The organism is Corynebacterium sp. HMSC077D03 (assembly GCF_001808545.1).
In the GTDB taxonomy this organism is placed as follows: Bacteria; Actinomycetota; Actinomycetes; order Mycobacteriales; family Mycobacteriaceae; genus Corynebacterium; species Corynebacterium simulans.
In genome coordinates this window covers 1-56,557 of the sequence record NZ_KV793700.1, presented here as the reverse complement: position 1 = coordinate 56,557, position 56,557 = coordinate 1, and the positions used below count along the sequence as shown (strand labels likewise).

Below are 56,557 nucleotides of genomic sequence, written 5' to 3'. Positions count from 1 at the left end.
GCAGCGCCGAACTGGCGATCACCTATCCTTCATGACCTTGTGGGAGGGGAACAGATATTTCTTCGCCGGCGATTCCTTCGTGGCATATCGCGCTTCCAATGGCGTTGCTTTGACATTGGGTGGACCGGTTGGCGATGACATCTCTCGCGAGTTCGAGGAGTTCGTCAAATCTCAGGGACTAACTCCTGCGTGGTATTCGGTGGCAAGCGATTTCGCGGTTTCTCATCCTGGATTGAAGCGGCTTCAGGTCGCGGACGAGGCGGTGTTGAGCTGTGAAAACACGGAGTTCAAGGGCAAGAAGTTCCAGAATATCCGCACCGCGCGAAATAAGGCAGCAAAAGAAGGCGTGAGAACCGTGTGGACCACGTGGGATCAACTCGATGTTGCTGTTGCCGCCGCTTTGGTCACGCTAAGCGAAGAATGGGTCGGCGAGAAGGCCCTTCCGGAGATGGGCTTTACTCTGGGAGGTATCGACGAGATGCAGGTTTCAGGTACTCGTCTCCTTTTGGCTCTAGACGATGATGGTCTGGTGCACGGCATGACCAGCTGGCTGCCGGTGCGGCGAGATGGGCAGTTGGTGGGCTACACCCTCGATGTGATGCGCCGTAATGAGCGAGGTTTCAAAGGGGTCATGGAGCTGTTGATTTCTGAGGCGCTCGTTATCGCGGCGGGTGAGGGCTGTGACTGGATTTCGCTTTCGGGCGCTCCGTTGGCAGGGACGACCGAGAATCCTTCGACCTTAGATTCACTGCTGATGAAACTCGGCGAGCAGATGGAACCGCTTTACGGCTTTCGGTCTTTAGCCGCAAGCAAGCGCAAGTTCCAGCCGGAGGAGCACAAGTGGTTCCTGTGTTATGAGGATGAGTTATCCCTCCCAGCGATTGGCCTCGCGGTGGTCCATGCTTACCTTCCGAATCTGAAGGCCACCGAGGCGCTTAAGGCACTTCGTCATTCAAACACTTAGCGTGCGCCTCCCTTCGCCGGGATTCAATGGCTTGGGCAAACGTTTGTACCCAGTTGCGCTTCTTGGGCGCTAGCGGGCCGGTTGGTTCGTCATACTCCCAGCGCCCATCGTCGAAGAGCCAGACGATGTCCCCGGTGAGCGGGTCCATGATGTAGTTGGCTCGGCCATCGGTCTTGATGTTGTGATGGTGCTGGCAGAGGCTCGCGAGATTCGAGCCTGCGGTCGGTCCGCCTTCGGCAAAGTTGATGCGGTGATCCTTCTGGCAGTCCTGCGCGGGTCTGTCGCAGTGTGGCATGCGGCAAGTGCCATCGCGGCCTTCGACGAAAGCGCCGATGGTAGAAGGTGTGGTGTAGCTAGGGCTCTCCGCGGTAGCGGCCTTGGCCATGTCACGTACGACCTTTGGCTCGAAGGAATCTGCGATCTCGGGGGAGACCCAGCCGGCACCCTGGATGAAAGCGGGTGCATTGGGAAAATCCGAGGCGCGGTACATATTCAGGATGACGATGGTCTCGGAGTTAGCCTCTCCACGGATGAGTTTTTCGAGCGCTTCTGCAGGAGTTATCTCCAGTTTCTCGGCGGTGTCCTTTATGCGTTGGTCGAGCTCATAGGCAGTTGCTGGTTCGTATTCGGCGCTAATGGCTTCTTTTCCACCGGGCACAGGGTAAGTGGAGTAAGAGTTGTTGGCTTCTTCCTCGCCCTTTTCAGGATCTACTTCTGGAGCGAGGAGTTTGATGAGGTCATGGATAAAGGTGCGGATGGCACGGCTAGAGGGCAAGACTTCTGCTGGGCTGGTGGGAGTGAAGAACTCACAAAGGGCTTCATCGACGCGTTGGAGAATCTCGGGAGTGGGTGCGCCTAGCTTGTTAAGGGCGGAGTCGATAGTGCACAGGCGTGTCATATCGAGGAAGTAGGAATCGAGCTGCATCGTACGCAGGCGTGGAAGTTCGCGTAGGCGATAGAGCGCGAAGGCGATGTTTTTAATTTTGGTTTTCCCAAGGCCGGTATGTGTGGCCAAACTATGGATAACTAGTTCGATGTCAGAATCGAGATCGGGGAGGTTATTTTCCCATTGTTCGAACTCGAGCTTACGGATGTTGCGGGCTGAGGTTGCTAATGTGCTGGAAGGGTCATTTACAAGGTAATATGCTTCCAATTTTCCATACCCCCGTTGGAATAAACTGCCTTGAAATCTTCATGCCCTCATTATATCCAGCCCACCGAGCCCAATCAACAGAAAATCGAAAATATGTACGACTGATAAGGGACGGAAAAACTGGGCAAAAATAAAAGCAAAGATACGCGTGTTACTAAAGGGGATTGTGTTGTTTCGTCGGTACAGTAGCGCGCATGACTTCATCTAAGGGAATGCGCAAGGCTATCGTCGCCGTTGTTGGTTCTGTGGCGCTTGCTATCGCAGGCACGATGACAGCCGGCGCCTGGACCTCCGGTGCGACCACGGGTATCGATATCGCAAACCATCAGCACCCGGGCGGGGCTCCGATCAACTGGGGCGAAGTAAAGTCCGACGGCCAGTCCTTTGCGTTCGTTAAGGCGACCGAGGGCTCCGACTGGACGAATCCCCACTTCATCACCGACTCGAACGCTGCCGCAGCGAGCGGTCTGAAGGTTGGTGCTTACCACTACGCGCGCCCGGCGTCGTCAGCCACGCGTCAGGCTGCACACTTCGCTGCACAGCTTGCGCTGGTTCCGAATCAAACGCTGCCGCCCGTGCTTGATATTGAGGTTGATGAAGGTCTTTCTTCGGCACAGCTCGAGCAGTGGATCCGTGATTTCACCACGGAGCTGCGCACGCTAACCGGCCGTACCCCGATGATCTATACCTATAAATACTTCTGGATGGGGCAGATGGGGAACACCACGGAGTTCTCCGACATGCCGCTATGGCTCGCGGCCTACCAGGATGAGGCGCCGGATCCAGTCGGTGGCTGGAATAAGATTTCCTTCTGGCAGCGCTCCGGCTCTGGCCGCGTCAACGGCATTACCGGTCCGGTCGATATGAACGTCTTCAACGGCAACGAGGGCCAGCTGGATTCCTTCAGTAACGGCAACTACCTGGACATCGGTGGCATCCTTGAGGGGCTTGTGCTTGGCGACGACGCGCCAGACCTGAGCTCCAACAGCGCACCGCTGATCGGCGCGATCCTCGCATTGGCAGCAGGCATCATTGCGAGCCCGCAGCTTATCGACGCCGCACAGCAGGCTGGCTTGGACGGCAACTCTGCGAGCGTCTTCACGGACTTCGTGAAGCAGCTGACCAAGAATGGTTCCTTGCCGATTGAGGACCTGGTTGGCATGGCCTCCGGTGACTTCACCGTCGGTGACCTTGCAATCCTTCTAGACAACGCCGGCCACGTTGCCACCGCCAACGGCGCCAATCCGAACCAGGTCGAGCAAGCGCAGGACGCGGTTAATCAACTAGCGCAGTAGCACCTTGCGAGAAGTTCGCGGTCCATGCTTCGTCTTTATAGTGTGCAGGGACCGCGCCCGATAACAGTGATTTTGCCAGTTGTGCGGCTTCCACGGAGCCGGCAGCTGGCATTTCGCGATCTGAGGCGAGAAGAACGATGTTGCCGTAACGCCGTCCCTTGAGCATCGGGGGATCCGCGATTACGGCCACGTGCTCGAATACCTCCTTCATTCCGGCCAATTCCGACTTTGCGATTTTGAGATTTCGGTGATCTCCGCAATTGGCAACGTAGAGTCCTCCAGGCGCCAAGGCGCGGTGGACCGATTGAAAGAACTCGCGGGTAGTAAGCGGATGCGGGGTCTTATCGCCAGCGAAGACATCGCGAATAATGACGTCGCGGCTAGCGGGTGCGAAGCCATCGGTGACCGCGCGAGCTTCGCCGGCGCGGATTTTGACGGTGGGGGAACGGGGGACGTCGAAAAGCGTGCGTACTAATTCGCCGAGCTTGGCATCGAGTTCCACTACGGTATGGCGGGACTTGGGCCAAATGCTGGCGAAATAGCGAGGGAGCGAGCAGCCTGCACCACCCAGATGTGTCATGCGGAGGGCATCGGGTGCCACTGGCAGAAGCGTTTCGACTGCGGCGGCAATCCAGCGCATGTATTCAAACTCGAGGATTTCCGGTGCGCCCAACACGATGTGGCTTGAAGGTACTCCATTGACCATAAGTGTGTATCCGCTATCGTGGTACTCGTCCGCCACCACCTCCGCGGTGCCCGTAGAAATTTCGTAGGTGCCAACGAGATCGTCCTTTTTGCGCATGCATTTAAGCTTAATGGGTTGGAAGAGTAAGCTTGGCCGCCGAAGAAAAGGAGTTTAAGTGCGAGTTCTCGTAGCGATGTCAGGCGGAGTCGATTCCTCTGTGGCCGCGGCCCGCGCCGTGGAAGCAGGCCACGATGTGGTGGGAGTGCATTTGGCACTGCATAAAGACGCACAACAAACCCGCGAAAAGGCCAGGGGTTGCTGTTCCTTGGAGGACTCTGCAGACGCGCGTCGCATCTGTGACAAGCTGGGTATTCCTTTCTACGTTTGGGATTTTTCCGAGCAGTTTAAGGAAGAGGTCATCGGGGACTTCGTGGATTCTTATGCCCGCGGCGAGACTCCGAATCCGTGCCTGCGCTGCAACGAGAAGATCAAGTTTCGCGCGCTACTCCAAAAAGGTATGGCGTTGGGCTTCGATGCCGTAGCAACGGGCCATTACGCCACGCTTGACGACGCTGGCTATATGCGCCGTTCCAAGGATGAAAACAAGGATCAGTCCTATGTTTTGGGCGTTATTTCCGCGGAGGAACTAGAGCATTGTTATTTCCCGATCGGCGATACCCCAAAGCCGCAGATTCGCGAGGAAGCGGCGCGGCATGGCTTTTCCACGGCCAAAAAGCCTGACTCCTATGACATCTGCTTTATTCCGGATGGCAATACGCAGGCATTTTTGGGCTCGCGGATCGGGCTGCGTCCGGGCATGGTCGTGGACCAGGAGGGCCAGGAGCTCAAACAACATGACGGTGCATGGAACTACACCATCGGTCAGCGCAAGGGCCTTGACATCAAGGAGCCTACGGCGGATGGTCGCCCGCGCTATGTCACCGACATCGATGCAGCGAGCGGCACTGTGACCGTGGGTTCGCGCGAGGACTTGGCGGTGACGAGGATTCAGGCAGATCGCCTGAAGTATCTGCACCCGGCCATGGACGGCGAGCTGGAATGCGAGGTTCAGGTTCGCGCGCACGGATCGGTTGTTCCCTGCAAGGCGTTTGTGGACCGCGATGGCGACAAGATGACGCTGGAGCTAAAAGAACCGCTCTCCGGTGTGGCACGCGGCCAAGCCGCAGTGCTGTACCTGCCAAGCCCCGATGAGCTGGGGGATATCGTCCTCGGTTCCGGCACCATCTGCGGGACGGCATAGTGACGGGATTTTCGCTGGGTCCGATGCGTGGGGTTTCCATGACGGAGGCCGCCGACATCGTGATGGGCGAGTCTGGACATCTGCCGGCGATTCCGCAGCTTTCCGAGCGCGGGCTTGGTGCGGATGCCGTGGGTTCTACGGCCGCGCTTTTAGAAGCGGTCAACGTTGACCGCGGCCCACGCGCGTGGCAGATGACCCAGCGCCCACAGTTGATGATGCGACGCACATGGGATCTATGGGAGCGTGACTTGGACGCCATCCAAGAGGTATGGGGCGAGTCTGTTCCCGTCTTAAAGTTGCAGGTTTTGGGGCCGTGGAGCTTAGCAGCGGCGGTAGAGCTTGCGAATGGGCACCGCGTGCTTTCCGACGCCGGTGCTACCCGCGATCTGCATGAAGCCCTGCAGATGGGCATCGCGGATCACGTGAAGAAGCTGGTGCGTCGCTTCCACGGTGAGGTGCGGGTGCAGGTGGACGAGCCTTTACTTGGCGACGTCCTCGCCGGCAAGGTTCCCGGTACCACCGACTTTGACGAGATTCGCGCGGTCCCAGCGGAGGTTGCTCGGGAGAAGCTGAAGGAGCTGGGCGCGGATTACCTAGTCGCGGGACCGCATTGGGAAATCGCCGATGCCGCGGAAACATTCGTGACTGACTTCGTTGGGCTCGACACGGCAAAGAACATCGATGGACTTGGCGAGTTCTTAAGCGAAGGCAAGCGAATCGGTTTCGCAATCGCGGGCGTCGATGCGCGGGCAGAAGCCGTGGCTGTGGCCCGGCACTTTGACCGCATGGGAATGCCACGGCAGCTCCTGGTGGATGCGGTGGACGTGGTGCCAAGGGAGGCGTCGGCAAGCACGCTGCGCTCGGCTGTGGAGACGGCGGGCATGTTGGTGCGCGACGCCGGTGATCTATAGCTAGTCGACCCTGCCGAGCTTGTCGGTGGAGTTGAAGAAGCGCTCCATGTAGGGGATGACGAATTGCAGCTCACCGTGGGCGGCGGGCTCGATGAGGTCAGCGTCTATGAGTCTTTGGCGCGTTGCCGAAAGCGAGCGGACCGTGCGGCCTTGGCTTTCTGCAATTTCCGTAATCGTGGCGATGCCATCAACGGAAGCGCTAGACATCGAGTCAAGGAACTGGCGCTGAGCAGGAGGCAGCGAGGACGCGGCGGGCAAGTGCACTTGAGTGCACAGAATGGAAATGGCCTCGTCGGCGATGCTGTCTACGTCTGAAGCTGCAATCTTGGTCTCGTCGCGTGCGTTTGCGCGCTCCCAAGCCAAGGAACCCACCAACTGAACGAGGTATGGGTAGCCCTTCGACAGCTCGACGGCCTTGCTGATGGCCTCCGATGAGAAAATAAGGCCCGAGTCAGCTGCGGTGGCAGTAAAGGCTTCGGCGGCGTTGCCTGCAGAAAGCGGACCTAGAACGAATCTTTGGGCGCGGCGCAGGAAAGTAACGCCTGGGAGATCGAGCAGGCGGTTGACGCCTTGCGGCAATCCAGCGGCGACAAAGGAAATGTCGAGCTCATCGCGCAAGAGATCCTGGTAGGCCACTGCGATAGAAGTGAGATCTTCTACTGAGGCGTCTTGCACTTCGTCGATGCTGAGCAGAATTCCGACCCCGGATAGTTGGGCGAGGAGATCGCGGAGGCGGGTATTCAACGTGGGCTTATAAGGCTCATCCGTGTTGTGCTCCAGGCCGATTGAGCCGACCCCGCCGATTCCGATTCGGTTGATTTTCCGCTTATCTCGGGGCGCGAGTTGCTCGATCAACCGCGGAATGGTGGTCTCGACGAGCTCCTCGACCATGTTGGTGCGCCCAGAAGCCCGAATGCATATCCAGCCTTGTGTTTTCGCAGAATCTTCCAGTTCATTGAGCAGAACCGTCTTCCCGATACCGCGTGCACCGCTGACGATCATCGTGCGAGCGGAGGCGCCGGCTGGGGACTGCAGGGCATTGCGGAATGCATCGAGCACAGCAGTACGGCCCACCCAATAAAGAGGCGGAACTCCGAAGGTTGGGCGAAAAGGATTACTGCGGATGCTCATAGACGGCAAGGCTACCTCAAACAAGGAGATTTGGGAGATTTGGGAGACTTTTTGGCGGCCGGAGATTTGGGAGACTTTCCGTGAAAGGCCACCTTTCCAGCATAAAGTGCCGTCATGGCTACCAAAGCGTACCACCAGAACACGCTGAGATCGGAGTTCCAAGGCAGGGTTCGCCCGAGGAGAGCAACGACAATGCAGGTTATGCAAACGTCGACTATGCGATTTGTGGATACTGTTTTAGTTCTCACGAGGTGCCACGCAATGTTCAGCAGAAGACCGATAATTACTACAAGTGAAAACATCAATCTAGCTCCCCAAAAATAGTGCGTGCGAGTTCTTCAGTGCCCTTCTCAGTGTCGTTTGAGACGAAGGCTACTTTTGAACTCTGCGGATCGATAATGAGCATTGTCGAATATCCGTAAGTGCCTCCGTTGTGCCAGTAACCAGCGGGAACTGGGGCCTCGTTGTCTTGCCAGCCATGCTGGAAGTCGCCATGTTCGATGAGCCAATTGGCGAACAGGCTCATGTCTTTGGGTGTTGACCGAATACCGCCGGCGGCGCCGCTTGCTGGAAATTCCCAGGGTTGAGCCTTTTGTCCGCGACTGGTGTAGCCACGCGGGGCATCGGAAGGAACGCTGCCTGGGGTCATGAGGTAAGTCTCCTGCATTCCAATCGGTGCAAAGATTTTCTCTTGCAGCAGTTGTTCGAAAGGCTTACCGGAAGCCTCTTCCAAGATGAGCCCGAGAAGTCCGTAGCCGAGGTTGGAATAATTCTCTTCGCCGCGACCTGCGAGGTCGGAGGAAGTGGCGGCATCGATGAGTTGCTCTTTAGTTTCTTTCGCGTAGGGGTTGCCTCCTGTGAGCATGGTGGAGATTCCGGTAAAGGGATTAGTTGCAGCGAGTCTTGGTAGCCCAGATGTGTGCTCCATTAGCTCTTCGATGCGCACATCGCTGATAGGGGAATCGCCGGTATCAAGAAACTGACCAACCCTAGCGTCGTATTTGAGGTTGCCTTCAGAGACCTCTTGGCGGATGAGTTCCGCGGTGAACATCTTGGTTACCGAACCGATTTCGACCTCGGTATGTTCGTCGGCACCAAGGCCTGCGAAGGAGGTCTCGCCGTTCGCCAGTGTAAAGGTCGTCAGATTGTGGTGTCCGCGCTGCGCATTGTCACGCAGCTTCTGGGCTAGGTCGGTCGAGCCAGTGGCCTCGGTTGCCAGGGCAATGCGGTGAGGGCCTACCAGGACAAGGCCGGATGCTACGAGAGCAGTGACCAGGAATCCGATTGCGAGTTTGCCAATGGAAAAGTTCATTAGTGCGCCTCCGTCGCGGTGATGATTGTCATGAGGGGGATGACGCGGGTCGGCCGGATTTCGAAGGTGCCGGACTTGGATTTGGCGATCCACCCGGCGCTGCTGAGTTCGTTGAGGTGGTGATATGCGGTTCCTGTGGAGCTAGCCAGCCTCTCCTGTACAAGGTCGCTGGCGCTGGCGGGTGCACACAGGAGGCGACGCAGGATCTCCGCGCGGGTGGGATGTGCGATGGCGGTAAGACGCTTGATGTTTTCTTCCCAAGACTCGTCGGTGACGAATTGGGTGGGGCGCTGCCATTGGTATTTGTACTCGCGATTGCCGATGGTGACGTCGCCGCCAAAGATGACGGAGCCGTCGGGAATGCCGGGCCCTTCTTCGAGGGCCTCGACGAGCCAGTAGCGGGAATCGGATTGTGTTTCTACATGCGTATTGCCTTCAAGAGTGGCGACTCGCTGTTCAAGAGATGCGAGTCGCTGCTCAAGAAGGTTCGAAGAGGTACTGGAATTCATATTTCTAGAATTCCAGAATTGTAAAAAATCTGCAATGTTTAGCTAATCATCGGCCACGCTGTGGAGACGTCGCTTGCGTTCTTACCTTGACCTTCCAGGTATTTCTTGAAGGATTCACGGTCCTTGTACCACTCGACTGCTTGGTACTCCATGAGCTCGTCGGTGCTCATTTGGGACAGCTCGGGGTAACGCTGGCGGACCTGCATCCACGCGATACGAGCTGCGGCAAGGGCGTCGGAAGTTGCTTCGTGCGCGTTTTCGAGGGTGACGCCGTAGTGTGCGGAAACGTCGCCAAGCGTGCGCTTGCCCTTGCGCCACTTGTCCTTGACGCGATCAACTACGAAAGGATCGAAAACAGGGCCGGTGACGGTGAAGTCACCGGTGAGCGCGCGCAGGACGGAGAGATCGTAGGCGGCGTTGTAGACGATGAGGGTGAGGCCATCTTCCCATGCCTGCTTGATGGAGCGGACGGTCTCTTCGAGGACTTCGTCATGCGGTTGGCCCTCGGCGCGGGCCTTCTCAGTGGTGATGCCGTGGACCTTTGCAGCGGCCTCAGGGATTTCAACGCCTGGGTCGGCGAGCATTTCGCGTTTGTCCACTTCACGGCCATCAATACGGACCAATGCGGAGGTGACGATTCGTGCTTCTTTTGGGTTTACGGAGGTGGTTTCGAGGTCGAAGGAGAGCATGCGGCTGGCGTCGAAGTTCATGTGGAACACTCTAGCGCTTCGGCCAGACATGGAGTCTGGCTAGACTGTTTCACTGTGACTAATCCAGTAGATATCCAACGCGAATGGTCCGAACTAGCGCAGGAAGTGCGCAAGCACCGGGAGCTTTATTACAACGGTGAGCCCGCGATTCCAGATGCAGATTTCGACAAGCTTTTCCAAAAGCTTCTGCAGCTAGAGGCAGAGCATCCGGAGTTGGCGGTTCCGGATTCTCCGACCCAGCAGGTCGGCGCGACCCCAGCCGAGGGCGTGGATATTGAGCACCTGGAGCGCCTCTACAGCTTGGACAATGTCTTCGATGAGGCAGAGATGCAGGATTGGCTGGATAGGACTCCGGCGAAGTCCTATCTGACTGAGCTGAAGATTGACGGACTTTCCATTGATTTGGTTTACCGCGGCGGCAAGCTTGTTACGGCTGCAACGCGTGGCGACGGCCGCATTGGCGAGGATATCACTGCGAATGCGCGGGTTATTCCGGATATCCCGCATGAACTCAGCGGCAGCGATGAATATCCCGTTCCGGAGCTGGTGGAAATCCGCGGCGAGGTGTACATGCGCCCTGACGAGTTTGCGGAGATTAACGCGGCACGCCGCGAAGACGGCAGGCCGACCTTTGCTAATCCGCGCAATGCGGCAGCGGGCGGATTGCGCATGAAGGATCCGAATGAGGTGAAGAAGCGTCGCCTGCACATGGTCTGCCATGGCATCGGTGCCCGTGAGGGTTTCGAGCCGACCTCCCAGCATGATGCGTACAAGGCGCTGGAGGCCTGGGGTTTACCGGTTTTGCCATATACAAAGAAGGTTAGCTCGGCTGCAGCCGTGCAAAAGGAAGTGAAGTATTGGGCGGAGCATCGTCATGATGCTTACTTCGAGATGGATGGTCTCGTGGTCAAGGTCGATGACTTGGCTTCACAAAGGGCGCTGGGCGCGACGTCGCGTGCGCCGCGCTGGGCCATCGCGTACAAGTACCCTCCGGAGGAAGTGACCACGAAGCTACTGGACATCGAGGTCGGTGTGGGACGTACCGGCAGGATAACGCCGTTTGCAGTGATGGAACCGGTATTCGTTTCTGGTTCGACGGTGTCGAAGGCGACCCTCCACAACCAGTTCGAGGTCAAGAACAAGGGCGTGATGATTGGCGATACCATCGTCATCCGCAAGGCCGGTGAAATCATTCCTGAGGTGCTGGGGCCCGTTCTTGAACTGCGCGACGATAGCGTGCATGAGTGGGTGTTCCCGGAAAACTGCCCATCCTGTGGCACGAAGTTGGCACCGCAAAAAGATGGCGATCAAGACTGGCGTTGTCCCAATACGCGCAGCTGCCCGGCGCAGCTTTCCGCCCGCCTGGAGTATTTGGCTTCCCGCAAAGGCATGGACATTGAGGCCTTGGGTGAGAAGGCCGCCATTGACCTCATCGAGTCGGGCGTGCTTGTCGACGAAGCGGAACTCTTCGATTTGGATGAGGAAAAGCTGCTGCAGTCTTCTGCCTATACGACCAAAGCGGGCAAGCTCAACGCGCAAGGCAAGAAGCTGCTGAAGAACTTGGAAAGCGCGCGGCAGACTGACTTTTGGCGCGTGCTGGTGAGCCTTTCGATCCGCCACGTTGGCCCGATTGCCGCGCGTGCATTGGTGACGCGTTTCGGTTCGATGGAGGCGCTGCGCGCGGCGTCGGAAAGCGAGCTGGCGGACACCGACGGTGTGGGCGGGATTATCGCGGCGTCGTTTAAGGCGTGGTTCGAAATCGACTGGCACCGCAACATCGTGGAAAAGTGGGCGAATGCTGGCGTGACTATGGAAGATACGGTCACCGAAAAACTAGAGCAGACGCTCGAGGGGCTTACCATCGTCGTGACCGGCACCCTGGAGGACTTCTCCCGCGACTCGGCCAAGGAGGCCATCATCGCAAGGGGAGGAAAGGCTTCTGGCTCGGTGTCGAAGAAGACCGATTACGTCGTGGTTGGTGAGAATGCCGGCTCGAAGGAGGCGAAGGCACGCGATCTGGGCCTGACCATCTTGGATGAGGAGGGCTTTAAGGCGCTGCTGGAAGCTGGGGCGTAAACCACTTTACGTTTTGTAAGGTGGTTGCTACTCTGATGAATATCAGGTTAGGAGTAGTGAAGAAGCACGTCATGACACAGCGTTTTAGTGGTAGGAAACTGGGTCTTCCAAGTGGCCTGAGCGAAGCTGAGGGGTGGGGCTTCGTGAAGATTGGGTTAGCGACCGCAATTTTCCTAGTGGTGAATTTTCTTATAGACACGCAGGGGTGGGGAGCCTTAGTGCGTGTGATTTTGCTGTTTATATGGCTCGCTTGGGTGTGGCGCTTTCGCGATGAGCAAACCAAGAACCGTCGTGTTCACCCTCGGGGATTCGGGCGCATCTACGCATTGAGTGCAATCCCTCCGCTAGCGTTAGCCGTTTTCGGGGGTTGGCTGTGGAATGCAGAGACAAACGATCTGGCTGATGCGGTTGTAGTCGTGATTGCCAGTGCTTTGTCCGTAGCTCCAATCACGCTTTTGGGTCTATGGTTTGTAAACCAGGCTCGTAAAAACGCATAGGGGGATAAAGCGATGGACTTATCGCAAGCGCGAAATGGCCTTGATGGAACGCTGCATTCTCCAGTGCGGTTGAGCATCCTTGGGGCGCTGAATTCAGTTGACTCGGTTGACTATCAGACGCTAAAGGATGCCCTTGGTGTCAGCTATTCGCTTCTGACTAAGCACATTGGAATCTTGGAACAGGCCGGCTTAGTGAAAGTGGATAAGCAATTTGTTTCCCGCACGCCGGTAACCAATCTGAAGCTTACGAAGCAGGGCAGGCAGCAATTTGAGGACTACCTGCTCTGTTTGGATAGGATTGTTCAGGGCTTGACGGCTGAGCCGCTAGATTAGCGGAGGAAAGCACCCAAAATCGTGCCGAGATTGCCCAAGTGGTCTACCTCGGAAGCGAGGTAATCCGGCCCGCCGACTCGGCCCATGACGATGACGTAGTTGGTGCCAACCAGTGGGGCTGCGGCCAGCGCGGAATCGAGAAGTGACCAGGACTCGGGGATCCAATCCTCGCGGTCTGGGTTCAAGATTCGGGCAGTGTCGACGTCAATGCTTTCGGGGATGGTGCCGTCGTCGGCGGGAGCGGCATCGGAGCCAACCACGCGGCTGATGGGGGCATTGTTGTTGATTACGATGGCCCAGTTAGAGGTAAGTGCCTTTGGGATGGCCGCGCAGACCTCCTCCATAGCGGCGGTGACGTTCTTCTTGGAAGCGACGTCGGCAAGCAAGCTAATCTGCCCCCGGCGATCGACGCGGCCGCTGAAGGGGCGGATCGAATCGATATCGACGCCGTCGACGCCTTGGGCGGCGGTGATGATTTCATCGGCCATTGCGCCCTTGGGTAGCTCAATCACGATGTCATCCATGACTGAACCATCAGGGAAGTTTTCCACGATGTCGACGGATTCGATATTGGCGTCGACGTTGCCTAAAGCGTCCGCTAACTTGCCTAAGCTACCGGGGGTATCGGGAAGGAGGACACGGACGAGGAAGGACATTTTTAACTTTCGGTCGTAAGAATAGTTTTCACTATCGTACAAGCCCAATTCCACAGTGTTCAATAGAAATTTTCTGGAAAACCGGAATTAAATTCGCGCGTAGGTGATCGGGGACCGGTGCTGTGTCGGAACCTGTTCGTGCAGTACCATGGTGCGATAGCTACAAGAATGTAACCAATCACGTCTGTGTATTAAAGGATGGAGAACGCGTGTCTGAGATTTCGCGTGAAGAGGTCGCGCACCTGGCTAAGCTGTCGCGCCTTGCGCTAAGCGACGAAGAGCTGGAGCAGTTTGCGACGCAGATCGACAAGATTGTCGATTCCGTGTCTGCTGTGGGCAAGGTCGACGCCGAGGGCGTCGAGCCGATGTCCCACCCGCACTCTGTGGTCGCTCCGATGCGTGAGGACGTCATCGTACGCACCCTGACCGCCGAGCAGGCCTTGGATCAGGCTCCGGCTGCCGAGGATGATCGTTTCGTAGTACCGCAGATTTTGGGTGGAGGAGAAGAATAATGTCGACTTTCATTGCACCTGAAGAAGGAATTTTAAGCCTTTCCGCTGCGGAGCTGGCGGATAAGATCCATTCCCGTGAGCTGACCTCCCGCGAGGTGACGCAGGCATTCTTGGATCGCATCGCGGAGACCAACGACGAGCTCAACGCATTCCTCTACGTCGGTGCGGAGCAGGCACTGGCTACTGCCGACGCCGTCGATAAGGCGCTCGATGCGGGCGAAAAGCCGGCCTCCGCACTGGCTGGCGTCCCTCTAGCTCTGAAGGACCTACTGGTTACTACCGACGCTCCGACTACCGCAGCTTCCAAGATGCTGGAAGGCTGGATGTCTCCTTATGACGCAACCTTGGTCACCAAGCTGCGTGAGGCGGGCATCCCGATTCTGGGCAAGACCAACTTGGACGAGTTTGCAATGGGTTCCTCCAATGAGAACTCCGCGTATGGCCCGGCACATAACCCGTACGACACCGAGCGCACCCCGGGTGGCTCCGGTGGCGGTACTGCTGCAGCTCTTGCGGCAGGCCAGGCGCCGTTGGGCATCGGTACCGATACTGGCGGATCGATCCGTCAGCCGGCAGCGCTGACCAATACCGTCGGCGTGAAGCCGACCTACGGCACCGTTTCTCGTTATGGCCTCATCGCTGCTGCTTCTTCTCTGGATCAGGCTGGCCCCACCGCCCGCACGGTTCTGGATACTGCGCTGCTGCATGAGGTTATCGCTGGCCACGACGCATTCGATGCAACCTCCGTGGATAAGCCGGTCGCGCCGGTCGTGGAGGCTGCTCGCGAAGGAGCAAAGGGCGATCTTACTGGCGTCAAGGTCGGCCTCATTAAGCAATTTGAGCGCGACGGCTGGCAGCCGGGCGTCATGGAGGCTTACCACGCAGCGGTAGAGCAGCTTAAAGAACAGGGCGCGGAGATTGTCGAGGTGGACTGCCCGCACTTTGATGATGCGCTGGCCGCCTACTACCTGATTATGCCGTGTGAGGTTTCTTCTAACCTAGCGCGCTTCGACGGCATGCGCTATGGCCTGCGCGAGGGCGACGATGGATCGCACTCCGCAGAAGAGGTTATGTCTTTGTCCCGTGCGGCGGGATTTGGTCCTGAGGTCAAGCGCCGCATCATGCTGGGCACTTATGCGTTGTCCGTGGGTTACTACGATGCGTACTACCTGCAGGCACAGCGCGTGCGAACGCTGATTGCGCAGGACTTTAAGAAGGCCTTCGAGAAGGTCGATGTCTTGGTTTCCCCGACCACCCCAACCACCGCATTCAAGCTGGGCGAGAAGGTTGAGGATCCGATGGCGATGTACAACTTCGACCTGTGCACGCTGCCATTGAACCTCGCGGGTGTGTGCGGCATGTCCGTGCCCGCCGGCATGGCATCTGATACCAACCTGCCGACGGGCCTGCAGATCATGGCCCCGGCCTTCGCAGATGACCGCCTGTACAAGGTCGGCGCTGCCTACGAAGCTGGCCGTAAGTAGCTAGCTTTTACTTCGCGTCTGAGAGGACGTAGGAAGCACCCGCGGAGGCCGCCGTTACGCTCAGCACGGCGGGCCACGCGCCAATCTTCTTGGCCAGCGGGTGCGAGGCGCCGAATGCGCCTACATAGAGTGCGGATAGGGCCGCGGTGGTAGCTGGGTTGGTCTTTGCCAACCAGCTGCGGCCGGCCCAGATTCCCGCTGCACCGAGGATGACGCCGCCCAACGGGCGAATGCCGGTCTCCTTGGCGCTGAGCCAGCCACCGATGAGGCCAAAGGCCACGGTGGTAGCAGTGGATACTTGCTGTGGTTTCTTGATATCGATCATTGCCATGACGGCCAGTTTAGGCCCGTGTCGGTGGCTGTCGCTAGACTTCGCAGTCATGAATGTGCCCACTTTTGAAGCTGAAGGATTACCACCAGAGCGGCAGGCGTGGCGGGCGATGTTCGCCTTGTCTCTGGGCTTTTTCGTGTCATTGCTCGATCAGTCGATGATCGCAGTTGCTTTGCCTAGCATCCAGAAAGGGCTAGGTGCCTCTATCAACGAGGTGCTGTGGGTCTCGGCTATCTATTTGTTGGGCGTGGTCGTTCCATTGCTGTGCACGGGCCGCCTGGGAGACATTTTCGGGCAAAAGCGAATGTTCCAACTGGGCGTGAGTGTATTCGGTTTGGGTGCGCTGGCCTGTGCTTTAGCGCCCAATATTTCGGTTCTCATTGCCGCTCGTGCGGTGCAGGGCGTCGGCGCCTCGTTGCAGATGCCGCAGTCGATGGCTGTCATCAATCGCGTCTTTGCCCGTGAGCGGCGGGGACGTGCGCTTGGAGTGTGGGGAGTTATTGGTTCGGTCGCTTCACTTTTAGGACCTTTGCTGGGCGGATTCCTTGTTGGTGGCTTTGGCTGGCCGGCAGTGTTTTGGGTGCACGTTCCTTTCGTGGTTGCGGCAGTGGTGCTTTCGGCCATGTGTGTTCCGGCGCTGAAGACCACAGCGCGCAAGGTCGACGGCGTTTCGGTGGCGGTGTCCTTTATTGCTTTGAGCGCCCTCGTGTTCGGCATTCAGCAAGGCCCTGAGACTGGCTGGGATGGCTGGATTTGGGCACTGTTGGCCGTAGGACTCGCAGGCCTGGGAGCCTTTGTGTGGCTGCAATCTCGAGCTGGCAGCGAGGCTTTGGTGCCGCTGCGGCTTTTCGACGACCGCAATTACTCCGCGGGCAGCTTCGCAATCGTTGCTATGGGCTTTATGGCCGCGTCGATGATGCTGCCCATCATGTTGTGGCTACAGCAGGACAAGGGGGTTGGGGCGGCAACTGCGGGAGTCATCGTGGCGCCGATGGCACTGGTGTCTTTACTGATTTCACCGGTGGCTGGGATCTTGGCGGATCGCTTGGACCCGCGGCGGTTGGCGATTACCGGTTTCGTGATTATGGCGGCGTCGTTTAGCGCGGCGCTTGTGGTGATTAACCTAGATTTCGGCGCGTGGTGGATGTGCGCGCCGGTTGCTGTGCTGGGCTGCGGGCAATCCTTCATCTGGGGCTCGAATGCAGCGACCACTATGCGCGACGTACCGCTGGATCTAATGGGGGCTGCTTCGGGCGTGTACAACACCTCGCGCCAGGTGGGCTCGGTCCTCGGCGTCGCGGCAGTCTCGGCCGCACTTCAGGTGGCGGGTATTTCTGCTGCACTTTTCGTCATCATAGCGGTGCTTGTAGTCGGTGGGCTGGCTTCCTTAAGCTTTCGGGACACCCTGCACGGTGCGAGCGAAATTATGAGCGGGTAAGTTGGAACTCATGCGCCTTGCTGTACTTACCTCCGGCGGCGATTGCCCCGGCCTGAATGCTGTTATCCGCGCGGTTGTTCGCACCGCTTCCAACGAATTCGGTTCCACAGTCGTGGGCTACGAAGACGGTTGGGTAGGCCTGATGGAAGATCGCCGGCGAGATCTTTATGACGACGCCGAAATCGATCGCATCCTGTTGCGTGGCGGAACCATTCTGGGTACTGGCCGTCTGCACCCCGATAAGTTCAAGGCTGGTCTGGATACCATCAAGGCAAATATGGAAGACGCTGGCGTTGACGCGCTCATTGCCATCGGTGGCGAGGGCACGCTAAAGGGCGCGAAGTGGCTGTCCGACAATGGAATTCCGGTCATTGGTGTACCAAAAACTATTGACAACGACGTTAACGCCACCGACTACACCTTCGGTTTCGATACCGCAGTATCCGTGGCTACTGACGCTATCGACCGCCTGCACACCACTGCTGAGTCCCATGACCGCATCCTCATCGTGGAGGTCATGGGCCGTCACGTGGGTTGGATTGCACTGCACGCGGGCATGGCCGGCGGCGCGCACTATACGGTCATTCCCGAGGTGCCTTTCGATATCGCCGACATCACCAAGGCGATGGAACGCCGTTTCCAGATGGGCGAGAAGTACGGAATCATCTGTGTGGCTGAGGGTGCGTTGCCGAAGGAAGGCACCATGGACTTTGAAGAGGGCGGAGTTGATCAGTTCGGTCACCAGACCTTCAACGGTATCGGCCAGGTTATCGGTGACGAGATTAAGAAGCGCACCGGCTACGACGTGCGTACCACGGTGCTAGGCCACATCCAGCGTGGCGGTACGCCGACTGCTTATGACCGTGTGCTTGCAACGCGCTACGGAGTCCATGCCGCTCGCGCCGCTCACGATGGCAAGTCGGGCATGTGCGTGGCGCTGCATGGCGAGAGCATCGACCTGGTTCCGCTGGAAGAAGCCGTGGGCAAGCTGAAGGTTGTTCCGCCGAAGCGTTATGCCAACGCCCAAGCGTTGTTTGGCTAGATAGGACGCATATAAAAAATGTCACCTCGCCTGTGAGGTGACATTTTTCGTTTTGCCTAGAAATGGATGCGAAGGGCGGGCACGTCGGCGTCGACAATCCACGGCTCCGCAGTGATGCGAATCGGGGGTTCGCCCTCCGCGAAGGCCATGGTGTCGCCATCCTTTAAGGTCGCGCCTTGTTGGGCGTAGTCAGCAATGTTGGCAAGCATGGAGTACAGTTCGTCGGGGCTGCCCTGGAAGTCGCGGATCTGGAGTTCTGGGTGGCCGAGCATGGGCATGCCCAAAGTATAGGCCTGAAGGCCGTTGTCGTCCTGTGCCACCCAAGTGGACGCGAGGTAGTGCGCGGGCAGCTTATCGGCCACAGCTTCAACGTAGTTTTCCGTGCTCTCGGCCACGCGGCCCACGGAGTTAAGGACCGCAATTGCGCCGGGAGTCTGGGCAATTGCCGACGTCGCAAGGCCTAACGTGACCAGCTGGTGCAGACGGGCCTCGCGGGTGTTCTTGATGAGTTCGAGGCGCTCGTTAGAGGGGAAGACGTTGATAAGGACCATGCACGCGATGTCCTCCCAGCCTGCAGGATCGCCGGACAGAATTGGGTGCTGATGGAAGGATGGATCACCTTCAAGGTCTGCTCGAGTTGCTGCGGCCGGAGTAAACGCGAGGGCATACTCGTCGTTGATTTCTACGACCATGGACTTCTCCGATTTCTCCAGCGGTCCGAGGTTCTTGCCGAAGGCTTGTGTAATCATGGACTTCATCGCTTCGGTATCGGGCGCGCTGTCGAAGAACACGAGGGAGGTGGCCAGAGACGTGACGAGGCCATAGTCAACAGCGTGTGGGGTTCCTTGTGGGGAAGCGGTGGTCATTGAGGGCTCCTTAGCTGTTTGTGGCTTGCTTTCGCTGTAGTTTCGCTTTAGTTATGCGGTGGTTTCGGGCGCACGCCGCGTAACCGTATCGGCCATCATAGGGGAATGCATGCGCGTTCGTGGCTTCATACTAAGATGGCACCCATGACTGCTGCGATTTATGACCTGATGGACTACGACGAGGTCCTAGAGAAGTTCGAACCAGTAATGGGTATGGAAGTTCACGTCGAGCTCAATACCCAAACCAAGATGTTTTCCACATCGCCGACGAACTTCAACGCAGCGCCGAACTCGAACGTCGACCCAGTGTCCTTGGGCCTGCCAGGCGCACTGCCGGTAGTCAACTCTGCCGGCGTCGAGGGCGCAATCAAGATTGGTCTTGCGCTCAACTGCAAGATCGCTGAGTCTTCTCGGTTCGCGCGCAAAAACTACTTCTACCCAGACCAGCCGAAGAACTACCAGATCTCTCAGTACGACGAGCCGATCGCGTACGACGGTTACCTGGATGTCGTTCTGGAGGATGGCACCGAGTGGCGCGTTGAGATCGAGCGAGCACACATGGAGGAAGACACCGGCAAGCTGACTCACATCGGTGGCGCTACCGGCCGTATCCATGGTGCGACGAGCTCCCTGGTGGACTGTAACCGCGCCGGCATCCCGCTCATCGAGATCGTTACCAAGCCGATCATCGGCGCTGGCGAGCGCGCTCCTGAGGTTGCCAAGGCTTATGTTTCCGCTTTGCGCGAGCTGGTTGCAGCCCTCGGTGTTTCTGATGCTCGCATGGACCAGGGCTCTATGCGCGTTGACTCCAACCTCTCCCTGCGCCCGGTGGGCCAGGAGGAGTTTGGTACCCGTACCGAGACCAAGAATATTAACTCCCTGAAGTCCGTGGAGCAGGCAGTGCGCTTCGAAATGCAGCGCCAGGCCCAGGTCATCACCGATGGCGGCGAGATCGTCCAGGAGACCCGCCACTACCAGGAGGCGGATGGTTCTACCTCCAAGGGACGTCCAAAGGAGACCGCTGAGGATTACCGCTACTTCAACGACCCGGATCTGCCGCCGGTTATCGTTTCCCGCGAGTGGGTGGAAGAGATCCGCAAGACCTTGCCGGAGATGCCATGGATCCGCCGCGCTCGCATCCAGGAAGAGTGGGGCTTGAAGGATGAAGAAATGCGTGACCTCGTCAATGCTGGCGCGCTTGATCTCATCGTCGCTACCGCTGAAGCTGGCGCGAAGCCGGATGAGGCACGTTCCTGGTGGGTTTCTTACCTGGCGGGTAAGGCGAACGAGGCCGGCGTGGAGCTTAGCGCTCTCGATATCAGCCCGGAGCAGGTCGCGCGCGTTATCGCATTGATTAACGAGGGCAAGCTGACCAACAAGTTGGCGCGCCAGGCGGTCGACGGCGTCTTGGCGGGCGAGGGTGACGTTGACGAGGTCGTCGCTAAGCGCGGGCTCGAGGTTGTGCGTGACGACGGCGCGATTGAAGCTGCTGTTGACGAGGCTCTTGCCGCTAACCCGGACATCGTGGAGAAGTACAAGGCTGGCAACACGAAGGTCACCGGCGCCATCGTGGGTGCCGTCATGAAGGCCACCCGCGGCAAGGCAGACCCAGCGCAGGTTAACAAGCTGATTGCGGAGAAACTGCAGGGTTAATTGAGTTTTGGGAGCCATTTTCATTAGGCGCCGGTAATGAAAACAGGCGTAGGGTGGTTCTCATGCCAATTAAGACTAAAGCACTTCAGAAGACCTCTCCCGATGCACCATTCAAGGTCGTGGAAATCGAGCGCCGCGACCCGCGCGAGGATGATGTAGTTATCGACATCAAGGCCGCGGGTATCTGCCACTCTGATATCCACACCATTCGTAATGAGTGGGGAGAGGCTCATTTCCCGCTGACCGTCGGTCACGAGATCGCCGGAGTTGTCTCCGCGGTGGGCGAGAACGTCACCCAGTTCAAGGTTGGTGACCGCGTCGGCGTCGGCTGCCTCGTCAACTCCTGCGGAGAGTGCGAGCAGTGCCAGGCCGCTATGGAGCAGAACTGCTTGAACGGCAACGTTGGCACCTATAACTCTAAAGACGTCGACGGGACCATCACGCAGGGTGGCTACGCGCAAAAGGTCGTTGTTAACGAGAATTTTGTTCTGCGCATTCCAGACGGACTCGACTTCGACGTTGCCGCACCGCTGCTGTGTGCAGGTATCACCACCTACTCACCCCTAGCGCGTTGGAACGTCCAGGAGGGGGATAAAGTAGCCATCGTCGGTCTCGGCGGCCTGGGCCACATGGGCGTCCAGATTGCTGCGGCAAAGGGCGCAGACGTCACCGTGCTCTCCCGTACCTCACGCAAGGCGGAGGAAGCGAAGAAGCTTGGCGCACACCGCACGCTCGCAACCTCTGAGGAAGAGGACTTCTTCAAGAACCACCGTGGTGAGTTCGATTTCATCCTCTCCACGATTTCGGCGCAGTACGATCTTGAGGGCTACCTTGGGCTGCTGAAGCCACGCGGCATTATGTCCGTGGTTGGCCTGCCTCCGGAGGCAATGTCGCTGAAGCTCAGCCGAATTGTTGGCGGCGGTAAGGTCCTCACGGGCAACAATATCGGCGGCATCGCCGAGACTCAGGAGATGCTCGACTTCTGTGCGGAGCATGGTTTGGGTGCAGTCATCGAGAAGGTGGATGTAGACGAGGTTGACGCAGCTTACGCTCGCGTGGTCGAAGGTGACGTCAAGTTCCGATTCGTAATTGATACCGAATCGTTTAATAACTAAATACTTCTCGGGTTTCCACAGGTCCGGGCGCTTTTCTATCGAGCCTAGTTTTCAGGTTTTAAAGGATTGGCGCTCGGGCGTTTGTGATTTGCGGGCTAGGCTTGCGTACTCTTGATCGAGGCTATCGTTTATTAAATCGTCTAATAAGTAAGGCAATCAGACACACGTGTCTACCAAAAATATTCTGTCCATTTCTTTGTCCTTCGTGGGACTGCTCGTCGGTGCCGGCTTTGCAACCGGCCAGGAAGTCGTGCAGTACTTCACGTCCTTTGGCCTATCTGGCGTGTGGGGAATCATCGTTGCTGGCATCGTAATGACGCTGGCCGGCACAGTCTTCCTGCAGTTGGGTAGCTACTTCCATGCCTCAGAGCACAACCAGGTATTCCGTGAGGTCACCCACCCAATCGTTTCCAAGTGCCTCGATGTGGCCGTTATCTTGACCTTGTTTGCGGTCGGCTTCGTGATGTTGGCAGGCGCAGGTTCCAACCTAGAGCAGCAGTTCGGCTGGTCGGCTTGGGTGGGCTCACTGCTCATGCTCGTCATGGTCATGGGTGTGGGCATGCTCGACGTCAACAAGGTCTCGCAGGTCATCGGTATGCTCACGCCAACCATCATCATCGCGGTTTTGGGCGTTGGCATCTACACGTTGATGAACATGCCCGCTGATCCGGGTGCCGCTATCGCAGCTTCTGCTGAGATCGAGTCTCCGATCTCCAACTGGTTGGTTTCAGCGCTCAACTACAACGGCCTAGCTCTGATTCTCGCGGTGTCCATGTCCCTGGTTATCGGTGGCGATAACATCAGCCCGCGCGAAGCAGGCTGGGGCGGCGTTGTCGGCGGCTCTCTCTATGCGGTCCTGATGGGAATCGCAGGCTTTACGCTGCTGATGAACACCGATATGCTCGGTGACTCTGACATTCCGATGCTGACCTTGGTTGACTCCATCCACCCAGTACTGGGCGTCATCATGGCAATTATCATCTACCTGATGATCTTCAATACCGCTATCGGCATGTTCTACGCGCTGGGCAAGCGTCTGTCCGCTGGCCATGAAGACCGTTACCGTCCGATCTTCCTGGCGGGCTGCCTGGCAGGCTTTGCGGTTTCTTTCGCCGGCTTCAAGACTCTGATGCAGTACGTTTACCCGGTTCTGGGTTACATTGGCTTCATTCTGGTGGTCATCTTGGCCGTTGCGTGGCTGCGTTCCCTTGGCCAGATCCGGGATGAGGGCATGCGCCGCGAGCGTATCCGTGCCCTGATGCACCTGAAGCTGCACCCAGATAAGGAATACGACGCTGCTCGTTACGATGACGAAATCGGCCAACACATCGTTGACTCCAACATGGAGGACGAGACACTGTACGAGGATCTGGCGACCGAAGTTGCAGAGAGTCTAGACGGTGACGAGGAGGTCGACTTCGATAAGGACGAGTGGGAAGAGAACCGCAACGAAGCGACCTACTACACCGAGCGCGATGCAGTCGAGACTGACCGCTCTGAAGAAGAAATCAAGGCGTGGATTGAGGAAACCGGCGCTACCGGTGACCCAGAAGAGGACGAGGAGCTTCCTGCCGAATCTGGCGAGGCCAAGCCCTTCACGCCAAACAGCAAGTAAAAATACTCGCTAATGAAGAAGTAGCTTCGCTGTCAGAACCATCATCACGCAACCGATAGCGAAGTTCACATAACGCCATGTGGTGGGCTTTGCAAGCACAGGCGAAAGCTTGAATGCTCCATAGCCCAGGGTGGGGAACCACACGGCACTGGCCAGCAGCGCGCCGGCGGCAAAAAGCCAGCGCTGCTGGCCATATTGCTGTGCAATGCCGCCAAGCATGACCAATACGTCAACGTATGTCAGGGGGTTGAGCCAGGTCAGTGCCATCGCTCCCATAACGGGCTTTAGCCAGGTGCGTGACTTAAGGCGGGGCGCGGTTATGACGGCAGTAGAGCCGTGGACTGACTGTGGCTGCACCGTGGGCTGAGTGTTTTCGACGACGAGTGCCTCTTGTTCCTTCTTGAAGGCATCGCGGAAGCAGCTAAAGCCAAAGTAAAGCAGGTAGGCCGCACCTAGGTACTTCATGATGACTAGGCCGGTAGGGAACTTTTCCACGAGGACGCCCATACCGCCGACACCGGCATTGATCAGGATGACGTCGCTAAGCAAGCAGGCGAGGATGATGGCGCTAATGTGATCGCGTTTAACACCCATCTTGATGATGTACGCATTTTGGGGGCCAATGGCGATGATCAGAGATAGACCGAGAAGGAAGCCTGCGAGCAGAATTGACATGAGATTTAGTGTGCCTGAGCAGTGTTCTGAAGTCTAGTTAATGATTCTAAAGCTGATTTAGAATAGCTTCATGAACCCGGTGCATTTGGAAACTTTGCTGGTGATTTTAGAAGAGGGCAGCTTTGAAGTTGCGGCCGCAGTGTTGGGAATCACTCCTTCGGCGGTTAGTCAGCGCATCAAGGCGCTTGAGCAGAAGACGGGCCGTATTCTTCTGCATCGCTCCACGCCTGTTACGGCAACCGAGGCGGGGGAGATTTTGCTGCAGTCGGCCCGGCGCATGGCGTTGTTGCAGGCGGAGACAGACGCCCGTCTGCAGGCCCGGCTAGCTCGCGTGCCGCTTACCGTAGCGGTCAATTCTGATTCCTTGGCCACGTGGTTCAAGCAGGTGGTGCGCGACGTCGCCAAGCGCGGCGAGGTGGCGCTGCGCATCCGCATTGAAGATGAAGCGCGCAGCCTGGCCATGCTGCATCGCGGCGACGTGCTGGGTGCGATCACCCGCGAGCATGCGCCGGTCTCCGGCTGCGAGTCGACCTACTTGGGTTCGCTGCGTTATTTCGCGGTGGCGGCCCCGAACCTGGCTGAAGGGTTTGAGTCATGGGAGACAATGCCGCTGGTGGGATATGGCCCCAATGATCAGATTTTGGACGATGCGATGCGGGAGCGATTTATTGATTCGCATGTCATCCGCGCGCGGGTCTCACAGATTCCTTCTTCCGAGGGCTATCTCGACGCTGTGCGTTACGGCTTGGGGTGGGGCCTAGTCAGTGAGCTGCAGGCGCGGCCGCTTATCGACGCCGGGGAGCTAAAGGTCTTGGATGATAAGCCGATGGACATCGATCTCTACTGGCAGCGCTGGCGCCTGGAGTCAGAGATGCTCGAGCATCTCACCGAGACAGTGATTGCTGCCTCTAGTGTTTTGCGGCAAGTTGGCGCTGGAAGGGCTCAGGATTCTTAATCTCCTCGCCAGCAGGGAGTGGTCCTGGAAGCTGGGTGCCTGCAGCAAAAGGCTGACCGCTAAATCGCCCGCGGTCATGTGGCTGCATGAGCCAGTCCATATTGGGGCCAACCGGGACAATCTTGGTGGGGTTGATCTCGGTGTGGACCATGAAATAGTGCTGCTTTATCTCAGTGAAGTCGGTGGTATCACCGAATCCCGGAAGCTGGAAGAGCTCCTGCAGGTAGCCGCGGATGTTGGGCATTTCCGCCATCTTGGCCCGCGAGCACTTGAAATGGGAGTAGTAGACGGGATCAAATCGGATCAGCGTGACGAAAAGGCGGATATCGGTCTCGGTGATGTGGTCTCCGACCATGTAGCGCTGGGTGCCCAAGCGCTTTTCAACCCAATCGAGCGCCTCCCAGAGGTCTGCGTATGCCTTTTCGTAGGCATCCTGGGAGCCGGCGAAGCCGCAACGGTACACGCCGTTGTTGATGTTATGGAAGATATAGTCGTTTAGCTCTTCAATTTCGGCAGCGTGCTCGTCCGGGTAAAGATTCGGCGCACCGGCGCGCTGGAATGGTGTCCACTCCTTGATGAAGTCGCGCACCATGGAAGAATAATCATTGGTGACCACGCGCTTCGTTGACTCTTCGACGAGCGCAGGGACCGTGATTCCACGTGGGTAATCGGGGTAGCGGTTGAAGTATGCCTCCTGAAGGCGCGCGATGCCGAGGACCGGATCTACTTCGCCCGGATCAAGGTCGAAGGTCCAGGAGCGGATGTCATGGGTGGGGCCGGCCAGGCCCAAGGAGATGGCGTCTTCCAGCCCCATGAGGCGGCGGGTGATAACGGCGCGGTGTGCCCATGGGCAGGCGCGGGCGGCAATCAGGCGGTATCGTCCGGACTCTAGTGGCCAGCGGAAGGTGCCGTTTTCTTGGGCGGTCACCTCGCTTACCCGGCCGGAGATCCTGTCTTCGATGTAGTTGGTATCGCGGATAAATTCGCCGTCGGGTGAGGCATTTTTAGCGTCGCCGGCCCAGTCGGGGTTTGAATTGGTGCTCATTTCGAGTGGCCCTCCAGTGGTCTGCGCAGTTTTGTATACGTGTCAACAAAGTTTATTTCTCGATGGTACATCCTTTAAATGGAAGTGGCCAAGACGGCAATAAAAATCTATGGCTAGCCCGCGCCGCGCCGTGTGATGTGCAACATTTGCGCTGGGTGCTGCCCTAAGTTTGAAGTATGAGCGATAAGAACGTACCCGATAAAGCAACGAGCTTCGACGACGATCTCGATATCCCGACCTATAACGCAGACGCGAAGGCTGAAGAAAAGCCCACCCGGTCCCGCTTGTTTAAGCGTGCCGGCCGCGCCGAGCCGCAGGAGATTAAGCCGAACGCGCAGACTGTGCCAGAGACGGCCCTCGGGGAGGAAGAGGCTGAGGAAGAGGCTACTGAAACCCGGCAGTTTGAGACGCTGCGTGCGGAGGACCCAAAGACGGAGAAGGTGGAGAAGGTAGAAGAGGTGCCGGAACCTGTCTACGGTGACGAGGACTTTGCTACCACTGCGATGCCGGCTAGCGCGGCTGACCTCGATGAGGATGAAGAATCGGTGGATGAGACTGCTGTCGAGACCAACGAAGACGAGCAGGTACGCCGTGATGGCTACCGCGAGTATGGTCGCCGCGGAACCATTGACTTTGGTCTGCTTTTCGTGCGTATCGCGCTGAGCGCTTACTTGCTTATCGCCGGTGCAACCACCTTCTTCAAGCTCGGTGGCGGCGAAGGGCTTTCCGGCCTGGAAACGGACTTTGCTGATTACGCTTTCGCATCCCCGCTGGCTATCGCGGTTCCGACGATGCAGCTTATCGCTGGCGCCTTCTTGCTGCTCGGCCTAGTGACTCCTTTTGCGGCAATGATTGGCCTCGTCGTTACCGGCTTTATGGCGCTGCACGAGCTGGCCGCCTCCGGTGCTGGCCTGGACATTTTCAACTGGCCGGATTCCGTCTGGCTGTCGCTGGTGCTGTTCGTTATTGCGGTGGCACTGCAGTTTACTGGCCCGGGCTTTATCTCCTTCGACGCAAAACGTTCTTGGGCGCGTCGCCCACTAGCTACCTCGTGGATCTTCGTGGTCATCGGCATCGCCGTGCTGGTAGCGCTGTGGTGGTTCGGCGCCGCCGTTAATCCGCTGGCCTAAATCGCTCTTTAGTTTAGGAATCCGCTGGCTCGCATTGGGCTGGCGGATTTTTTAGATCCCCTTGATTTCCATAGTGGAAAGTGTCATAGTTTCTTATATGGAAAACAAGCAGAACTCCGATGACGTTCTCGAAGCTTTGAACTTCGAGACGCAGGTAAACGCGCGGGCGAGCCGCAAACAAACTTTTCTATATTTTCTGATTGCGATTTTTGGAGCCGGTTCGATCGTCGCGATGAATCTTCTCCCCAAAGGAGCGCCCTTGGCAGCCTTTTTAGTGGTCTTTTTGGTTGTAATATGCGCCATTGCGATTGTTGTGGAGCGTAAAAAGAAGACGCGCCCCGCTCTGCGCCAAGATCCCCTCAACCAGCCCAAGGCGGATAGGCGCTATATGTTGGGCGTGTTCATTATGCTAAGCCCGATGCTTTTCAACCCGTTTATTAAGGGCAATGTCGTTGCGGTGGTCGTTGTGGCCGCGGTCTGGGCGTGCGGAGCTTTTTGGGCACTGCAAAGCGGTGCGCTGGATTTGCAGAAGCGAGCAGTGGGCAATGCCTGAGCTTCATCCGGTGATTCACCCGATTAACCGCTTTAAGATTTGCGCCACGCTCAATGCTTATGGCGCGGCGGATGCCACGATGCGCATGGAGATGCGCTTTTCCTCGCTGCGTGATGAGACGGGGCTTTCCGACGCCACGCTGTCCAAGCAGTTGAATACGCTAGAAGAGGCAGGGTTGGTCAGCCGCTTTAGAGAATATGGTTCCTCGCGGTCGAAGGACGCCGTGTGGGTGATGCTGACTGCCGAAGGCCGCGAGGCCTTTGCAAATCATTTGGCGGCTCTGCGCGAGATGGCAGGCGAAGCCGCGACGTAGCGCAGGCAGTAGGCAAAGAGCGCTACTGCGATGAAGGTGAGCCAGACGAAGTCGTCGACCAAGAACTTCTGATAGTAGGGCTGGCTGTGAACGTCGATGGAATCGCCGAACCACCACTTCGGCGGGACGGATACAACCATGGCGATCCACGCCGTCATTACCGCGAGGAGAAAGCCCGCAACCCAGGTGTGGTTGCGCCAAGTCCATGCGCGGTAGGTAAAGACCGGGATGATAAGCGCCAGCCAGACCCAGTGGTGTGACCACGAGACAGGGGAAATCAGCAGCATGACGAGGGCGGTGACCAACTGGGCGTCGACAAGCATGTTGCGTTTCAAAAGAGCCAGGATAAGGCGTGCGCCAATCACAACCACCGCGAGGGAGCCGACCAACCAGATGAGGTTGATCAGGGTGCTGTTGTTTTCCATTGCCTCCGTGGAGGTATAAAGGCGCTGGACCACCGCCTTGAGCGAGCTATTGGACTGGTAATCCGTGGCCACGCCGAAATCCGCGCCGGAGCCCATGTCGAGCAGCTTGGAGGTGAAAAACTCCTCGAAGGCCTGCCAGCGCACTGCGCCGGCGATGAGGGTGGCCGCGGTTGCTGTGCCGATCGCAACGAAGATCGGCTTCAGTTCTTTGCGCAGCAAGAAATAAAGGAGCATCGCCAGCGGAGTAATCTTGATGGCGGCAGCCAATCCGATGAGGATGCCCTGCGGCAGAAAACGCTTGCGGGGTACCAGATCGAGGACAACTAATGCCATCACCACGATGTTGACCTGGGCAAAGCCATTGTTGAGGCGAATCGGCTCAAATGCCAGGGTAGCCGCCCAACACAGCGCAACGACGGGAAGCAACAGGTCTTGACGCTTTAAAATCGCGCGGAATACAAAATAGAGGCAGACCAGAAGCAGCAGGTCTGACAGGATGTTCATGATGTCGCCGGCTAGATCGTGGGTGATCCAGTCGGGCGCAGTAAGCGGGACCATCGCGAGCGCGCCGAAAGGTGGGTAGATAAAAGGCAGCGCAATGTCACCGGCCATCATTGGCTCGGAGTAGAGCGAACGTCCCTCGATGTATGCCTTGACGCCTTCGCGGTAGATCACCATGTCGATGGGGAAGTCGGTCATACGCGTGTGCTTGACCATTCCAATGGTTCCGGCAATTAGTCCGAAGAGGGTCAGCGCCCATTTGGCCGCCGATGCAGTCGTAGTATTCGCGGATTTCATCGGAATCAACAATAGGACACTTTCGCCCATGCGCTGCGTAGGACGTGGCGCATGGGCGAAGTTAGTGTGATGATTTGGGCTAATTCACGTGTCCATCGACCACGCGGACTGCGCCGCGGTCGGCCGAGGTGGCCATCGCCGCGTAGGCGCGCAGTGCCTTGGTGACGGGGCGATTGCGGGAGACGGGCGTCCAGGGTTTTTCGCGGGACAGCTGCGCTTGGCGACGGCGCTCAATTTCTGCCTCATCAATGTCTAGGGTGAGCTTGCGCGCGTGGATGTCGATGGAAATCTGATCGCCATCTTCGACCAAGCCGATGAGTCCACCGTGTGCGGCCTCCGGGGAGATGTGTCCGATGGAGAGTCCGGAGGTGCCGCCAGAAAAACGACCGTCGGTAATCAGCGCGCATGCCTTGCCGAGACCCGAGCCCTTGAGGAAGGACGTCGGGTGCAGCATCTCCTGCATGCCGGGGCCACCGGAGGGGCCTTCGTAGCGGATGACGATGACATCGCCAGCCTTGATCTCGCGGCGCAGGATGATAGAGACGGCTTCTTCTTGGGACTCCACCACGCGGGCCGGGCCGGAGAACTTCCACAGTTCTTCCTCGACACCCGCTGCCTTAACGATGGCGCCATTCGGAGCGAGGTTGCCGCGCAGGACCACGAGGCCACCGTCGGAGGAGTAAGCGTACTCTGCATCATGGATGCAGCCATTGGCTTGGTCGGTATCCAGCGACTCCCAGCGGTTGGATTGGGAGAAAGGTTTGGTGGTGCGCACGCCACCCGGTGCGGCGTAGAAGAGCTCGCGGGCCTTGTCCAGAGCCTTGTCGTTACGGATGTCCCAGTCGTCCAACCACTGTTCAGCGTTGTCGTAGAGCGCGGTGTACACCTTCAGGTGGAGGTGGCCAGCGCGACGCAGCTCACCAAGGATGGCGGGGATGCCGCCGGCGCGGTGTACGTCCTCGATGTGATAAGTGCCGTTGGGCGCCACCTTAGATAGGCACGGTACGCGGTAGGAAATGTCGTTGATGTCCTCGAGGGTGAAATCAACCTCCGCTTCCTGTGCTGCGGCGAGAGTGTGCAAGATGGTGTTGGTGGACCCGCCCATGGCCATGTCCAATGCCATGGCATTGCTAAAGGCTTCCTTCGTTGCGATGGCGCGCGGCAGCACGGAATCGTCCTCTTCACCGTAGTGACGGCGACACATGTCGACGATGGTGGTGCCTGCCTTTGTAAAAAGCTCCTTGCGCGCGGTGTGGGTTGCCAGAGTGGTCCCGTTTCCGGGCAGTGCCAGACCTAAAGCCTCGGTAAGGCAATTCATCGAGTTGGCGGTGAACATGCCAGAGCATGAGCCGCACGTCGGGCATGCGGATTCCTCGATGGTGCGTAGGTCGGAGTCTGAAACTGCCTCGGATGCCGAGGCGGTGATGGCAGTAATGAGATCCGTCGGCGCGTGCGCAATGCCATCGACGACGACTGCTTTGCCTGCCTCCATGGGGCCACCGGAGACGAAGATGGTGGGGATATTGAGACGAAGCGCGGCATTGAGCATGCCCGGGGTGATTTTGTCGCAATTGGAGATGCATACCAAGGCGTCGGCAGTATGCGCGTTGGCCATGTACTCGATGGAATCTGAGATGATCTCGCGCGAAGGTAGGGAGTAGAGCATGCCTCCGTGGCCCATGGCGATGCCGTCATCAACTGCGATGGTGTTGAATTCCTTGGGCACGCCACCAGCGGCGCGGATTGCATCCGCTACGATGTCGCCGACGTTTTTAAGGTGAACGTGTCCGGGCACAAACTGTGTATAGGAGTTTGCGATCGCCACGATGGGTTTGCCGAACTCATGTTCTTGGGTGCCGGTTGCGCGCCAGAGCGCTCTGGCGCCAGAGGCTTGCCTGCCTACGGTTGTAACTTTAGAGCGCAGCGGATACATGGGGAGTGGGTCATCCTTACTTATTAGTGCGACCAGCGTCTTTCTTGAGCTCCGGGTGCTTTGCTAGATGGCGGGCATACTCTTCTTTGCTCATCAAGACTTGTTGGCCGTCGCGGTGGACCACAACAACTTTCTCGTCGGCCGCCTCGCGCCCGGCAGTCAGGGCGTCGGGAATGCGACCACGCGAGGCCTTAGAAAGCTCAGGCAGAGAATTGAAGGTGATGCCGGGAAGGGAGTACTGCTTGCCCGACTTCGTGCGCGCAAAGGCGTGTGCACGCTGGAAGCCGATACCAGAGAACTCTTCCCAAGGGATGGTCTTGGAGCCTTTGAACGCGTAGCTAATGGCGATGCCTTTTTCGCTCACGCGGGTGCGAGACTTGAGAACCCACCAGATTCCGAGGATGGGGATGATGAGCAGCCATCCCAGGTATTTTGGGGCCCAACCGATGCTGAGCAAAGCGATGGCGGAGAGGAAGATAATTCCTAAGATGTGGTCGCGGGCGGGTGTGAATACCTTTGCCTGGGCATGGGTGGCCTGGGCGTCCGCGGTAGATGCGGAGTCAGCTTTCCGTGGGTGAGATGGCGTCATAGCTGCCTATGCTAATTCACATGGATAGTGCTGTGTAAACCGCCTCACCAGAACAATCCCATTTTATGGGATGCACATCCCAAAAATGGGGGTATTTGCCATATTCTGAATACCTGTATGTGTATAGTAATTGCCATGATCATTATTCGACTTCAGCTAGTAGTACCGGCGCGGCGTTTGCCGCATCGAGTCGCCGAGCAACTTCTTTAGCGACGTCGAAAAGCAAACGCCCTCGCCAACTACCTACCAGGCAGTTGGAACGAGGGCTTTTGTTATTTCTGGTCAGCTTGTAAGCCTCGTCGCCGCACCCTGGGCGCTGAAAGCTTAAAGACTCCTCGCCACCCATTGGGGAGAAAACTCAAAAGATACCGAGACCAAGTAAAAGGAGCGTTTTAGAAGTGGCTGCTACAAAAATGCCGACACCGGCAACGGTAGCCTCTGCATTGCAGGGAAACCGGCAACGCTAAGTGGCGCTGAGGCCATTGTTCGGACCCTAGAGGATCTTGGTACTGAGATTGTTTTTGGTATCCCAGGCGGCGCAGTTCTGCCACTCTACGATGCGCTGAACCGTTCTGCGAAGCTGCGGCACGTGCTCACGCGTCATGAACAGGGTGCGGGTCATGCCGCTGAGGGATATGCACAAGCTTCAGGGAAGGCGGGCGTCATGATCGCAACGTCTGGCCCTGGGGCGACCAACTTGGTGACGCCGCTTGCCGACGCCAACCTTGACTCCGTGCCGGTGGTGGCCATTACGGGGCAGGTGGGCACTGGGCTCCTTGGCACCGACGCCTTTCAGGAAGCGGATATCAGGGGCGTGACGATGCCGATTACCAAGCACAACTTCATCGTCACCGATCTGCAGGAGGTCCCCACTGCCATTGCTGCGGCCTTTCATTTGGCGTCCACAGGCCGGCCTGGTCCGGTCCTGGTTGATATTCCTAAGGACGTGCAAAATGCGCGGGTGGCGTACAAGTTTCCGCCGGAAATTGATCTGCCAGGATACAAGCCCAACACCATTCCGCACCCGCGGCAGATTACGCAGGCCGCCCAGCTGATTGCTTCGGCGAAGGCGCCGGTGCTGTACGTCGGCGGTGGCGTAATCAAGGCCAATGCTGCGCAGGAGCTAAGGGAGTTTGCGGAGCTTACTGGTATCCCCGTGGTTACTACCCTCATGGCCTTGGGAGCATTCCCGTCTACGCACCCGCAATTTTTCGGTATGCCCGGTATGCACGGAACTGTATCTGCGGTTGCCGCCCTGCAACGAGCGGATCTTCTGATAGCGGTCGGCGCGCGCTTTGATGATCGAGTTACGGGAGAAGTGGCAACCTTTGCTCCGCGTGCGCAGGTGATCCACGCTGATATTGATCCAGCCGAAATAGGCAAGATTCGTGCGGCCGAGGTGCCCATCGTTGGCGATGCCAAAGAGGTGCTGATCCAGTTGTGGAAGGCTTTCGTTCGGGATGATCAATTAGCCGTGCCCGAGATTGGGGAGTGGATGAGTTATCTGGCGGGGCTGCGCGAGCAGTTCCCGCGTGGCTACGAGCCGACCCCGGATGGGTTGATGAATCCGCAATATGTGATTGAGCAACTCAGCGAACTTGTTGGACCTGAAGCCATTTACTGCTCGGGAGTTGGTCAGCATCAGATGTGGTCGGCTCAGTTTATTGACTTTGAGCATCCACGTACGTGGCTGAATTCTGGTGGCGCGGGAACGATGGGCTATTCGGTCCCCGCGGCGCTGGGGGCAAAGGCTGCCTGTCCAGATAAAGAAGTGTGGGCAATTGATGGTGATGGATGCTTTCAGATGACCAATCAGGAATTGGTCACTGCCGCCATCGAGGGGCTGCCGTTTAAGGTGGCCGTCATTAACAACGGCAACCTGGGTATGGTGCGCCAATGGCAGACCCTTTTCTATGACCGGAACTACTCGCACACCAAGCTGCGCGAGCCTGACGAGTATCTGCCGGACTTTGTCCAACTGGCCAAGGCTCTTGGATGCGAAGCGATTCGGGTGACCACTCCGGAAGAGGTGGCACCTGCCATACGCAGGGCGCGAGGGATAACTGACCGACCGGTGGTCATCGACTTCATCGTGGGGCACGATGCGCAAGTGTGGCCCATGATTGGCGGTGGCGCTTCCAATGAACAAATTGAATACGCGCGGGGTCTGCGCCCATTGTTTGAGAAAGCTGGGGAAGAAAAGTGAGTCAGGTAGCAACGAATGAAGTTACTCGCCATACCCTGTCGGTATTGGTCCAGGACATTGAGGGAATAGCCTCGCGCGTGACCGGTATGTTCACCAGGCGCGGCTACAGCTTAGTTTCCCTCGTCTCGGCGCGCACCGAAGTGGAGGGGATAAACCGGCTTACCATCGTGGTTGATGCCTGCGACGTCATTATCGAGCAGATGACCAAGCAGCTGAATAAGATCGTGCCGGTTCTCAAGGTGGTGGAGCTGGAAGAAGAGGCAAGCATCGCCCGCGCGATCATGCTGGTGAAGGTCAATGCTGACAACACGAACCGCCCGCAGGTTGTGGATGCGGTGAATGTTTTTAGGGCCCGCATAGTCGACGTCGCGCAAGAGTCGGTTGTCGTCGAGGCAACCGGTACGCCGGGTAAGCTACGAGCATTGCTCGACGTCTTGGAGCCGTTTGGCATCCGGGAACTAGCGCAGTCTGGCCACGTGGCGCTGGGGCGCGGGCCTAAGACTCTGGCCCCCTCCAAATAAGAATCTCACAACACGAACATTCAATCTCACAGTGTGGTACAAGTGGACTTAGGTTCCACACCCACCATTGACACAGTAAGGAATTAAAGAAATGGCAATCGAGACTTTTTACGAAGCCGACGCTGACCTGTCCATTATCCAGAATCGAAAAGTCGCCGTCATTGGTTATGGCTCTCAAGGCCATGCGCACGCGCAGAACCTGCGCGACTCCGGCGTGGAGGTTGCTATCGGCTTGCGCGAGGAGTCTGCATTCCGAGAGCAGGCTGAAGAAGCTGGCTTCCAGGTTATGAGCAACGCTGAGGCTGCGCAGTGGGCCGACATCGTCATGCTGCTTGCTCCGGATACCTCGCAAGCGCAGATTTTTGCCGAGGATATTGCACCCAACCTGGAGCCTGGCAACGCGATCTTCTTCGGCCACGGACTCAATATTCACTTTGGTCTCATCAAGCCGGATGAGTCCATCACGGTCGGCATGGTTGCGCCGAAGGGGCCGGGCCATCTGGTGCGCCGCCAGTTTATCGACGGCAAGGGCGTGCCTTGCTTGATTGCAACGCAGCAGGACCCGCGTGGGGAAGGCCGCGATCTGACGCTTTCCTACGCTGCCGCTATTGGCGGTGCTCGTGCCGGCGTCATTCCAACGACGTTTAAGGCCGAGACCGAAACCGATCTCTTCGGCGAGCAGGCGGTTCTGTGTGGCTCCCTCGAGCAGTTAATTATGTATGGCTTCGAGACGCTGACTGAGGCTGGCTACGAGCCGGAAATGGCTTATTTTGAAGTCCTGCACGAGATCAAGCTCATCGTAGACCTCATTTACGAAGGTGGCCTGAGCGCCATGAATCATTCCATTTCTGATACGGCTGAGTTTGGCGGTTTCCTGGCGGGTCCTCGCATCATCGACGCTTCCGTGAAGGCACGCATGAAGGATGTGCTGACTGACATTCAGAACGGCACCTTTGTGCGACGCTTGGTCGCGAACGTTGAAGGCGGCAACAAGGAACTGGAAGATATGCGCGCCAAGGTTGCCCAGCACCCAGTGGAGGAGACCGGTACGAAGCTGCGTGAGCTCATGAGCTGGGTGCAGACGCCGGCGCAGGGCGGGTTCTAGAACGCCATCGGTGTGGCTTTGATGTCTGAATGATTGCGAATATGTGAGATATATTTCTGGACGGGCAATGCCGTGTGAGCGAGGGTACTGTCGAAGTTATGGGTTTTACGACGCCAAGCTACGACCTCAACGACCTCTTCGCACGCATTGACCGCGGCGATATTCAGCTTCCTGACTTTCAGCGCTCATATTCCTGGGACGAGGATCGCATCCGTTCCCTCATCGTTACGGTGTTGCGTGGATATCCCATAGGCGCGCTCATGGCGCTGGATACGCGCAACGAACCCATGCGCTTTAAGCCCTGGGCGCTTGCGGGCGCTCCCGATACCGGCGTCAACCCGGGACTTTTATTGTTGGATGGTCAACAGCGTCTGACCACGCTCTATCATTGCTTCCGCGGCAACGGCTCGGTTGCCACTACCGACTTCCGTTCGAAGAAGGTCACCCGCACCTTCTATCTGGACTTGCGCAAGGCCATCTCGCATGAAGTTATGCCGGATGAAGCTGTCTTCGCCGTCGATGAACGCGGTGAGGTTTGCTCCCACTTTGCGCCGGCTATTGAAGGCACCATCGTGGACCGTGAATCTGCGCTAAGTGCTTGCTGCATTCCGGTATCGGCGCTGCTGAGCGAAGAGGGCACCAGCATGCTCTTCGAGCTGGCCGCAGTCGGCGACGGCGTCAATCGCGAGGTTGTCGCGGCCTTTAACAACCGCATCCTGCGTCCGCTTTCTGGCTATAACGTGCCGATGATTCGTCTTTCCCGCGAGACAGCGCAGGCGGGCATTGGCTCAATCTTTGCGCAGGCAAACTCCGCCGGCCTGCAGATGGACGTATTCGATTTGCTCACCGCAGTCTTTGCCTCCGAGGATCCAAAGTTCCATTTGGCGGATGATTGGGCGCTGGTCGAGGCCGATCTGCGCAAGTGCGCGGCGCTTGACGGAATCGGGCGCACCGAGTTTCTTTCTGCGGTCTCGCTATATGTTTCCGGGCAGAAGGGAGCAGCCGGCGGGCAGCGTGAGGATATACTGCAGCTGTCACTGGACGAGTATAAGAATGCCTCGGCAACATTGCGCATCACCTTCCGCGAGGTCGCAGAGTTCTTGGCGGATCGCTGCATCTTGAGCCTGGAGCAGGTGCCTTATAACGAGCAGATCATTCCGTTGGCCGTGATTCTGGCTCGCCTGGCCGGTCGTCGTGGCGTCTTGGCGGATAAGAAGTCCTGGGACCGTTTGAACCGTTGGTTCTGGAGTGGCGTATTTGGTGAGCTTTATGGCTCCTCAGCAGTTATGCTGCGCGCGGCACGCGACGTCGACGAGGTCACCGCCTGGGTTGCTGGCGATACCGAGGAGATGCCGAAGACCGTGAAAGATGCTTCCTTCCGCGAGTCCCGCCTGCTTTCGGTGGGTGAGCACGACGGAGTCTGGCACGGTCTCTATGCGCTGCTCATGGCCCGCGGTGCACGCGATTGGCGCACGGGTACCGAATTTAGCCGCAAGACTTTCGAGGAGCTCAAGCCGGGCTTTTATCCGGTCTTCCCGCTGAACTGGTGCAAGCGCCATGGCATCAGTGACGTTCTTGCCAACTCCGTTTTGAACCGCACGCCGATGGGCAAGCGCACCGAGGTGGTTCTGGATGGCTATGCGCCGGAGCGCTACCTGCCGCGTGTACAGTCCAAGTCGATCATGGAAGATGCCGAGTTCGACGCCGTACTTTCCTCGCACGAGCTCAACATCGACCTTTTCCGTTCGACTAAGGCCGAGCAATTCTTCGTGGATCGACGTGAACGCTTCGTCGGCATCGTTGAATATGCGCTCGACAAGGAGGTAATCCGCGACGTTGATGAAGCCAACCTCTCTGGCGGTGAGGAAGGCCCGCGAGCTTTTGGGCGTTAAGAAGGTTCTCGCGGCGTCGTTAACCGCGCTTATGCTTCCCACGCTTTATGCATGCTCTGACATAGGGCGTGGGGAAAAGCTCGTCACGCCTGCGTTGGCGGAGATGTCAGAAGAAGACATCGATTTGATGCGTGCACATGCGGAGAATACGAACCAGCTTATTGACCCGAAATTCGTCGATAAAGTGACGGTGGTTCAGGACGAATGGGGTATTGAATCAGCGCGGCTTTTCTTTAATAAGTCGCATACCTTGTTCGTGGCGGAAAATTCCGACGCGGCAAAACTGCGCGCGGCATCAATTGCTATCGCGCAGCGTGCGCCGATGGTGGTCTACGACGATTCCAACCGCAGCGAGATTCTGCGCTTGGTCGACGACATCGGTGCGGGCCTCGTGGTGACTGTGGGAGATGTTCCCTTCGCCGATACTTTCCATCCGGGCCATGAGCACGAACATCAATTTGTCCATGACCCGGGAAACACTAAGGCGCTGGGAGAATACACAGCCTATTCTTTTACCTCGAAGGTGATCGCGAATCCTGCACGCATGGTCGAGGAAGTAGCGAGACTGGATGCAAACGACCGCTTCGAGCTGAAGGCAGCATGGCAGCCGCTGCCGCAGGAGATAACCCACGAGAAGATGCCGGCTATTCCTGGCCAGACCCGCAGGGACGGGCAGATGGCGCCGAACATCGTTGCCACGGCGCAGACTCCGCTGGTCAATGTTGCCAACGCCAACGCATATGGCGGCACCATTCTGATGATGCCGGACCCGGATCCCACGGCAACCAAGGTGGGCGCGGCCATGGTTATCGGTCTCGAAAACGGGCCAGTAGTGGCCCTCGGCCCCGAATTCGGTCAACCGAAAGAATTTAGCGAAAAAATCGCTCAAGGCTGGCAGGGATAAACTACACTTCCTTGCAACGTATACACGGTTCATGCGTTTGCCCAATACAACCTAACTAAGGAAGTCATGTCGAAGCCGGTCGTATTAATCGCCGATAAGCTTGCCCAGTCCACCGTTGCAGCATTGGGAGACGGGGTGGAAGTCCGCTGGGTCGATGGGCCAAACCGCGCCGAGCTGCTCGCTGCGGTGCCGGAAGCGGATGCCTTGCTCGTGCGTTCCGCCACGCAAGTCGACGCCGAAGTGCTCGCCGCAGCTCGGCGCCTCAAGATTGTCGGGCGTGCGGGCGTGGGGCTCGACAACGTTGATATCCCTGCTGCCACCGAGCGTGGCGTCATGGTGGTCAACGCGCCAACCAGCAATATTCACAGTGCCTGCGAGCAGGCGATTGCCCTGCTGCTTGCTACCGCCCGGCAAATTCCTGCAGCCGATAAGTCCTTGCGCGACGGCGAATGGAAGCGCTCCTCGTTCAAGGGCGTGGAAATCTACGGCAAGACCGTCGGAATCGTTGGCTTTGGCCACATTGGCCAACTGTTTGCCCAGCGCTTGAAGGCCTTTGAAACCACCATCATCGCCCATGATCCTTATGCCAATCCAGCGCGTGCTGCCGCTCTGGGAGTCGAGCTCGTGGAGCTTGAGGAGCTTATGCGCCGCGCTGACTTCGTAACCATTCACCTGCCTAAGACGAAGGAAACCGCGGGGATGTTCGACGCGGAGCTGCTTGCTAAGGCGAAGGAGGGCCAAATCCTTATCAACGCCGCACGCGGTGGTCTTGTGGATGAGGCTGCGCTGGCGGAATCCATTAAGGCGGGCAGGCATAGGGGAGCAGGATTCGATGTATTCGAAACCGAGCCGTGCACTGATTCGCCATTATTTCAGCTGCCGCAGGTGACCGCTTCGCCGCACCTAGGCGCCTCGACGGTGGAAGCGCAAGACCGTGCAGGTACGGATGTGGCGGCCTCTGTTCTAAAGGCGCTTTCGGGCGAATTCGTTGCCGATGCAGTTAACGTGTCCGCGGGACACGTGGGCGAGGAAGTGGCCGGTTGGCTGGATCTCGCACGAAAGCTGGGGCTTGCCGCAGGAAAGTTGCTGGGCCAGGCACCGGTTGCCATCGAGGTAGAGGCGCGCGGCGAACTCGCTAACGAGGACGTCTCGGCGCTGGGCCTTTCGGCTGTGCGCGGCTTGTTCAGTGGCGTCGTCGACGAGCCTGTGACCTTTGTCAACGCCATGCAGATTGCACATGCGCGCGGTGTCGAGGTGGACGTGCGGACCCAGGCTGAATCGAAGGGGCAGCGTTCCTCGCTCGTGGTGATGGTGATTGGCGCGGATGGCTCGACCTCCCAGCTGACCGGCGCCATCACGGGCATCGACGGCGTGGAGAAGATCATCCGCATCAATGCTCGTGGCGTCGACATGCGGGCAACGGGCCGCAACCTCTTCTTTAGCTACGATGACGCCCCCGGTGCGCTCGGCACGGTGGGCACCAAGCTGGGGGCCGCCGGGATCAACATCGTGGCGGCTGCACTGACGCAGGGCAAGACGCCAAGCGACGCCGTTCTCATTCTTCGCGTCGAGCAAGAGGTGCCAGACGAGATGGTTGATGACATTAAGGCGGCTCTCGGTGCGGAGTGCGTGCAGCTGGATCTCGACGCTTAAAGAGGGAGGCGGAAATTCGAGAAATAGCGTTGAAGGGTCTGCTAACCTGATTCCCATATCCATTATGTGAGAAAGGAATCCCGCATCATGAAACTGGCGGTTATTGGTGGAGACGGCATCGGGTCAGAGGTCACTGCGGAAGCGCTCAAGGTGTTGCGTGCCGTGCGTGACGATATCGAGGTGACCGAATTTGACCTCGGTAGCCGCCGTTACCTGCGCAATGGCGAGCTTCTCACTGCTGCCGACCTTGAGTCGCTGCGTGAGCATGATGCGATTTTGCTCGGTGCCATCGGCGCGCCCGATAAGGTTGCGCCCGGCATCTTGGAGCGGGGCCTGCTGTTAAAGCTGCGCTTCGAGCTTGACCATCACGTCAATCTGCGCCCTGCCAAGCTCCATCCCACGGCAACCTCGCCTTTGGCAAACCCGGGAGAGATTGACTTCGTGGTGGTCCGCGAGGGTACCGAAGGTCTCTATTGCGGCAACGGTGGAACTTTGCGGGAAGGCACCAAATATGAGGTGGCTTCGGAGGTTTCCCAAAACACCCGCTTTGGTGTCGAGCGCGTTGTGCGTGACGCATTCGAGCGGGCGGCGAGCCGCCGTAAGCATTTGACTCTGGTGCACAAGACCAACGTCTTGGTCAACGCGGGTGGGCTGTGGCAGCGCACCGTCGACGAGTTATCCGCGGAGTATCCCGACGTAACCGTGGATTATCAACACATCGATGCTGCGACCATTTTTATGGTGACGGATCCTTCGCGCTATGACGTCATTGTTACCGATAACCTCTTCGGCGATATCCTTACGGATTTGGCCGGTGCCATCACGGGCGGTATCGGGCTCGCAGCCTCTGGAAACATCGACGCCTCAGGCGTGAATCCTTCCATGTTTGAACCGGTGCATGGCTCGGCGCCGGACATTGCGGGTAAGGGGATCGCCGACCCGACTGCGGCCATTTTGTCGGCGGCGATGCTCCTGCGGCATCTCGGAGACGATGCAAATGCGGTGCGGATTGAAGCCGCTGTGGAAGGCGACGTCGCCAAGCGGGGCAATGAAACGATCCATACCGCAGAAGTCGGCGACAGGATTGCGGCCGCGCTAGCCTAAGCTCGGGTGTGAAAAGAATTTACATGCACCCTTAGCTAACGAGTGAAGAACGCAAATTGGTAGCATGGCCGTTATGCGTTTAGGACGAATAGCTCACCCAGAAGGAATCTGCTTTGCCATCATTGACGGGCCGAAGGATGCCCCACTCGAGGAACTAACGGCAAAGGAGATTGCCGGTACTCCGTTTACCACTCCAGAACCGACTGGCCGCGAGTGGAAGCTGAGCGAAGTTCGCCTGCTAGCTCCGACCCTGCCAACCAAGGTTGTAGCGCTTGGCCGAAATTATGCAGACCATGTTGCGGAGGTCTTCAACGAGTCCGCCGAGCACCTCCCGCCGACAATTTTCATCAAGCCTTCCACCGCAGTCGTCGGCCCGAACGTGCCAATCAAGATCCCGGACTTTGCCACCAAGGTGGAGTTTGAGGGCGAGTTGGCCGTTGTGATCTCCAAGGTTTCGAAGAATATCAAGGCTGAGAACTGGAAGGATCACGTCTTGGGCTACGTCATCTGCAATGACGTCTCTTCCCGCGATCTGCAGTTCAAGGATGGTCAATGGGCGCGTGCGAAGGGCATCGATACCTTCTGCCCGCTGGGTCCATGGATTGAAACCGACTTGGACTCATTGAATCTGGATGATCAGAAGATCAATGCATACCTGACTCACGATGGTAAGCGCGAGCAGAAGCAGGACTCCAACACTGACCAGATGATTGTGAAGATGGGCGGAATTCTCGAGGAAATCTCCGCCTCCTATACGCTGCTGCCTGGTGATGTCATCACAACCGGATCTCCGGCAGGTACCGCACCGATGTTCCCTGGCGATACGATTGAAATCGAGATTCCGGGACTTGGCACGCTTAAGAACCCGATTGAAAAGGCTTAAAACTTAAAGCCTTCGTTGCCTACTCGCGAGGAATTCGAGGAGCATTACTCACAACGCGGACGTGGTTTTAAAGGCCCAACGCCCGCAGAATGGTGCGTAGCTTTGCGGTGGTCTCAGCCAGTTCCTCCTGCGAATTAGAGGACTCGACAATTCCGCCGCCGGCCCACGCGCGGGCGCTAAGGCCGTTGCCGGCTACTTCGGCGCAACGGATGGCGACCATGTACTCGCCGTCGCTGTTGTTGTCGCACCAACCCACGGTGCCCGCGTAGAAGCCGCGATCGGTTTCTGCGGTTTCGATGAGTGCCTGGGCGGCCTCGGTGGGCGTGCCACAGATTGCCGGGGTGGGGTGAACCAGCATGGCAAGCTCCAGTGCGGTCAGCTCGGGTTCCTTCAAGGTGCCGGCGATAGGCGTGCCCAAGTGCCACATCTCATTGGTGTTGATCAGTTCCGGGGTGCTCGGTGCATCGAGAGTGGTGCACAGCGGACTGAGGATGCGGCGCAGGTGATCGACCACAAAGGAGTGTTCGTGGAGATCTTTTGCTGAACGTAGCAGGTCCTGTCCCGCAAGATGGTCGCGGGCTTTGTCAGCTTGGCGTGGCGCAGAGCCTGCTAGCGGGAAAGCGGTGACAGTCGAGCCTTGTTTCTTGACTAGAACCTCTGGGGAGGCGCCGACCAGCGTGGCGCCCTCACGGCCCGCCGGGGTGAGATCGGCGATGAAGCCGTCATGGTTCGTGGAGAGATCAATAAGGCGCGCAGCTACCAAACGTGGGTCTACGGCTTCAGTGAATTCGATATCGACGGCCCGCGCTAAAACCACCTTGTCAAGCTTGGAAGTTTGAATTGTAGCGATTGCGGCGTCGACGCGGCGCAGGTGCTCCTCGGGTTCCGGGTCGAATCCAGTAACTCGTGCGTTGAGTTTTCCTTGGCGGTAATAGGCTGGCGGCTCGAGCGGGCCGTCCTCGCGAATAATAGATTTCGGCTCGGTGAGTGCGGCTGGCTCGTCTGTGTTGAATGGCAGTGCGCCGACAATCATTTCTGCAGACTTATCGCGGAGTGCGCCTATTGCTTCCTCGACGTCAGTGAAGGTGCGTTGAGAACCCTGTGTGCGTACCGATCCCGTGGCTCGGGAGAGCAAAAAGTCAGGTGCGGTGGCTGGTTTGTTCTCGTGCATGAGGATCAAGCATACTTCCTTGGAGAAATTTGACAGAATCCCGTGTGTTGAATGAGGTCTGTGTGAAAAGGGTGATTACTGTGTCAACAGCGATCTTTTCCCTACCAAAGGAGTCCAGGTGCTTAGCCCTCAAAACTGGATGAATAAGCTTAAACGCTCAGCGGTATCCCTCGCCGCCGCGGCCATCGTCGTCAGCGCGCCTGGTTTCGCCGCCGCTCAGGAAGCGCCTGCTCCGGCACCAGCTCCAGCACCCGTTCCGGCCCCTGCACCAGCTCCAGCCCCCGCTCCTGCTTCTGCGCCAGCCCCGGTATCAGCACCTGCACCTGCACCTGCTCCTACGGCTGATGGCTCTCATCTGATTCCTGAAGGCGTTAAGGAATCGACCCCGGCGGTATCGCCTGAGCCGGCAACTCAGCCGCAGCTGCCGCCAGAAAATGTCAATCCTGCCGCACCAGCCGAGCCGGTAGTCCCAGCGGACCCGACCGTGAACCCAATTCAGCCGATTCCAAACGGCCAGATGCGTTCTATCAACATGGAGCACGAGGGCAAGACTCGCCGCTACCTGCTGCGGATTCCGAACAACTACAACCCAGACGTGGCAGCACCGGTACTCTACGGCTTCGGCGGTTGGGAGGATTCCCCAGAGAACTTCTCCGGCTACAACCGCATGGGAAATACTGGCGCCACTAAGGAAGCGATCATCGTTTACCCTGAGGGCTTCGAGCGCGCTTGGGAGGCTGCGCCGTATGCAAAGACTCACGACGGCGAGGATATTCGCTTCATTCAGCGCATCTTGGACGACGTCGACAAGGATTACCGCGTTGACCGCTCCCGCGTTTATGCGATGGGAATGTCCAATGGCGGCGGCTTTACCTCTGTTCTGGGCTGCCACGCGCAGGAGACCTTCGCTGCTGTGGCAACAGTCTCCGGCGCTTTCTACAATCCAGTCGAGCAGAACTGCGTTGACGCCCCGATGCACACCCTCATCATGCACGGAGTGAATGACCGCATAATGCAGTACGAGGGCGGCACCCGTCACGAGGCCGGCTACCTACCGGTTCGTGAGGTTCTCGGCGGTTACCTCAAACGCAACCGTTGTGACATGACTTTCCAGGCTGAGCAGAACGGCCCAATGGCTGAGCGCCTGCGCTTTAACAACTGCCTGAAGAACGTTGAGCTCCTCAAGGTCAAGGGCGACCACACCTGGTGGTACGAGCCGGACACTTCTAACGAGGTGTGGAACTTCCTTTCTGATAAGCGCAAGTAACTAAAGGATCTGCTGGGTTTGGCCTAGTTCCTGTGCCTGATTGCGCTTTGGCTTTCGGAAGAACTGAGCCCAAATAAACAAACCGGTGCCCAAAAGCAATGCGAATGCACCGATACCGGAGAGAACGCCGGCCCAGAAGTTGAGCATCGGGACGCCATAGCTTAATTCTTGTGCATCCGTTTCTACATAGCCTTGTCCGTCTTCGGCGGCAAGGCTATTTCCATGTCCGGGGCGGTGTGCGCTTGCCGACGCCTTCTTCTTTTTCTCTGTTTCCTTTTGTTCGGACTTCGATGGTGCTGACTTGGTTCCAGTGTTAGTGGGTCCTGCCGTATTAGCCGAGCGGACTGCTGGCTTGCTGCCCATAACCGTGCCGCCTGGCGTCGATTGTGGCTGTGGGTTAGCAGCCTTCTTTTCGGTTTGGGCCTTGGTGGTGTCCTTGGCCTTGGACTTGTCCTTGTTCTTGTCCTTGACCTTGTCTTTGTCTTTTTGCTCGGTCTTGTTCTTGCTTTCGTTCTTGCTCTTGTCAGACTTGGCTTTAGGCGCCTCCGTGGCAACCATCTTGTCGGCCTCGTCGAGGGTCTTATCGAGGGCCTTGTCGAGGGTGCCGATGGCCTTTGCGGTATCGTTGATGTCAGTGGTCAACTGTCCAGCCTTGCTCTTTGGGCCAGAGTTGCCTGCGGAGCTGCCGCCCCAATCGAGCTCACAGAGCTCTGAATCATCGGTTGAATTGCCCACGAGGAACGGGGCGTCGAGTGAGTGCTCGGAGCCGTCCGGGAGGGTGAAGGTAAAAGTGACGGCGTAGGCGCCCGGCTGGGTGAAGCCGAAATTGACGTGGGTATGGGAGCGTGGGTAATCCCATGTCATGCTCGGGTCTTCGCTATCGAGTTTGAGCTCTGAGTCGCTCAAGTCGCCGGTTTGCCAAGCGAGGACGCGGCCGCCCTCAGGTGCGTCGTGAAGCTCCATGGATAGCTGAGCGGTTTCATCCTCAGTCATGTTCGAAAGGTGCAGCAGCGAGAAACCGAACCACGGGCGGTCATGGTCTTGGTCTTGGGGAAGCAGCCATGCATCGCCAGAAATGCCGGGGAAGCCTAGCTCGTCGAGAGAGCCCGTCATGTTGTCATCGACTACCACGACGAAATCGCGGGAGTCACGCTCGACGTGCTCACCGGAGCTGTCGTCGTCCACGGTAAAGCGCAGCGGGCCGTCGTCGTCGCGCACTGCGACATCCTGGTGGCCTTTTTCGATGTGGTAGCTATCCGCCACGGCGCAGGTATCCTCCGCGAAAGCCTGTGGTGCGGAAAGGCCTAGGAAAGTCGCAGCGCCGAGGGCGACGACGGTGCGTGGTACGCGGGAGTGCGAGAAAATCATGTGGGGTAGTCCTCTCTATGAGTTGGTCTTGGATTCGGAAGTCTTCTTCTGAAGAATCGGGGAGATTGCCCATGCCGCAAGGAAGAGGGTGGTAAGCACGAGCACGATGGTGGCGCCCGCCGGTAGGTCGATGGCCCACGCCAAGTAGATGCCGGTGAAGCTCGCGAAGATGCCTATGGCACTGGAGGTGAGCATCATCGTGCCCAGCGAGTTGGTTAGCAGGCGGGCAGTAGCCGCGGGAGTGATAAGCAGTGCCAGCACCAGGATGTTGCCGATGGTTCCCACCGAGATGACCACCGCGCCGGTTACGCAGAGGTAGAGCACGATGTCGAGGGCGAAGACGGGAAGGCCCATCGCGCGTGCCGTTTCTTTGTCCAGGCAGTTGGCCGTAAGTTGTGGGCTAAGCAATGCGATGAGGCCCACGATGATCACGGTGACTGCAGCGGCGGTGTAGAGATCCGCTTTCGATACGCCGGTCAAGGTGCCGAAGAGAAAGCTCGTCAGCGATGCGGTGTAGCCCTCAGTCCGAGAGATGATCACCATGCCGAGGGCAAAGGAAGCCGCAAAGAAGATTCCGATGACGGAGTCGGCGCGCACGCTGCGGCGCTGCGAAAAGCAAGCGATGAGCAATGCTACGACCGTGCCGGCAACCGCCCCACCCAGCAGGATGGATCCCTGCAGGGCAAAAGCAACCGCCAGGCCCGGGAACACCGCGTGGGAGACAGCATCGCCGATGAAAGCCATACCGCGCAGCACCACGTAGCAGCCCACCACGGCACAGACCACCGCAGACAGCATCGAGATACCCACCGCGCGAGCGAGGAAGTCTAGCTGCGGGTTAGCCAGATCGCTAAAGAAATCAAACAGGGAGACCTCGATCATGCGGCCACCCCAATCGCGGAAAGGAGCGGGGAATCGGTGCTGACGCCGAAGGCGGCGGTCCAGGCGGCGGCGTCGCCAAGCACTTGCTCAGCAGGGCCATCCGCAGTGATTTCCTTATTGAATAGCACTAAGCGCTGGCACGTGTGCGCAGCCTCCGCCAGATTGTGCGTGGACATGATGATGCTCGTGCCACCTGCGCAGAGCTCGTCGAAAAGGTAGAGCAATGCTTCCGTATTGGGGGCATCGAGACCCGTGAAAGGCTCATCAAGCAGGAGCACCTGCGGATTTGTGGCTAAAGCGCGCGCGATGAGCACGCGCTGGCGTTGGCCACCGGAAAGCTCAGCGATGGGCCGCTTTGCCAAGTGCGTGAGGTTCGTCAGCTCCAGCGCGCGCTTGGTCGCTGCGTGGTCTTTGGCGCGGGGCCTGCGGAACCACCCAATCAATCCCGTGCGTCCGTTCAACGCCGCCTGATAGACGTTGATGGGAAAGTCCCACTCTACGTCGTGACGCTGTGGCACATAACCCACCGACGCCGCGCACTGAATGTGCCCGCTGGCAGGAACCAAGCCCAGGATTGAGCGCATCAACGTCGTCTTGCCGGCGCCGTTGGGGCCCAAAAGACCGATGAATTCGCCAGGGTATACGCGCAGCGATGCATCGTTGATAACGCGGCGCCCGCTCAAAGTCACGCGCACGTGTTCTAGATCTATCAGTGCTTCCTTAGTCTTGGTCGGCATGCTTGCCTTTCTTGCGCGCTGCAAAAATAAGAAGGAAAGCCGAGACAATAAGCACGACTGCGCCGACTCCGAGCAATACCCAAATCCATCCAGCGATGGAGGAAGAGGATCCTTCTTGAGCAGCCTCTGGATCCCACTCGGTGGCGTTGGCCTCAGTCACGTCGGTCTCTGCTCCAACCGCGAAGGTCAAAATGCCGTCGGTGCTGAAGTCTTCTCCATTTTTGGTCTTTCCCTTAAGGCGGATACCCACCTGGTGGATGCCCGGCTCAGTGAAAACCCAGTTGGCGTGGGTGTGGGTGTTGAGGTCTACCCAGAAATCCTCGCGCTGGTTCTTAGCGGTGGACCAGAGCACCTGGGGTGCTTCGAAGCCGCCATTTTGGAGGAAGAGCGAAAACTCGCCCGGGCCGGTGTGACCGAGGAACTCCATGTTCACGCCGCGGTCGGCGGCATCGATAAGCGAGGGTGCCTGGGTATTCCAGCCCACCCAGGGAACGCCTGCTTGCTCCGTCTGCGGGATGACCCAGACGTTCTCGCCAGCATTGCCGCCGACGAAGCCGAATTGCTCATCGTCTGGGAGCGCGAGTTGGGCTTCGTCGCCTACTTTGAACACGACGTCGTCAAGCTCGCGCCATACGGGCGTGGCTGCGGAATCGTCGCGGGCGAGGAAATGCGCGCCTTCGCCTGTAAACTGCGCGCCGACGTCCACGTGGCCATGGTCGATGATTGCCTCGGTGCCTGCCGGGGCGAATTCCTCGTCGTCTTTGACCACCTGGGCGAGGTCACCGGCCCATGCACTAGGCGCCGGGATGGCGGCGGTTACCAAGACCGCAACGAGAACGGCCAAGCACGCATAGACCACCGACACGCTCGCGAGGATGCGGCTTAGCGGCCCAGTGGCTTTCGCGGAAGTTGAATTCATTTGTGGATTCCTTGTTTCTCAGAGATTTTCTTTAGGCGTGACTGGTTAGGGCGAAGGGTTAAGGCAGCGGTGGAGCGTCTGCGCATTGGTGCGCATCATGTCGATGTACGTCGGAGCCTTTTCATCCAACGCGTCGCCGTAGATGGTGCAGACGCGGATTCCTTGTTGCGCGGCTGCCTCGGTGAGCGTTGCTGTGCTTGCTTGTTGTGTTGGCTCTACAAAAACGGCCGGTAGGTGCAGGTTCTCCAACGTCCTGCGCAGCGCAATGACATCGCGCGGGGAGGGCTCGATGGCAGGATTCGGGGTGATAAAGCCTGCGACGTGCATGCCGTAGCCCTGGTCCAGGTAGGCATAGCCGTGATGCGGCGTGACCAGATGGCGCTGGGCCTGCGGGATGGAGGCTATTTGCTCGGCCACGAAAGCGTCGGTCTCCTTCAGCTGCTTGATATACGACGCCGCGCGCTCGCGGTAGGCCGCACCATGGGTGGGGTCTGCCAGCGCGAGGTTATCGGCCACCACCTCGGTTTCTGCGATGACATTGTCGACGTTGTGCCACAGGTGTGGGTCAACCTCGCCATGGATGTGCTTGCCCAGCACGGCTTGGGGCAGGAGATAGGTCTCGCTGCCCGGACGGCCCAAGAAGCGATACGCCGGATTCGGCGGAATCGGCTGCAACGTTGAAGAAGGCAAAGCCACCGCAGTGGTGTTGGGATCGAAGTGGGCGCCGTTATCCTGCAGATCAATGGACCCCGCTGCGATATTCGCGGTGATGTCCACGTGCCCCTCATCGTGTGTGCGCATTTCTTCTGGGGGATTAACGCCCACGGCGACGGTGATATTTTGCACCGCGGTAGCGCCGTCTTCAGAGTGGGCCTTAAACCCAATGCGATAGATACCGGGTTTGGAAAAGCCCCACGAGACATGCGTGTGCGCGTTAGCGGGCAAGCGGGCGGTGTCCTCATGATCGTTGATACCGTCCGCGCTGTTGAACAGCACCTCCGGCGTACCGAAGGTGGATACCACGTAAGCTGCCACGTCACCGGGACCCTCGGCAGAGACCATGCTGAGCTCCACCGCGTGCGAGTTGGCCGGGGCATCCTGGATGCGCAGTCCCAGCCACACGGTATCGAGGGCAGTGTTTTCCACGAGCGGAACGAGCTTCGCGCCGCGGGTGGAAGCCTGGTCTGCGACCTCGATGACCGGGACATGCGTGGTCTCCCGCAAGGTATCCATGAGCCCTTGCGGCTCAAGCAGATAGCCGTTTGCGAACGCGACGTCTGCGTTCGCCGCGTTACGGATGGTGCGCAGCGAAGGCTCAAAGGTATGCGGGTCTTTACCTGCAGGGATAAGGGCGGTGACGTTGGCGTCTTCGCCTGCAACGTGGCTAACGACGTCCGCGAGAATCGGCGTTGTCGCCACGACATTCAGACCCTCCGGCGCCTGCCCATCACTTGGGGCCGCGCAGCCGGCTATGAGAGCCACGGCGCTTAGCGACGACGCGACAGCCCAACGATTGTTTCGGTGCAGCATTAGTCCTGAACCTTCGCCAGCACCCAGCGCATAACACCAAGGCCCAGCATCAACATGCCAACGCCGAGCAACCCCAAGCCCCACGGCAGGTAGTTGGGGGCTTCAACGAAGTCGTCGCCCGCCGATTGCAAAGCCACATCCGAGCCATCTTCCTGCGCACCCGAGTGCGACTTGTGGCCCCGACGCACATGCTTGCGCGACTTTTCGCGGCCGGGCTTGCCCGAAGACTTTGCGTCCGAAGAGTGATTACCTGAGGCCGCACGATTGCCGCTTGCATTGGCACTGCTTAGTGCTCCACCAGCAGAAGACAGGGAACCTGCCGGAGCAGAATGCCCGTCGGACTCGGCATCCGAATCAGTGGAATCGGATTCGCCTTCGACGTCGTCGAAGTCCTCGTCTTCAACGTATTCTCCATCTTCTTCGCCTGCGGCTTCACCATCACCTACGGACCAGGTGTAGGTGACCTTGTTACTGGTATCGCCATTAGAAGAAGCCTGCACAGTCATCGTGTAAGTTCCTGGCTCGCTAAACGCCCAGTTGACGTGGCGATGAGCAGGGTAGGGCTGATTGATGACCTCGCCGCTGCGCAGCTCCAAGTCACCGGAGTCAGTAACAGATTCAATGTCACCGAAGCCCGTTGTCTCGAAGATGTAGACCGCACCAGGCCCACTAACATCCACGAAGTTGAAGTCAACGTCCTTGTAGCCTGCTTGCTGTGCCTTCTGGGTATCCCAGCCTGGCCAGATGATGTCCGACTTCTGGGTCTGCGGCAGAAAGTACGTGGGCGTGCCGATGCCGTCCACGCTCTCGGTGGCATCAGACCACGCGTTTTCGTTGACCCGCAACACTACGTCATCGCCGGGCCGCTCGACCTCTGAGCCGGTGATGTCTTCCTTCATCGACAGCGAAAGCTGGCCATCCGGCGCAGTGACGTAGAAGGCGTCGACGTGACCGGAATCAAATTCCGTCTCTTGGGCCTGCGCCGCAGCAAGCGGCATCGAAAAGACTACGAGCATCGCCGTAAACAACCAGCCCAGCGTGCGACGGTAAAGCGCAGGCCGAGGTACGACCCGGGACGGCATAGGAGAGAGTGTGTCCATAACTATTTAAGTCCTCTGCAATTAACAAATGCGGTTTAGGAACGGTCAGGGCCCATTTAGCGGCCAGTGATTCCCTTCACCCAGTAATCAATCTCCGCGCGGTGATCGTGGATGAAGTTCAGTGCCGCCTGGAAGATGGTCGCCAGCACGAGCGGGAGCACCAGGCTCCACGGGTTGAAGGAAGAACCTTCAGCAGAAGAACCCTCCTTCTCTGGCTTCGGTTGCGGCTTTGGCTCTGGCTTCGGTGCTGGCTTGTCTTTAGCGCAGTTGTTGGTGGCCTCGTCGCCGATGGTGAATAGCAGCTCTTGTGGCTCAGATTCGACCTTCTTGCCGTCGGTGGTGGTGGCGGTGTAGGTCACGTCGAACTTGTAGACGCCTGGCTTGCTGAAGGCCCAGTTGGTGTGGGCGTGTGATGGGAAGACGGTATCGATGGTGAAGTCGTCCTTGCTCGAATCCACGAGGACCTGGTCCTTGCCGCCGAGACCGCCGGTGGTCCACATGCCAAAGGTGGCGCCTTCCGGCATCTCCTTTGGCTGCAGGTTCAGGTGCACCTTACCGTCCTTGAACTGCGAATAATCAAGGTTCTCAGTGTTGTAGCCCGGCCAGATGATGTCGCGGTTCTGCGTTTGCGGCAAGACATAAGTCTTTTCGCCGACTGGGTTCATGAAGTCGTACTCGGCACCTCCGAACTTTTCGGAGCGCTTCCTCAGAGCGTTGTCGCGCACGGCAATCACGACGTCGTCAAGCCGGCGCATCACCATCTTGTTTGCACCGATGTTGGTCTCGTCCTTGAGACGCATATCGAAGTGATCGTCCTTTCGAGTGGCCATGATGTCGATGTGGCCGCGGTTCAGGACGAGCTTTTCGTTGCACGTGGTTGAAGGATCGGCAGCGTCTTCTTCCTTCTCGCCTTCCTTACGCTTGTCGGCGTCCTGGTGCTGTGGGGAAGTACCCAGAGCACCGTCCTTTTCGAAGGTCTTACCGAAGGCATAGGAATCAGCGACGACGACCGAGCCGGACTCCGCTTTGACCGTCGGATGTGGGTTCAGCGTCAACTTGAGCTTGTAGTTGTCATAAAAGGCCGCATCGTCCACAAGGAACTCGCCGTGGCCGTTGGTAACAGCGCCCGTGAAATCAAGAGTGGCGATATCGCTGTCGTCTTCGTAGAAGCCGCCGCTGATAAAACCATTGAAGTTCTTGTCCTCAGTATCGACGACGACCTTGGATGCAGACTCGCCGACTGACTCAATCTTGGCGTGAAACTTCTTGTTCGTCGGAGTCATCTCCTCCTGCGGCGCAAGCTTGCGCACGTTGTGGGTTTCTTCCCACGCATCGGCAGACTTGGTCGAATCCGTCGAATTTGTTGTGCCTGGAGCGTATTCAACCTGCTCCGAGATCCATCGTGGTTCCGAGCCTTCCGGAGTAAAGACTGCCTGGATGTTGGACTTTTCAGGGCCCAGGAATTCGTCCCACTCGGCCTGGCCGTCGGTTACAGGCAGATCGGTGAGGAAATAGCCGTCGATAAGCAGCGTCAGCGTGCCTGAAGCCTTGTTTTCTGCATTGAAGCTGATAGTGGACAGGTTCTCGTCGCCGTCCTTTTTAGGATTGGACTTCGGAGCAATGTCGAGCTTGTAGCCTGCCGCAGAGGCATCGCCGTCAGTCGCGGCGTCGTAGCGCTCCCGCAAGGAAGGAGTCGGGTTATAGGCAGGCTTCTTGCCTCCTACCTGTAGGGAAGTGGTGGTCGGCTCCGAGGCGACGAGCGTGCCGTCCTTCTTACGCGCGGTGGTGCGGTAGGTGACCTCGTAGCGGCCAGGCTTGGTGAAAAGCGTGTAGTTATGGGTGTGGGAGCCTGCGTGCAGCATCGAAGAATACGCGGAGTTCGACGTGGTGCCGATGAAGCGGTCGAGGCCGCCCTCGGAGTCGCGATACCTGAAAAGCTCGAAATCGCCAGGACCGTCTACCGAGAGGATGTCGAGCGAGGCGAAGTTATCGCGGAAGTCATCTTCAGGCAGCCCGGAATCCGCGCCGAAGCCAAGCCAGATTGGATCGGCGCTGCCCAAGATGTTGGCTGGTGCTGTGTAGTAGGTCTTGTCTGCCTGACCGATGAAGTCGAAAGCGCCGTTGTCTGGCAGAGTGAATTGGTATTGGTTTCTTCCGTCGATATTCCAGCCCTTACCGATCCACGCGACGGTGTCTGCTAGGTCTGTGGTGGTGGAGTTATGCTCAGACTTGAGCGTGAAGTTATCGTCTTCCCAAAATGTTTTGGGGGAATCGACGTGCCCCTGTGTGGCGACTGCCTTTCCGTCGTCGGGTCCGGCGAAGGCCGGTGCCGGGGCGATAAGCGAGAGAGTAGTAAGTATGGCTAGAAAGCGGGTGCGCGTTTGTGCCACAGCGTGGAGACCTTTCTTCAATTCTGATCCAAGGCCTTCACTATAGAAAATAGTTTCCATTTTGTTTAAGCGGTCTGATGTCGATTGTGAAACCGCTGGCAGACACTATTGAATTCTATTTCCATTTACCCTATTTTGGGTGAACCCGTGGAAGCGGCGGGAGTTGGGTGGTGGCACAGGCCTAAAGGGCCTGCATTACCATGGTGGGCATGACTGAAATTACTTCTGACGTACGCGTACGTTTCTGCCCATCGCCCACCGGCACCCCGCACGTGGGCATGGTTCGTACTGCGCTTTTTAACTGGGCATACGCGCGCCATACTGGTGGCAAGCTGGTTTTCCGCATCGAAGACACCGACGCTGCACGTGACTCCGAAGAGTCCTACCAGGCCATCATTGACTCCCTGAAGTGGCTGGGCATGGACTGGGACGAGGGTGTTGTGACGGGCGGTCCGCACGAGCCTTACCGCCAGTCCCAGCGCATGGACATCTATGCCGATGTCCTGGAGAAGCTGAAGGAAGGTGGCTACGTCTACCCGGCTTATTCCACTGCCGAGGAAGTGGAAGAGCGTCACAAGGCGGCCGGCCGTGACCCGAAGCTGGGCTACGACAATTACGACCGCGATCTCACCGACGAGCAGATTGCGGCATTCGAGGCGGAAGGCCGCAAGCCGGTGTGGCGCCTGCGCATGCCGGAGCAGGATTGGACCTGGAAGGACCTCGTTCGTGGTGAGCTGACCTTCAAGTCTGAGACCCAGCCGGACTACGTCGTTGCACGTTCCAACGGCGCGCCGCTTTACACTCTGGTTAACCCGGTCGATGACGCACTGATGGGCATCACGCATGTTCTGCGCGGTGAGGACCTTCTTTCCTCCACTCCGCGTCAGCTGGCGCTGTACGAGGCGCTGAAGGAACTCGGCATCGCCAAGCAGACCCCGGAATTTGGCCACCTTCCGTTCGTTATGGGCGAGGGAAACAAGAAGCTGTCCAAGCGCGACCCGCAGTCCAACCTCTTTAACCACCGCGACGCCGGCATCATTCCGGAGGGCATGCTCAACTACCTGTCCCTGCTGGGCTGGTCCCTGTCTGCGGATCAGGACATTTTCTCCGTGGACGAGCTCGTTGCGAACTTCAATGTGGAAGACGTTCTGGGTAACCCGGCTCGCTTTGACCAGAAGAAGCTGGAGGCTATCAACGCCGATCACATTCGCCTGCTGGAGCCCGAGGTCTTCGCGCAGCGTCTGCGTGATTACCTGACCGAGTACACCGATTTCCCGGCTGATTATGACGAGCGGAAGTTCGCTTTCGTGGCAGACCTGGTGCAGACCCGCATCAAGATGCTTGGCGACGCCTATGGCCTCATGAGCTTCCTGGTTACTCCGGATGCCGAGCTGGAGCTCGACGAGAAGTCCGCAAGGAAGAACCTCAAGGAAGATGCGGTGCAGCCGCTGGAGGTCTCCATTGCTCGCTTGGAGGAGCTGGAGGAGTGGAAGACGGAGGCCATTGAGTCCGTACTGTCCAAGGCCCTCATTGAGGAGCTTGAGCTGAAGCCGCGCAAGGCCTATGGAGCTTTGCGCGTAGCTATCTCCGGCCAGCAGGTCTCCCCGCCACTGTTTGAGTCCATGGAGCTCCTGGGCAAAGAGTCCACCCTCAATCGCTTGCGTGCCGCTCTGGCTGTCACGCCGTTCCAGGCGCCCGCGCAGCAGTAGTGGCAAAGCTGTAGCTACTAGCTAAGCGCTTCTCGTGGCCCCATTCCCGCAATGCGTTGGGAGTGGGGCCGCGTCCGTTTGGGACAGTCGGACGCGGCGGCTGGCGCAAAGCGCAACGTTGTAATTAGAAAGCGCTAAAACGCACCTTTTAAAGTTCAAAAAGCTGCGATGACGTGGCGATTTGTGTGAAAACCGAAACGGTGGCTATAGTAGTAAACCGTTGCAGCGAGCAACACCGCGGGATTCGCCTCCAAGGTGGTTAAAAGCTCAAAGTGATGATGGCCTATGGTGTAATTGGCAACACAACGGTTTCTGGTACCGTCATTCTAGGTTCGAGTCCTGGTAGGCCAGCGGTGATACTGCTTGAAGTCGTATCACAGTTCTACGCCCCGTTCGTCTAGCGGCCTAGGACGCCGGCCTCTCACGCCGGTAACACGGGTTCAAATCCCGTACGGGGTACAAATTAAAAATCTCGAAACACTTTCGTCAAAGATTGTGTTTCGAGATTTTTCTTATGTTGGCGGCGCGAACCGGTCCTTGTTTACCCCATACCAGTGCGCTAAATCTCGAGCACTTCTTGTCTTAGGCTTAAGTACCAGGGGAGGGACCACTGGGAAGTTCTCCAAAGTGCTTCCGCGGCTGATATTCGGTGCCTAGACTGCAGATATAAGCAGTTACCGGATGAAAGGAGAGTAGATGGCGGATATTGAAACGCATCATTTTCACCGACGCTACTCTAACGCCTTCGACTAGGCAGCATCGCTAGAATCCATAACTTCCTTTTAAACCAACTCTCGTAGAAGTAGGAGCCTAAAGCGAATGCTGTTAGACGTTAAGCGTCATCCCGAACCCGAGTTGGCACGCTAAATTTCCAGGCTCTGTCTATCAACAGATTGCAAGCGGAATAACCACTGATTCGATCCGCGCCCAGCCTAAGAGAAAGCAAGCTGCTAACCACGCAAGAAAAGCGCCAAAGGGTTCGGGATTTTCTATTGCTAGCAGGCGATTTGTTTAATTGTTTACGCATCGTTTACTCTTAACAAGTCCGCAACGGACAGCTAAGCGAGCCCCGTTCGTCTAGCGGCCTAGGACGCCGGCCTCTCACGCCGGTAACACGGGTTCAAATCCCGTACGGGGTACAAATAGAAAATCTCGAAACACTTTCCAGGTGGTTAGTGTTTCGAGATTTTTGCTTATGGTTTAAAACTCGCGCGTACCGATCGGGATATACGACAAAAAGTGTGTCTTTTT

At 58.0% G+C, this 56,557-nt stretch carries 50 protein-coding genes and 3 tRNA genes (1 of these 53 cut by a window edge); 31 read left to right on the top strand and 22 right to left on the bottom strand.

What is annotated here, in order from left to right; all coding sequences use genetic code 11:
• Positions 1 to 964, top strand: the 3' portion of a protein-coding gene (locus HMPREF2888_RS08840) for a bifunctional lysylphosphatidylglycerol flippase/synthetase MprF (protein WP_235591035.1). 1,337 nt of this gene lie to the left of the window's left edge; 964 of the gene's 2,301 nt are visible here — the last part of the coding sequence; its start codon lies off the left edge, out of view; it ends in the stop codon at positions 962 to 964.
• On the opposite strand, the gene HMPREF2888_RS08835 is transcribed toward HMPREF2888_RS08840, so the two are convergent.
• A complete protein-coding gene (locus HMPREF2888_RS08835) occupies positions 936 to 2,117 on the bottom strand; it encodes an HNH endonuclease signature motif containing protein (protein WP_061922044.1) in 1,182 nt (393 codons plus the stop codon). The two genes, HMPREF2888_RS08840 and HMPREF2888_RS08835, sit on opposite strands and share 29 nt — an antisense overlap.
• Positions 2,118 to 2,311: 194 nt before the next feature.
• On the opposite strand from HMPREF2888_RS08835, the gene HMPREF2888_RS08830 reads away from it, so the two are divergent.
• Complete coding sequence (locus HMPREF2888_RS08830; RefSeq protein ID WP_061922047.1) at positions 2,312 to 3,412, top strand: glycoside hydrolase family 25 protein; 1,101 nt, start codon at positions 2,312 to 2,314, stop codon at positions 3,410 to 3,412.
• Here the strand turns inward: HMPREF2888_RS08830 and HMPREF2888_RS08825 are convergent.
• The gene (locus tag HMPREF2888_RS08825; RefSeq protein WP_061922051.1) at positions 3,393 to 4,214 is read right to left on the bottom strand and encodes a spermidine synthase; all 822 of its coding nucleotides are present in this window, start codon (positions 4,212 to 4,214) and stop codon (positions 3,393 to 3,395) included. The genes HMPREF2888_RS08830 and HMPREF2888_RS08825 overlap by 20 nt on opposite strands.
• A 58-nt stretch (positions 4,215 to 4,272) precedes the next feature.
• Here HMPREF2888_RS08825 and mnmA point away from each other — a divergent pair, with 58 nt between their 5' ends.
• Both mnmA and HMPREF2888_RS08815 read left to right on the top strand, forming a co-directional pair.
• The gene (gene mnmA / locus HMPREF2888_RS08820) at positions 4,273 to 5,358 is read left to right on the top strand and encodes a tRNA 2-thiouridine(34) synthase MnmA (protein WP_061922052.1); all 1,086 of its coding nucleotides are present in this window, start codon (positions 4,273 to 4,275) and stop codon (positions 5,356 to 5,358) included.
• Entirely contained in the window at positions 5,358 to 6,269 is a 912-nt protein-coding gene (locus HMPREF2888_RS08815; protein WP_061922054.1) for a uroporphyrinogen decarboxylase/cobalamine-independent methonine synthase family protein, read from the top strand. Before mnmA ends, HMPREF2888_RS08815 begins: the two co-directional genes overlap by 1 nt.
• Here HMPREF2888_RS08815 and HMPREF2888_RS08810 read toward each other — a convergent pair whose 3' ends face one another.
• The 4 genes from HMPREF2888_RS08810 to HMPREF2888_RS08795 form a co-directional block, all read right to left on the bottom strand.
• Positions 6,270 to 7,400, bottom strand: coding sequence for an ATP-binding protein (locus HMPREF2888_RS08810; protein ID WP_061922056.1), 1,131 nt, complete (start codon positions 7,398 to 7,400; stop codon positions 6,270 to 6,272).
• A gap of 301 nt (positions 7,401 to 7,701) precedes the next feature.
• Complete coding sequence (locus HMPREF2888_RS08805) at positions 7,702 to 8,712, bottom strand: serine hydrolase domain-containing protein (protein WP_141744852.1); 1,011 nt, start codon at positions 8,710 to 8,712, stop codon at positions 7,702 to 7,704.
• Positions 8,712 to 9,221 (bottom strand): ArsR/SmtB family transcription factor, encoded by a 510-nt coding sequence (locus HMPREF2888_RS08800; RefSeq protein WP_061922059.1) that lies wholly within the window; start codon positions 9,219 to 9,221, stop codon positions 8,712 to 8,714. Before HMPREF2888_RS08800 ends, HMPREF2888_RS08805 begins: the two co-directional genes overlap by 1 nt.
• Before the next feature lie 38 nt (positions 9,222 to 9,259).
• Positions 9,260 to 9,931 (bottom strand): 3'-5' exonuclease, encoded by a 672-nt coding sequence (locus HMPREF2888_RS08795; RefSeq protein WP_061922062.1) that lies wholly within the window; start codon positions 9,929 to 9,931, stop codon positions 9,260 to 9,262.
• Positions 9,932 to 9,985: 54 nt separating this feature from the next.
• On the opposite strand from HMPREF2888_RS08795, the gene ligA reads away from it, so the two are divergent.
• The 3 genes from ligA to HMPREF2888_RS08780 are packed head-to-tail and all read left to right on the top strand — an operon-like array spanning position 9,986 to position 12,837.
• On the top strand, positions 9,986 to 12,007 hold the full coding sequence (gene ligA, locus HMPREF2888_RS08790) for an NAD-dependent DNA ligase LigA (protein ID WP_070518649.1): 2,022 nt from the start codon (positions 9,986 to 9,988) through the stop codon (positions 12,005 to 12,007).
• A 56-nt stretch (positions 12,008 to 12,063) separates the two neighbouring features.
• Positions 12,064 to 12,504, top strand: a complete 441-nt coding sequence (locus tag HMPREF2888_RS08785; protein WP_141744851.1) for a hypothetical protein — start codon at positions 12,064 to 12,066, stop codon at positions 12,502 to 12,504.
• 12 nt (positions 12,505 to 12,516) lie between these two features.
• A complete protein-coding gene (locus tag HMPREF2888_RS08780; RefSeq protein WP_061922071.1) occupies positions 12,517 to 12,837 on the top strand; it encodes a winged helix-turn-helix domain-containing protein in 321 nt (106 codons plus the stop codon).
• Here the strand turns inward: HMPREF2888_RS08780 and HMPREF2888_RS08775 are convergent.
• Positions 12,834 to 13,493, bottom strand: coding sequence for an ACT domain-containing protein (locus HMPREF2888_RS08775; protein ID WP_061922074.1), 660 nt, complete (start codon positions 13,491 to 13,493; stop codon positions 12,834 to 12,836). The two genes, HMPREF2888_RS08780 and HMPREF2888_RS08775, sit on opposite strands and share 4 nt — an antisense overlap.
• A 209-nt stretch (positions 13,494 to 13,702) precedes the next feature.
• On the opposite strand from HMPREF2888_RS08775, the gene gatC reads away from it, so the two are divergent.
• Together gatC and gatA are read left to right on the top strand one after the other, a co-directional pair.
• On the top strand, positions 13,703 to 14,005 hold the full coding sequence (gatC, locus tag HMPREF2888_RS08770; RefSeq protein WP_061922076.1) for an Asp-tRNA(Asn)/Glu-tRNA(Gln) amidotransferase subunit GatC: 303 nt from the start codon (positions 13,703 to 13,705) through the stop codon (positions 14,003 to 14,005).
• A complete protein-coding gene (gatA, locus tag HMPREF2888_RS08765; RefSeq protein WP_061922079.1) occupies positions 14,005 to 15,489 on the top strand; it encodes an Asp-tRNA(Asn)/Glu-tRNA(Gln) amidotransferase subunit GatA in 1,485 nt (494 codons plus the stop codon). Before gatC ends, gatA begins: the two co-directional genes overlap by 1 nt.
• Positions 15,490 to 15,496: 7 nt before the next feature.
• Here the strand turns inward: gatA and HMPREF2888_RS08760 are convergent, their stop codons facing one another.
• Positions 15,497 to 15,820 carry a hypothetical protein gene (locus HMPREF2888_RS08760; protein WP_061922175.1) on the bottom strand — a complete coding sequence of 108 codons (324 nt, stop codon included), beginning with the start codon at positions 15,818 to 15,820 and terminating at the stop codon, positions 15,497 to 15,499.
• A gap of 49 nt (positions 15,821 to 15,869) precedes the next feature.
• On the opposite strand from HMPREF2888_RS08760, the gene HMPREF2888_RS08755 reads away from it, so the two are divergent.
• Both HMPREF2888_RS08755 and HMPREF2888_RS08750 read left to right on the top strand, forming a co-directional pair.
• Complete coding sequence (locus tag HMPREF2888_RS08755; protein ID WP_061922082.1) at positions 15,870 to 17,258, top strand: DHA2 family efflux MFS transporter permease subunit; 1,389 nt, start codon at positions 15,870 to 15,872, stop codon at positions 17,256 to 17,258.
• A 10-nt stretch (positions 17,259 to 17,268) separates the two neighbouring features.
• Positions 17,269 to 18,300 (top strand): ATP-dependent 6-phosphofructokinase, encoded by a 1,032-nt coding sequence (locus HMPREF2888_RS08750; RefSeq protein WP_061922085.1) that lies wholly within the window; start codon positions 17,269 to 17,271, stop codon positions 18,298 to 18,300.
• A 56-nt stretch (positions 18,301 to 18,356) separates the two neighbouring features.
• Here HMPREF2888_RS08750 and HMPREF2888_RS08745 read toward each other — a convergent pair whose 3' ends face one another.
• A complete protein-coding gene (locus tag HMPREF2888_RS08745; RefSeq protein WP_061922088.1) occupies positions 18,357 to 19,166 on the bottom strand; it encodes a DUF4261 domain-containing protein in 810 nt (269 codons plus the stop codon).
• Between the two features lie 144 nt (positions 19,167 to 19,310).
• Between HMPREF2888_RS08745 and gatB the strand changes: the two genes are divergently transcribed.
• The 3 genes from gatB to HMPREF2888_RS08730 all read left to right on the top strand — a co-directional run bounded on the left by gatB (position 19,311) and on the right by HMPREF2888_RS08730 (position 23,549).
• On the top strand, positions 19,311 to 20,819 hold the full coding sequence (gatB, locus tag HMPREF2888_RS08740; protein WP_061922090.1) for an Asp-tRNA(Asn)/Glu-tRNA(Gln) amidotransferase subunit GatB: 1,509 nt from the start codon (positions 19,311 to 19,313) through the stop codon (positions 20,817 to 20,819).
• A gap of 62 nt (positions 20,820 to 20,881) precedes the next feature.
• On the top strand, positions 20,882 to 21,934 hold the full coding sequence (locus HMPREF2888_RS08735; protein ID WP_061922093.1) for an NAD(P)-dependent alcohol dehydrogenase: 1,053 nt from the start codon (positions 20,882 to 20,884) through the stop codon (positions 21,932 to 21,934).
• A 166-nt stretch (positions 21,935 to 22,100) separates the two neighbouring features.
• Positions 22,101 to 23,549, top strand: a complete 1,449-nt coding sequence (locus HMPREF2888_RS08730) for a YkvI family membrane protein (RefSeq protein ID WP_061922096.1) — start codon at positions 22,101 to 22,103, stop codon at positions 23,547 to 23,549.
• A gap of 9 nt (positions 23,550 to 23,558) precedes the next feature.
• Here the strand turns inward: HMPREF2888_RS08730 and HMPREF2888_RS08725 are convergent, their stop codons facing one another.
• The gene (locus HMPREF2888_RS08725; RefSeq protein WP_070456143.1) at positions 23,559 to 24,224 is read right to left on the bottom strand and encodes a LysE/ArgO family amino acid transporter; all 666 of its coding nucleotides are present in this window, start codon (positions 24,222 to 24,224) and stop codon (positions 23,559 to 23,561) included.
• A 70-nt stretch (positions 24,225 to 24,294) separates the two neighbouring features.
• Here HMPREF2888_RS08725 and HMPREF2888_RS08720 point away from each other — a divergent pair, with 70 nt between their 5' ends.
• Positions 24,295 to 25,179 carry a LysR family transcriptional regulator ArgP gene (locus HMPREF2888_RS08720; protein WP_061922099.1) on the top strand — a complete coding sequence of 295 codons (885 nt, stop codon included), beginning with the start codon at positions 24,295 to 24,297 and terminating at the stop codon, positions 25,177 to 25,179.
• Here the strand turns inward: HMPREF2888_RS08720 and HMPREF2888_RS08715 are convergent.
• Complete coding sequence (locus HMPREF2888_RS08715; RefSeq protein WP_061922102.1) at positions 25,133 to 26,224, bottom strand: glutathione S-transferase family protein; 1,092 nt, start codon at positions 26,222 to 26,224, stop codon at positions 25,133 to 25,135. The genes HMPREF2888_RS08720 and HMPREF2888_RS08715 overlap by 47 nt on opposite strands.
• Positions 26,225 to 26,400: 176 nt before the next feature.
• Between HMPREF2888_RS08715 and HMPREF2888_RS08710 the strand changes: the two genes are divergently transcribed.
• The 3 genes from HMPREF2888_RS08710 (at position 26,401) to HMPREF2888_RS08700 (ending at position 28,220) form a co-directional block, all read left to right on the top strand.
• Positions 26,401 to 27,354: a DoxX family protein gene (locus HMPREF2888_RS08710; RefSeq protein WP_061922105.1), complete on the top strand. Its 954-nt coding sequence runs from the start codon at positions 26,401 to 26,403 to the stop codon at positions 27,352 to 27,354.
• Between the two features lie 97 nt (positions 27,355 to 27,451).
• On the top strand, positions 27,452 to 27,907 hold the full coding sequence (locus tag HMPREF2888_RS08705) for a hypothetical protein (protein WP_061922108.1): 456 nt from the start codon (positions 27,452 to 27,454) through the stop codon (positions 27,905 to 27,907).
• Entirely contained in the window at positions 27,900 to 28,220 is a 321-nt protein-coding gene (locus tag HMPREF2888_RS08700) for a transcriptional regulator (protein WP_061922111.1), read from the top strand. Before HMPREF2888_RS08705 ends, HMPREF2888_RS08700 begins: the two co-directional genes overlap by 8 nt.
• Here HMPREF2888_RS08700 and HMPREF2888_RS08695 read toward each other — a convergent pair.
• From HMPREF2888_RS08695 to HMPREF2888_RS08685, 3 genes are all read right to left on the bottom strand, one after another.
• Positions 28,175 to 29,443, bottom strand: coding sequence for a glycosyltransferase family 87 protein (locus tag HMPREF2888_RS08695; protein WP_061922114.1), 1,269 nt, complete (start codon positions 29,441 to 29,443; stop codon positions 28,175 to 28,177). The two genes, HMPREF2888_RS08700 and HMPREF2888_RS08695, sit on opposite strands and share 46 nt — an antisense overlap.
• A gap of 79 nt (positions 29,444 to 29,522) precedes the next feature.
• Positions 29,523 to 31,376: a dihydroxy-acid dehydratase gene (ilvD, locus tag HMPREF2888_RS08690; protein WP_061922116.1), complete on the bottom strand. Its 1,854-nt coding sequence runs from the start codon at positions 31,374 to 31,376 to the stop codon at positions 29,523 to 29,525.
• 16 nt (positions 31,377 to 31,392) lie between these two features.
• Positions 31,393 to 31,965, bottom strand: a complete 573-nt coding sequence (locus tag HMPREF2888_RS08685) for a PH domain-containing protein (protein WP_061922119.1) — start codon at positions 31,963 to 31,965, stop codon at positions 31,393 to 31,395.
• A gap of 442 nt (positions 31,966 to 32,407) precedes the next feature.
• On the opposite strand from HMPREF2888_RS08685, the gene HMPREF2888_RS08680 reads away from it, so the two are divergent.
• The 8 genes from HMPREF2888_RS08680 to HMPREF2888_RS08645 all read left to right on the top strand — a co-directional run bounded on the left by HMPREF2888_RS08680 (position 32,408) and on the right by HMPREF2888_RS08645 (position 42,233).
• Complete coding sequence (locus HMPREF2888_RS08680; RefSeq protein ID WP_061922122.1) at positions 32,408 to 34,171, top strand: acetolactate synthase large subunit; 1,764 nt, start codon at positions 32,408 to 32,410, stop codon at positions 34,169 to 34,171.
• Entirely contained in the window at positions 34,168 to 34,692 is a 525-nt protein-coding gene (gene ilvN, locus HMPREF2888_RS08675) for an acetolactate synthase small subunit (protein ID WP_061922124.1), read from the top strand. Before HMPREF2888_RS08680 ends, ilvN begins: the two co-directional genes overlap by 4 nt.
• 91 nt (positions 34,693 to 34,783) lie before the next feature.
• A complete protein-coding gene (ilvC, locus tag HMPREF2888_RS08670) occupies positions 34,784 to 35,797 on the top strand; it encodes a ketol-acid reductoisomerase (protein WP_061922127.1) in 1,014 nt (337 codons plus the stop codon).
• Positions 35,798 to 35,895: 98 nt separating this feature from the next.
• Entirely contained in the window at positions 35,896 to 37,689 is a 1,794-nt protein-coding gene (locus HMPREF2888_RS08665) for a GmrSD restriction endonuclease domain-containing protein (RefSeq protein WP_070518648.1), read from the top strand.
• The gene (locus HMPREF2888_RS08660) at positions 37,637 to 38,593 is read left to right on the top strand and encodes a hypothetical protein (RefSeq protein WP_061922132.1); all 957 of its coding nucleotides are present in this window, start codon (positions 37,637 to 37,639) and stop codon (positions 38,591 to 38,593) included. The genes HMPREF2888_RS08665 and HMPREF2888_RS08660 overlap by 53 nt, the downstream gene beginning before the upstream one ends.
• 66 nt (positions 38,594 to 38,659) lie before the next feature.
• Positions 38,660 to 40,246 (top strand): phosphoglycerate dehydrogenase, encoded by a 1,587-nt coding sequence (serA, locus tag HMPREF2888_RS08655; protein WP_061922135.1) that lies wholly within the window; start codon positions 38,660 to 38,662, stop codon positions 40,244 to 40,246.
• A gap of 87 nt (positions 40,247 to 40,333) precedes the next feature.
• Positions 40,334 to 41,350, top strand: coding sequence for a 3-isopropylmalate dehydrogenase (locus tag HMPREF2888_RS08650; RefSeq protein ID WP_061922138.1), 1,017 nt, complete (start codon positions 40,334 to 40,336; stop codon positions 41,348 to 41,350).
• Between the two features lie 73 nt (positions 41,351 to 41,423).
• Complete coding sequence (locus HMPREF2888_RS08645) at positions 41,424 to 42,233, top strand: fumarylacetoacetate hydrolase family protein (RefSeq protein ID WP_201040690.1); 810 nt, start codon at positions 41,424 to 41,426, stop codon at positions 42,231 to 42,233.
• A gap of 67 nt (positions 42,234 to 42,300) precedes the next feature.
• Here HMPREF2888_RS08645 and HMPREF2888_RS08640 read toward each other — a convergent pair whose 3' ends face one another.
• Positions 42,301 to 43,404 (bottom strand): isochorismate synthase, encoded by a 1,104-nt coding sequence (locus tag HMPREF2888_RS08640; protein WP_070518647.1) that lies wholly within the window; start codon positions 43,402 to 43,404, stop codon positions 42,301 to 42,303.
• Between the two features lie 139 nt (positions 43,405 to 43,543).
• Between HMPREF2888_RS08640 and HMPREF2888_RS08635 the strand changes: the two genes are divergently transcribed.
• A complete protein-coding gene (locus tag HMPREF2888_RS08635) occupies positions 43,544 to 44,671 on the top strand; it encodes a CE1 family esterase (RefSeq protein ID WP_082778595.1) in 1,128 nt (375 codons plus the stop codon).
• On the opposite strand, the gene HMPREF2888_RS08630 is transcribed toward HMPREF2888_RS08635, so the two are convergent.
• The 7 genes from HMPREF2888_RS08630 to HMPREF2888_RS08600 form a co-directional block, all read right to left on the bottom strand.
• A complete protein-coding gene (locus HMPREF2888_RS08630; protein WP_061922144.1) occupies positions 44,672 to 46,039 on the bottom strand; it encodes a choice-of-anchor M domain-containing protein in 1,368 nt (455 codons plus the stop codon). It lies immediately after the preceding gene.
• A 15-nt stretch (positions 46,040 to 46,054) separates the two neighbouring features.
• Positions 46,055 to 46,921, bottom strand: coding sequence for an anchored repeat-type ABC transporter permease subunit (locus HMPREF2888_RS08625; protein ID WP_061922147.1), 867 nt, complete (start codon positions 46,919 to 46,921; stop codon positions 46,055 to 46,057).
• Complete coding sequence (locus HMPREF2888_RS08620; protein ID WP_061922149.1) at positions 46,918 to 47,658, bottom strand: anchored repeat-type ABC transporter ATP-binding subunit; 741 nt, start codon at positions 47,656 to 47,658, stop codon at positions 46,918 to 46,920. The genes HMPREF2888_RS08625 and HMPREF2888_RS08620 overlap by 4 nt, the downstream gene beginning before the upstream one ends.
• Positions 47,642 to 48,577, bottom strand: coding sequence for a choice-of-anchor M domain-containing protein (locus HMPREF2888_RS08615; protein WP_082778596.1), 936 nt, complete (start codon positions 48,575 to 48,577; stop codon positions 47,642 to 47,644). Before HMPREF2888_RS08615 ends, HMPREF2888_RS08620 begins: the two co-directional genes overlap by 17 nt.
• Before the next feature lie 45 nt (positions 48,578 to 48,622).
• Positions 48,623 to 50,107 carry an anchored repeat ABC transporter, substrate-binding protein gene (locus tag HMPREF2888_RS08610; RefSeq protein ID WP_061922152.1) on the bottom strand — a complete coding sequence of 495 codons (1,485 nt, stop codon included), beginning with the start codon at positions 50,105 to 50,107 and terminating at the stop codon, positions 48,623 to 48,625.
• Entirely contained in the window at positions 50,107 to 51,189 is a 1,083-nt protein-coding gene (locus HMPREF2888_RS08605; RefSeq protein WP_141744850.1) for a choice-of-anchor M domain-containing protein, read from the bottom strand. Before HMPREF2888_RS08605 ends, HMPREF2888_RS08610 begins: the two co-directional genes overlap by 1 nt.
• 74 nt (positions 51,190 to 51,263) lie before the next feature.
• Entirely contained in the window at positions 51,264 to 53,597 is a 2,334-nt protein-coding gene (locus HMPREF2888_RS08600; RefSeq protein ID WP_061922158.1) for a choice-of-anchor M domain-containing protein, read from the bottom strand.
• 200 nt (positions 53,598 to 53,797) lie between these two features.
• On the opposite strand from HMPREF2888_RS08600, the gene gltX reads away from it, so the two are divergent.
• The 4 genes from gltX (at position 53,798) to HMPREF2888_RS08580 (ending at position 56,445) form a co-directional block, all read left to right on the top strand.
• Positions 53,798 to 55,306, top strand: coding sequence for a glutamate--tRNA ligase (gene gltX, locus HMPREF2888_RS08595; protein WP_061922160.1), 1,509 nt, complete (start codon positions 53,798 to 53,800; stop codon positions 55,304 to 55,306).
• A 279-nt stretch (positions 55,307 to 55,585) separates the two neighbouring features.
• Positions 55,586 to 55,657 (top strand) — tRNA-Gln (locus HMPREF2888_RS08590).
• Between the two features lie 35 nt (positions 55,658 to 55,692).
• Positions 55,693 to 55,765, top strand: a tRNA-Glu gene (locus HMPREF2888_RS08585).
• 607 nt (positions 55,766 to 56,372) lie between these two features.
• Positions 56,373 to 56,445: transfer RNA gene (locus HMPREF2888_RS08580), tRNA-Glu, on the top strand.
• Positions 56,446 to 56,557: the final 112 nt, after the last annotated feature.

Coding starts and splice junctions, on each gene's coding strand:
- HMPREF2888_RS08795 (WP_061922062.1), bottom strand. CDS start 9,931: ATGAACTTCGACGCCAGCCGCATGCTCTCCTTCGACCTCGAAACCACC.
- gatA (WP_061922079.1), top strand. CDS start 14,005: ATGTCGACTTTCATTGCACCTGAAGAAGGAATTTTAAGCCTTTCCGCT.
- HMPREF2888_RS08805 (WP_141744852.1), bottom strand. CDS start 8,712: ATGAACTTTTCCATTGGCAAACTCGCAATCGGATTCCTGGTCACTGCT.
- serA (WP_061922135.1), top strand. CDS start 38,660: ATGTCGAAGCCGGTCGTATTAATCGCCGATAAGCTTGCCCAGTCCACC.
- HMPREF2888_RS08710 (WP_061922105.1), top strand. CDS start 26,401: ATGAGCGATAAGAACGTACCCGATAAAGCAACGAGCTTCGACGACGAT.
- HMPREF2888_RS08810 (WP_061922056.1), bottom strand. CDS start 7,400: ATGAGCATCCGCAGTAATCCTTTTCGCCCAACCTTCGGAGTTCCGCCT.
- HMPREF2888_RS08780 (WP_061922071.1), top strand. CDS start 12,517: ATGGACTTATCGCAAGCGCGAAATGGCCTTGATGGAACGCTGCATTCT.
- HMPREF2888_RS08715 (WP_061922102.1), bottom strand. CDS start 26,224: ATGAGCACCAATTCAAACCCCGACTGGGCCGGCGACGCTAAAAATGCC.
- ilvC (WP_061922127.1), top strand. CDS start 34,784: ATGGCAATCGAGACTTTTTACGAAGCCGACGCTGACCTGTCCATTATC.
- HMPREF2888_RS08745 (WP_061922088.1), bottom strand. CDS start 19,166: ATGACCACCGCTTCCCCACAAGGAACCCCACACGCTGTTGACTATGGC.
- HMPREF2888_RS08685 (WP_061922119.1), bottom strand. CDS start 31,965: ATGACGCCATCTCACCCACGGAAAGCTGACTCCGCATCTACCGCGGAC.
- HMPREF2888_RS08705 (WP_061922108.1), top strand. CDS start 27,452: ATGGAAAACAAGCAGAACTCCGATGACGTTCTCGAAGCTTTGAACTTC.
- HMPREF2888_RS08650 (WP_061922138.1), top strand. CDS start 40,334: ATGAAACTGGCGGTTATTGGTGGAGACGGCATCGGGTCAGAGGTCACT.
- ilvD (WP_061922116.1), bottom strand. CDS start 31,376: ATGTATCCGCTGCGCTCTAAAGTTACAACCGTAGGCAGGCAAGCCTCT.
- HMPREF2888_RS08720 (WP_061922099.1), top strand. CDS start 24,295: ATGAACCCGGTGCATTTGGAAACTTTGCTGGTGATTTTAGAAGAGGGC.
- HMPREF2888_RS08800 (WP_061922059.1), bottom strand. CDS start 9,221: ATGAATTCCAGTACCTCTTCGAACCTTCTTGAGCAGCGACTCGCATCT.
- HMPREF2888_RS08750 (WP_061922085.1), top strand. CDS start 17,269: ATGCGCCTTGCTGTACTTACCTCCGGCGGCGATTGCCCCGGCCTGAAT.
- HMPREF2888_RS08695 (WP_061922114.1), bottom strand. CDS start 29,443: ATGAAATCCGCGAATACTACGACTGCATCGGCGGCCAAATGGGCGCTG.
- HMPREF2888_RS08640 (WP_070518647.1), bottom strand. CDS start 43,404: ATGCACGAGAACAAACCAGCCACCGCACCTGACTTTTTGCTCTCCCGA.
- HMPREF2888_RS08755 (WP_061922082.1), top strand. CDS start 15,870: ATGAATGTGCCCACTTTTGAAGCTGAAGGATTACCACCAGAGCGGCAG.
- HMPREF2888_RS08605 (WP_141744850.1), bottom strand. CDS start 51,189: ATGCCGTCCCGGGTCGTACCTCGGCCTGCGCTTTACCGTCGCACGCTG.
- HMPREF2888_RS08830 (WP_061922047.1), top strand. CDS start 2,312: ATGACTTCATCTAAGGGAATGCGCAAGGCTATCGTCGCCGTTGTTGGT.
- HMPREF2888_RS08735 (WP_061922093.1), top strand. CDS start 20,882: ATGCCAATTAAGACTAAAGCACTTCAGAAGACCTCTCCCGATGCACCA.
- HMPREF2888_RS08700 (WP_061922111.1), top strand. CDS start 27,900: ATGCCTGAGCTTCATCCGGTGATTCACCCGATTAACCGCTTTAAGATT.
- HMPREF2888_RS08630 (WP_061922144.1), bottom strand. CDS start 46,039: ATGATTTTCTCGCACTCCCGCGTACCACGCACCGTCGTCGCCCTCGGC.
- HMPREF2888_RS08760 (WP_061922175.1), bottom strand. CDS start 15,820: ATGGCAATGATCGATATCAAGAAACCACAGCAAGTATCCACTGCTACC.
- HMPREF2888_RS08775 (WP_061922074.1), bottom strand. CDS start 13,493: ATGTCCTTCCTCGTCCGTGTCCTCCTTCCCGATACCCCCGGTAGCTTA.
- gltX (WP_061922160.1), top strand. CDS start 53,798: ATGGTGGGCATGACTGAAATTACTTCTGACGTACGCGTACGTTTCTGC.
- HMPREF2888_RS08635 (WP_082778595.1), top strand. CDS start 43,544: ATGAATAAGCTTAAACGCTCAGCGGTATCCCTCGCCGCCGCGGCCATC.
- gatB (WP_061922090.1), top strand. CDS start 19,311: ATGACTGCTGCGATTTATGACCTGATGGACTACGACGAGGTCCTAGAG.
- HMPREF2888_RS08725 (WP_070456143.1), bottom strand. CDS start 24,224: ATGTCAATTCTGCTCGCAGGCTTCCTTCTCGGTCTATCTCTGATCATC.
- HMPREF2888_RS08620 (WP_061922149.1), bottom strand. CDS start 47,658: ATGCCGACCAAGACTAAGGAAGCACTGATAGATCTAGAACACGTGCGC.
- HMPREF2888_RS08625 (WP_061922147.1), bottom strand. CDS start 46,921: ATGATCGAGGTCTCCCTGTTTGATTTCTTTAGCGATCTGGCTAACCCG.
- HMPREF2888_RS08660 (WP_061922132.1), top strand. CDS start 37,637: ATGAAGCCAACCTCTCTGGCGGTGAGGAAGGCCCGCGAGCTTTTGGGC.
- HMPREF2888_RS08615 (WP_082778596.1), bottom strand. CDS start 48,577: ATGAATTCAACTTCCGCGAAAGCCACTGGGCCGCTAAGCCGCATCCTC.
- HMPREF2888_RS08665 (WP_070518648.1), top strand. CDS start 35,896: ATGGGTTTTACGACGCCAAGCTACGACCTCAACGACCTCTTCGCACGC.
- HMPREF2888_RS08825 (WP_061922051.1), bottom strand. CDS start 4,214: ATGCGCAAAAAGGACGATCTCGTTGGCACCTACGAAATTTCTACGGGC.
- HMPREF2888_RS08610 (WP_061922152.1), bottom strand. CDS start 50,107: ATGCTGCACCGAAACAATCGTTGGGCTGTCGCGTCGTCGCTAAGCGCC.
- HMPREF2888_RS08645 (WP_201040690.1), top strand. CDS start 41,424: ATGCGTTTAGGACGAATAGCTCACCCAGAAGGAATCTGCTTTGCCATC.